Annotated in this window: 44 protein-coding genes, 2 tRNA genes and 3 pseudogenes (1 of these 49 running past the window's edge); 21 read left to right on the top strand and 28 right to left on the bottom strand. The window is 60.5% G+C overall.

The features are described 5' to 3' along the window. From AC1AX7_RS03575 to AC1AX7_RS03540, 8 genes are all read right to left on the bottom strand, one after another. On the bottom strand, window positions 1-204 hold the beginning of the coding sequence (locus tag AC1AX7_RS03575) for an ABC transporter ATP-binding protein (RefSeq protein WP_476508735.1). The gene continues 678 nt to the left of window position 1, outside the view; the window shows 204 of its 882 coding nt (coding positions 1-204); it begins with the start codon at window positions 202-204; its stop codon lies beyond the left edge, outside the window. Window positions 205-383: 179 nt separating this feature from the next. Further along, window positions 384-1085, bottom strand: a complete 702-nt coding sequence (locus AC1AX7_RS03570) for a ribonuclease HII (RefSeq protein WP_476508734.1) — start codon at window positions 1083-1085, stop codon at window positions 384-386. Between the two features lie 105 nt (window positions 1086-1190). Further along, window positions 1191-1991, bottom strand: a complete 801-nt coding sequence (gene lepB, locus AC1AX7_RS03565; protein WP_476508733.1) for a signal peptidase I — start codon at window positions 1989-1991, stop codon at window positions 1191-1193. 100 nt (window positions 1992-2091) lie between these two features. Then, window positions 2092-2457 carry a 50S ribosomal protein L19 gene (gene rplS, locus AC1AX7_RS03560; protein ID WP_476508732.1) on the bottom strand — a complete coding sequence of 122 codons (366 nt, stop codon included), beginning with the start codon at window positions 2455-2457 and terminating at the stop codon, window positions 2092-2094. Between the two features lie 881 nt (window positions 2458-3338). Continuing rightward, complete coding sequence (locus AC1AX7_RS03555) at window positions 3339-4340, bottom strand: CTP synthase (protein WP_476508731.1); 1002 nt, start codon at window positions 4338-4340, stop codon at window positions 3339-3341. A gap of 1271 nt (window positions 4341-5611) precedes the next feature. Then, window positions 5612-6064, bottom strand: coding sequence for a DUF1893 domain-containing protein (locus AC1AX7_RS03550; protein ID WP_476508730.1), 453 nt, complete (start codon window positions 6062-6064; stop codon window positions 5612-5614). A gap of 152 nt (window positions 6065-6216) precedes the next feature. Further along, entirely contained in the window at window positions 6217-7914 is a 1698-nt protein-coding gene (pgi, locus tag AC1AX7_RS03545; RefSeq protein WP_476508729.1) for a glucose-6-phosphate isomerase, read from the bottom strand. Window positions 7915-8144: 230 nt separating this feature from the next. Then, entirely contained in the window at window positions 8145-9467 is a 1323-nt protein-coding gene (locus tag AC1AX7_RS03540) for an acyltransferase family protein (protein WP_476508728.1), read from the bottom strand. A gap of 467 nt (window positions 9468-9934) precedes the next feature. Between AC1AX7_RS03540 and AC1AX7_RS03535 the strand changes: the two genes are divergently transcribed. From AC1AX7_RS03535 to AC1AX7_RS03525, 3 genes are all read left to right on the top strand, one after another. Beyond that, window positions 9935-10010: transfer RNA gene (locus AC1AX7_RS03535), tRNA-Thr, on the top strand. Between the two features lie 107 nt (window positions 10011-10117). Next, window positions 10118-10198 (top strand) — tRNA-Leu (locus AC1AX7_RS03530). A 195-nt stretch (window positions 10199-10393) separates the two neighbouring features. Beyond that, the gene (locus AC1AX7_RS03525; RefSeq protein ID WP_476508727.1) at window positions 10394-11392 is read left to right on the top strand and encodes an AEC family transporter; all 999 of its coding nucleotides are present in this window, start codon (window positions 10394-10396) and stop codon (window positions 11390-11392) included. A 78-nt stretch (window positions 11393-11470) separates the two neighbouring features. Here AC1AX7_RS03525 and AC1AX7_RS03520 read toward each other — a convergent pair whose 3' ends face one another. From AC1AX7_RS03520 to rph, 5 genes and pseudogenes are all read right to left on the bottom strand, one after another. Beyond that, a complete protein-coding gene (locus tag AC1AX7_RS03520; protein ID WP_476508726.1) occupies window positions 11471-11845 on the bottom strand; it encodes a peptidoglycan bridge formation glycyltransferase FemA/FemB family protein in 375 nt (124 codons plus the stop codon). Window positions 11846-11973: 128 nt separating this feature from the next. Beyond that, window positions 11974-12744 (bottom strand): annotated as a pseudogene (locus AC1AX7_RS03515) (peptidoglycan bridge formation glycyltransferase FemA/FemB family protein); the annotation flags it as partial. A 170-nt stretch (window positions 12745-12914) separates the two neighbouring features. Beyond that, complete coding sequence (locus AC1AX7_RS03510) at window positions 12915-14180, bottom strand: aminoacyltransferase (protein WP_476508725.1); 1266 nt, start codon at window positions 14178-14180, stop codon at window positions 12915-12917. 71 nt (window positions 14181-14251) lie between these two features. Beyond that, window positions 14252-14953 carry a non-canonical purine NTP pyrophosphatase gene (locus AC1AX7_RS03505; RefSeq protein WP_476508724.1) on the bottom strand — a complete coding sequence of 234 codons (702 nt, stop codon included), beginning with the start codon at window positions 14951-14953 and terminating at the stop codon, window positions 14252-14254. A 104-nt stretch (window positions 14954-15057) separates the two neighbouring features. Continuing rightward, window positions 15058-15822, bottom strand: a complete 765-nt coding sequence (gene rph, locus AC1AX7_RS03500) for a ribonuclease PH (protein ID WP_476508723.1) — start codon at window positions 15820-15822, stop codon at window positions 15058-15060. 255 nt (window positions 15823-16077) lie between these two features. Here rph and AC1AX7_RS03495 point away from each other — a divergent pair, with 255 nt between their 5' ends. After that, window positions 16078-17400: a nicotinate phosphoribosyltransferase gene (locus AC1AX7_RS03495; RefSeq protein WP_476508874.1), complete on the top strand. Its 1323-nt coding sequence runs from the start codon at window positions 16078-16080 to the stop codon at window positions 17398-17400. A 186-nt stretch (window positions 17401-17586) separates the two neighbouring features. Here the strand turns inward: AC1AX7_RS03495 and AC1AX7_RS03490 are convergent, their stop codons facing one another. Next, a complete protein-coding gene (locus tag AC1AX7_RS03490; RefSeq protein WP_476508722.1) occupies window positions 17587-18015 on the bottom strand; it encodes a MerR family transcriptional regulator in 429 nt (142 codons plus the stop codon). 144 nt (window positions 18016-18159) lie between these two features. Between AC1AX7_RS03490 and AC1AX7_RS03485 the strand changes: the two genes are divergently transcribed. Then, complete coding sequence (locus AC1AX7_RS03485) at window positions 18160-19170, top strand: aldo/keto reductase (protein WP_476508721.1); 1011 nt, start codon at window positions 18160-18162, stop codon at window positions 19168-19170. A 199-nt stretch (window positions 19171-19369) separates the two neighbouring features. Here AC1AX7_RS03485 and AC1AX7_RS03480 read toward each other — a convergent pair whose 3' ends face one another. Beyond that, window positions 19370-19633 (bottom strand): DUF3039 domain-containing protein, encoded by a 264-nt coding sequence (locus AC1AX7_RS03480; protein ID WP_476508873.1) that lies wholly within the window; start codon window positions 19631-19633, stop codon window positions 19370-19372. Window positions 19634-19836: 203 nt separating this feature from the next. Here AC1AX7_RS03480 and coaD point away from each other — a divergent pair, with 203 nt between their 5' ends. The 7 genes from coaD (at window position 19837) to ilvN (ending at window position 25759) form a co-directional block, all read left to right on the top strand. Continuing rightward, the gene (coaD, locus tag AC1AX7_RS03475; RefSeq protein WP_476508872.1) at window positions 19837-20331 is read left to right on the top strand and encodes a pantetheine-phosphate adenylyltransferase; all 495 of its coding nucleotides are present in this window, start codon (window positions 19837-19839) and stop codon (window positions 20329-20331) included. A gap of 5 nt (window positions 20332-20336) precedes the next feature. Next, window positions 20337-21029 (top strand): ATP synthase subunit B family protein, encoded by a 693-nt coding sequence (locus tag AC1AX7_RS03470; RefSeq protein WP_476508720.1) that lies wholly within the window; start codon window positions 20337-20339, stop codon window positions 21027-21029. Window positions 21030-21032: 3 nt separating this feature from the next. Then, window positions 21033-21629 (top strand): YceD family protein, encoded by a 597-nt coding sequence (locus AC1AX7_RS03465; protein WP_476508719.1) that lies wholly within the window; start codon window positions 21033-21035, stop codon window positions 21627-21629. Between the two features lie 98 nt (window positions 21630-21727). Beyond that, on the top strand, window positions 21728-21922 hold the full coding sequence (gene rpmF / locus AC1AX7_RS03460) for a 50S ribosomal protein L32 (protein ID WP_476508718.1): 195 nt from the start codon (window positions 21728-21730) through the stop codon (window positions 21920-21922). A gap of 246 nt (window positions 21923-22168) precedes the next feature. Next, the gene (rnc, locus tag AC1AX7_RS03455; RefSeq protein WP_476508717.1) at window positions 22169-22966 is read left to right on the top strand and encodes a ribonuclease III; all 798 of its coding nucleotides are present in this window, start codon (window positions 22169-22171) and stop codon (window positions 22964-22966) included. Between the two features lie 349 nt (window positions 22967-23315). Further along, window positions 23316-25181: an acetolactate synthase large subunit gene (locus AC1AX7_RS03450; protein WP_476508716.1), complete on the top strand. Its 1866-nt coding sequence runs from the start codon at window positions 23316-23318 to the stop codon at window positions 25179-25181. A 23-nt stretch (window positions 25182-25204) separates the two neighbouring features. Next, entirely contained in the window at window positions 25205-25759 is a 555-nt protein-coding gene (gene ilvN, locus AC1AX7_RS03445) for an acetolactate synthase small subunit (RefSeq protein WP_476508715.1), read from the top strand. Between the two features lie 191 nt (window positions 25760-25950). Here ilvN and AC1AX7_RS03440 read toward each other — a convergent pair. The 3 genes and pseudogenes from AC1AX7_RS03440 to AC1AX7_RS03430 all read right to left on the bottom strand — a co-directional run. After that, window positions 25951-26982: pseudogene (locus tag AC1AX7_RS03440) on the bottom strand (ATP-binding cassette domain-containing protein); the annotation flags it as partial. A gap of 80 nt (window positions 26983-27062) precedes the next feature. Continuing rightward, window positions 27063-28125, bottom strand: a pseudogene (locus tag AC1AX7_RS03435) (ABC-F family ATP-binding cassette domain-containing protein); the annotation flags it as partial. Window positions 28126-28191: 66 nt separating this feature from the next. Further along, complete coding sequence (locus tag AC1AX7_RS03430) at window positions 28192-28917, bottom strand: type 1 glutamine amidotransferase (protein WP_476508871.1); 726 nt, start codon at window positions 28915-28917, stop codon at window positions 28192-28194. Between the two features lie 125 nt (window positions 28918-29042). On the opposite strand from AC1AX7_RS03430, the gene cysS reads away from it, so the two are divergent. After that, complete coding sequence (gene cysS / locus AC1AX7_RS03425; protein WP_476508714.1) at window positions 29043-30701, top strand: cysteine--tRNA ligase; 1659 nt, start codon at window positions 29043-29045, stop codon at window positions 30699-30701. A 112-nt stretch (window positions 30702-30813) separates the two neighbouring features. Here the strand turns inward: cysS and AC1AX7_RS03420 are convergent, their stop codons facing one another. Continuing rightward, on the bottom strand, window positions 30814-31719 hold the full coding sequence (locus AC1AX7_RS03420; protein ID WP_476508713.1) for a cation efflux transmembrane domain-containing protein: 906 nt from the start codon (window positions 31717-31719) through the stop codon (window positions 30814-30816). A gap of 774 nt (window positions 31720-32493) precedes the next feature. On the opposite strand from AC1AX7_RS03420, the gene ffh reads away from it, so the two are divergent. Both ffh and AC1AX7_RS03410 read left to right on the top strand, forming a co-directional pair. Continuing rightward, window positions 32494-34137 (top strand): signal recognition particle protein, encoded by a 1644-nt coding sequence (gene ffh / locus AC1AX7_RS03415; RefSeq protein ID WP_476508712.1) that lies wholly within the window; start codon window positions 32494-32496, stop codon window positions 34135-34137. Window positions 34138-34290: 153 nt separating this feature from the next. Continuing rightward, a complete protein-coding gene (locus AC1AX7_RS03410; protein ID WP_476508711.1) occupies window positions 34291-35259 on the top strand; it encodes an endonuclease/exonuclease/phosphatase family protein in 969 nt (322 codons plus the stop codon). A 259-nt stretch (window positions 35260-35518) separates the two neighbouring features. Here the strand turns inward: AC1AX7_RS03410 and AC1AX7_RS03405 are convergent, their stop codons facing one another. Further along, window positions 35519-38914: a glycoside hydrolase family 2 TIM barrel-domain containing protein gene (locus tag AC1AX7_RS03405; RefSeq protein WP_476508870.1), complete on the bottom strand. Its 3396-nt coding sequence runs from the start codon at window positions 38912-38914 to the stop codon at window positions 35519-35521. 280 nt (window positions 38915-39194) lie between these two features. On the opposite strand from AC1AX7_RS03405, the gene rpsP reads away from it, so the two are divergent. From rpsP to trmD, 4 genes are all read left to right on the top strand, one after another. Then, complete coding sequence (gene rpsP / locus AC1AX7_RS03400; protein ID WP_476508710.1) at window positions 39195-39647, top strand: 30S ribosomal protein S16; 453 nt, start codon at window positions 39195-39197, stop codon at window positions 39645-39647. A gap of 2 nt (window positions 39648-39649) precedes the next feature. Further along, window positions 39650-39883, top strand: a complete 234-nt coding sequence (locus tag AC1AX7_RS03395) for an RNA-binding protein (RefSeq protein WP_476508869.1) — start codon at window positions 39650-39652, stop codon at window positions 39881-39883. Between the two features lie 21 nt (window positions 39884-39904). Continuing rightward, entirely contained in the window at window positions 39905-40492 is a 588-nt protein-coding gene (rimM, locus tag AC1AX7_RS03390; RefSeq protein WP_476508868.1) for a ribosome maturation factor RimM, read from the top strand. Window positions 40493-40586: 94 nt separating this feature from the next. Continuing rightward, window positions 40587-41492 (top strand): tRNA (guanosine(37)-N1)-methyltransferase TrmD, encoded by a 906-nt coding sequence (gene trmD, locus AC1AX7_RS03385; RefSeq protein ID WP_476508709.1) that lies wholly within the window; start codon window positions 40587-40589, stop codon window positions 41490-41492. Here the strand turns inward: trmD and rsmD are convergent. The 7 genes from rsmD to rpmB all read right to left on the bottom strand — a co-directional run bounded on the left by rsmD (window position 41485) and on the right by rpmB (window position 54254). Next, window positions 41485-42072 (bottom strand): 16S rRNA (guanine(966)-N(2))-methyltransferase RsmD, encoded by a 588-nt coding sequence (gene rsmD, locus AC1AX7_RS03380; protein WP_476508708.1) that lies wholly within the window; start codon window positions 42070-42072, stop codon window positions 41485-41487. The genes trmD and rsmD overlap by 8 nt on opposite strands. A 10-nt stretch (window positions 42073-42082) precedes the next feature. Next, window positions 42083-42736 carry a hypothetical protein gene (locus AC1AX7_RS03375; RefSeq protein ID WP_476508707.1) on the bottom strand — a complete coding sequence of 218 codons (654 nt, stop codon included), beginning with the start codon at window positions 42734-42736 and terminating at the stop codon, window positions 42083-42085. 49 nt (window positions 42737-42785) lie between these two features. Further along, window positions 42786-43823, bottom strand: coding sequence for a class C sortase (locus AC1AX7_RS03370; protein WP_476508706.1), 1038 nt, complete (start codon window positions 43821-43823; stop codon window positions 42786-42788). Window positions 43824-43943: 120 nt separating this feature from the next. Then, window positions 43944-45458, bottom strand: coding sequence for an isopeptide-forming domain-containing fimbrial protein (locus AC1AX7_RS03365; protein ID WP_476508705.1), 1515 nt, complete (start codon window positions 45456-45458; stop codon window positions 43944-43946). 172 nt (window positions 45459-45630) lie between these two features. Beyond that, complete coding sequence (locus tag AC1AX7_RS03360; RefSeq protein WP_476508704.1) at window positions 45631-50754, bottom strand: Spy0128 family protein; 5124 nt, start codon at window positions 50752-50754, stop codon at window positions 45631-45633. Between the two features lie 303 nt (window positions 50755-51057). Continuing rightward, the gene (locus AC1AX7_RS03355) at window positions 51058-53766 is read right to left on the bottom strand and encodes an ATP-dependent DNA helicase RecG (protein WP_476508703.1); all 2709 of its coding nucleotides are present in this window, start codon (window positions 53764-53766) and stop codon (window positions 51058-51060) included. Between the two features lie 293 nt (window positions 53767-54059). Then, on the bottom strand, window positions 54060-54254 hold the full coding sequence (gene rpmB, locus AC1AX7_RS03350) for a 50S ribosomal protein L28 (RefSeq protein ID WP_476508702.1): 195 nt from the start codon (window positions 54252-54254) through the stop codon (window positions 54060-54062). 230 nt (window positions 54255-54484) lie between these two features. On the opposite strand from rpmB, the gene AC1AX7_RS03345 reads away from it, so the two are divergent. Both AC1AX7_RS03345 and AC1AX7_RS03340 read left to right on the top strand, forming a co-directional pair. Continuing rightward, on the top strand, window positions 54485-55543 hold the full coding sequence (locus tag AC1AX7_RS03345) for a PfkB family carbohydrate kinase (RefSeq protein WP_476508701.1): 1059 nt from the start codon (window positions 54485-54487) through the stop codon (window positions 55541-55543). Window positions 55544-55946: 403 nt separating this feature from the next. Further along, window positions 55947-57296, top strand: a complete 1350-nt coding sequence (locus tag AC1AX7_RS03340; protein ID WP_476508700.1) for an MFS transporter — start codon at window positions 55947-55949, stop codon at window positions 57294-57296. Window positions 57297-57385: 89 nt separating this feature from the next. Here AC1AX7_RS03340 and AC1AX7_RS03335 read toward each other — a convergent pair. Further along, the coding region (locus tag AC1AX7_RS03335) for a hypothetical protein (RefSeq protein WP_476508699.1) at window positions 57386-57671 on the bottom strand (286 nt) is incomplete at its 5' end.

Below are 57671 nucleotides of genomic sequence, written 5' to 3'. Positions count from 1 at the left end.
TGCCGTGCGGGCGGTTGCCGTGTAGTCCACGACCAGGTCGCGTGCGGTGAGGATTGACGGGATGCCGGTACCGGTTCGGCTGGTCTGGTTGGCTGGATTAATCTGGCCTGTCTGGCCGGCCTGGCCGGCCTGCTGCGCGGGGGCCGCCATGGCCGTGGGCTGCGCGTCTGCGCCGCCGAATGCGGGATTCACTGTTGTTGTCATGGTTTCGACGTTACCGAGGCTCCGACGATGGAACCATCGGGCAGCGGGATGAATCATGCGCATGACGCGAAAGCGGCATCATCCGTTTGGATGACGTCCTGCGGGATGGCGTACGAGACGGGAAAGGCGTGCAGGAGAATAAGCGTGCGCCGGCCGTGGACGGGATACGTCTGGCGCGTTCAGCACAGGTGCCAGCTGAGGCGATGCAGCGGGCTGGGTCCGTGTTCGGCGATGGCTGCACGGTGTGCGGCCGACCCATAGCCTTTGTTGCCTTCCCATTCGTAGACGGCGTATTCGGGCTTGTCGTGCGCCAATCGCATCATCAGATGATCTCGCGTGACCTTCGCGATGACCGCGGCCGCAGCGACGGTGGCGCAATGCTGGTCGCCCTTGACTTTGGTGACGACATGTGCGGGGACGGGAACGACGGGCGCGTCGAAAGTGTGCATGGCTTTGCTGATGTAATCGTTGGGGCCGTCCAGGATCGCGCCGACGCGGATTGGCGTATCCGTATCGTCCGCCAATTCCAACTGGCGTTCCACATCGTCGAGCGCGCGCAACGCGGCGACGCCAAGCGCATGGCTGATGCCCCATTCATCGATTTCGCTGTTGCCGGCCGCGCCGACCGCCCATGCGACGCTCCACTGTTTGAGCTCATCGACAATGGATTCACGCCGATGCTCGGTAAGCATCTTCGAATCAGCGACGCCTTGGGGCACGGCAAGCGACGGCAGATCGCGCGCCCAAATCGCGGCGGCGCCGACCATGACCGGTCCCGCAAGCGCGCCGCGGCCGACTTCATCGAATCCTACGATCAGGTCGTAGCCCTGATCTGCCAAATCGTTTTCCAATGCCAGCGTGGGCGTGACGGATACGGTCATGCGGATCTCCTTGCCGCGCGGGGCGTGCCATTGCAGGCGATTAAAGTGCTCGTGTTCACCATTGCGCATCCATATCGCGCATCCATATCGCGCGTATTCGCCGCTTCACCGCGCGCCTTGTGGATCCGGAACGTTTTCGAAGACTTCATGATGCGAGTCGAGCAGGCCGATATGGCCGACTGGCCAATATGTGGCGACCGCTACGCTGACGACATCGCCGACAGGCACCATGCCATGCGTTGATTCGTCCAGATGATATCGGGAATCGGCGGAATTCGAACGGTTGTCGCCCATGACGAAAATATGGCCGTCCTCAACGGTGGCGCTGAACGCGAAATCGCTGGGATTGACGCCTTCACGCAGATAGGCGCTTTCGTCGATGGCTTCGCCGTTGACGGTGATCGGTTGACCGGGGCCTTCGCAGGCGACGGTGTCGCCGGGAAGTCCGATAAGACGTTTGATGAGGTATTCCTCGCTGCCGGAAGTCGTTCGGTTTGCCGCAAGCCAGTTGTCGGGATCCTTGAAGACGACGATGTCGCCGCGTTTGAGATCGAATACCGCCGGCGTGAGCTTGGAACCGATTACACGATCGCTGATTTGGATGGTGTCCATCATCGATCCGGATGGGATGACGTAGAAGCCAAGCAGGAAGATGCGGATGAGCAGCATTATGAGGATTGGGATGCCGCCCCAGACCAGGAAATCACGAAAGCCGAAATCGTCGCTCCCACGCTTGCGTGCTGCGTGTGCGGGACGCTGTGACTGCTTGGGCATTTCAGGAATCGGCGCCGGATCGACGCCATGGTCGGCGACCATAACGGTATGCAGGTCTCGCTGTGCCTGAAGGCTTTCATCTGTTCCCGACGGCATCGTTCCCCCTTGCCCATTCGTTTGCTCGTCCGGCATATGCCATGAGGCTCAATCATAGCGAGGCCTCATGCAAAAACCCGGCGGCCCATAGCGGACTGCCGGGTTGTTATGCCACACTAATCGTGTTGGATACAGCTCACTTGGCGCTGTTGTCGCGACGCTCGGCGATACGAGCGGCCTTGCCGCGCAGAGCGCGCAGGTAGTACAGCTTGGCGCGACGGACGCGGCCCTTGCGGACCAGCTTGATGGAATCGATGGACGGGGAGTGCAGCGGGAAGCGGCGCTCCACACCGGTGCCGAAGCTGATCTTACGAACGACGAAGGTTTCACGGACGCCGCCGCCCTGACGGGCGATGACAACACCGGTGAAGGTCTGGATACGGGAGTTGTTGCCTTCCTTGATCTTCACGTTCACGTCGACGGTGTCGCCCGGACGGAAGGCCGGGATTTCCTCGGCCGGCTTCATGTGCTTGGCGTCAAATGCGTCAATAGCGTTTGCCATTGTATTCTCCTGTCACTGCCGCATATCAGTGCGCAATCGGGGCGTTCCCTAAAATTCGGAAATCGCCTGGTCTGTATTCCTTCGGGTTTGCCTTCGGGAAGCCTGTCAATCCGCCGAAACCAGTCCGGCTGGACCCTTAAGGAGAAATCAGCTTATGCGGCGGCCAATCTCTCGACACAGCAACCAATAATCATATACGGAATCCCTGACCAACAATCCCCAATCAAGGCGGCCTCACCGGCAACAACACCGGCATCACCACCGGCGACATCGCCAGCATCACCCCATCCTTCTGACACTTTTGACCGCACAAACCGGCGTGTCCCGACCAAAAACGTCAAGGGAAGCGGCGGGCCAGCCAGACGCCACCAACAAACCGCCCCTCCTCTGACACTTCTGACCGCGACATGCCATGAACTGCGACCAAAAGCGTCAAACTGGAACGCCATCAACTGCGTTACACCAATCAACAAACCCCGTCGCTGACACTTCTGACTGCAACACGCCGCAAACACCGGTCAAAAGTGTCAGAAAAGGACATCACCAACCGGCAAGACGCGCTCCCCCTGACACTTTTGACCGCACAAACCGGCGTGTCCCGACCAAAAACGTCAAGGGAAGCGGCGGGCCAGCCAGACGCCACCAACAAACCGCCCCTCCTCTGACACTTCTGACCGCGACATGCCATGAACTGCGACCAAAAGCGTCAAACTGGGACGCCATCAACTGCGTTACACCGACAAACCGCCCCTCCTCTGACACTTCTGATCGCAACACGCCGCAAACACCGGTCAAAAGTGTCAGGACAAGAATGTCGCCGGTATGGCAGGCTCTTATGCCGGTGCCGCCATACTCTGTACGCCGCCTTATGCCGCGCCCGCCTATGCCGCTTGCCGCACAACGGGGATGCCGGCGCGATCAAGCTTCAAGGCAAGCGGGGCACGTCCGGCGACATCGTCATATGTCACATGAATGATTTCACTGACGCCGGCACGTTTCAGCAAAGCATCGCGTCTGATCTGATCCTGCACGACCTGCGTCACATCACGACGATGCGTCATCGCCGGATCGACATATTTCTGCGCGCCGTCATATTCCAATACGACAATGCGGCCATCCGGCAACCGCCATACGAAATCAACGCGGGCTTTGTCATACTTATTATTCGGATCGACGAATTCACGCTGCAACTGCGGCACCGCAAATCCCAATTCAATGATCGCCGCACGGCACAATGATTCGCCGCCGTTCTCGCTCGCCGCATCCGCATATTGCAGCAATCGCGCAATCGGCCCATAATCATGATGCGCGTCCTCGCATGCTGCCACGATCTCATCTTTGGTCACCGTCCCGTTACGCAGAGCCGAATCGAATATCGGCAACGCCTCCTCAAACGAATACAGCAATCCGCAGTCGACCAATGTGCGGGCCGGTGAAGTCAGACGCATCTCATATGGCGTCCCGTCAATGGGACGCGCCATCGCATCATCGTCAACCGAAGGCCTATACAAACGTTTCAGCCAGCCGCGGGATCGTTTCTCATTATGCGGCGTCGCCGTTGCTATATAAACGTTTCCCGCATGATGCAATGACCACGGCTGTTCCCAGCCGAAGATCGCGGCCGCGCTGCTGGCGGCGAACACATGATCGGGACGACGGATCGCCATGCAGCGTATGACATGCGTCGTCTGCTCTATCGGATTCAATGCAATCCAATATTCCATGCGCGCGAACAGGTTCCTGTGAGGATGCAGCGCGGCCAATTCGCCGCTTTCCACGCGCCGATACACTGCGCGGCGCGCTGCATTCTCGGACGCGAAAAAGCATCGTCGCTCCCGTTCCGTAGTTTCGATCAGCGCAGTCACCTGTTCGTGCTCTTTCATATATCAATGCTGCAAGGATGACGTGCACAAGTAAAGCTGTACGGAAAATGTGGTCGAATAGACGAGACCGCGGCGTGTCGCATTTGTTTGCAGCCTGATTTTTGCTGAAATTCCAACGATTACTGCCTGAGCAGGGGCTGTGGATAACTCGATTTGACGATGATGATTGTGTGAAGGGCCCGCAAAAAACGGCAACGAATGGTGACGCCGAATGATGACGTAAAGGCAAGGGATGCCGCCATTGTCATTGTGGGCGGCGCACAGCCGATGCGGGCGACGCACCTCTGATACAGGCGCCACCAACCGGAAGCCAGTAACCGGCTGTCCATCTCTGACACTTTTGACCGCAACACGCCGCAAGCAGCGACCAGAAATGTCAGGGGAAACTGCGGACCAATCAGACGCCGCTAACAAACCGTCCCACCTCTGACACTTCTGACCGCAACACGCCGCAGACAGCGACCAAAAGTGTCAAATAGGGGCGTTGCCAACTGCACTACACCAATCAGCAAGCCCCGCCTCTGACACTTTTGACCGAGACACACCGAGAATCGCGGTCAAAAGCGTCAGCCAAAGGACATCCTGACCGGCAGGACGCCCCGCCACTGACGGTTTTGACCGCATGAACCGGCGTGTCCCGACCAAAAGCGTCAAAAGAAGGACTCCGCCAACCGGAAATCATCAACTGGACGCACGCTCCCTGACACTTTTGACCGCAACACACCGAAGATGGCGGTCAAAAGCGTCAAAGAGAGGACACCCAGTCAACGGGAACGGGGAGCTCATACAAAACCAACGCCCCGCCCCTGACGCTTTTGACCGCAACACGCCGGGGATGGTGGTCAAAAGCGTCAAAGAGAGGACACCCGGCCAACAGAAATGGGGTTCTCACACAACCGATGCCCCACCTATTGACACTTTTGACCGGGGCACACCGAGAACGGCGGTCAAAAGCGTCAGTTAGGGGACGGATCGGCCGTTCTGAGCAGTCGCACGGGCCATCGAGGTGGTGGAATCAGGTGGGCGAGGTTAGGGGACGAGATTAATGGACGGCTTTGGGGATTGAGGAGTTGGGGATTAAGGAGTTAGGGATTGGGAATTGGGGTTAGCGACGAAGCTAATGGACGGGATTGGAGATTAAGAATCGGGCATCGGGGGTTAGGGGACGAGATTAGGGATTGGGATTAGAGATTGGGATTAGAGATTGGGATTAGAGATGAGGAATTGGAGATTGGAAATTAGGGATTAGAGGTTGGGGATGGGAAGGAAAATCAGGAATTAGGCGTTGGAGATGACTGGGCGCCAGCCATGAGAATGGCGACTGCCGTGCGGATGGATCGTTCGGCTTCGTCGACGTCGTCGATGTTCACGACGGAGGATTCGATCGGGCACATGCCGGTTTTGGCGCGGTTGAGGATCATCGGCACCAATTCGCCGTACGAGGCTTCGATGCCGCGGGCCCGCAACGCCGCAAGACCGCCTTCGCTCATCGTCTGCGCATACACGGCTTTCACCCCAAGTCTGGCATACAGCAATGCCGCCGCCTTGCCGACGACGCGGTCGGCGGCGCAATACCCCCGCAACGACACACCTTGGGCGAGCCAGCCCAATAACGGCTTGACGCCGCGGCCGGAACCGGTCAGCATATCGCTGCCGGAACAGGCCACGGCGCCAAGCGTGTCGTCGGAGAACAGCCGTTCCTTCGCTTTGTTCCAATCAGTCATATCGTGTTCGATCATGCTTCACATGATGTCACACGCTTTGACGAACCGGAACCAAACCGGAACCAAACCAGATCCGAATCGGAACCGAACCAAAGCCGACCCGCAACCGAATCGGCGGCGATTCCAGCAATTCAGCCGTTCTCCAAACCGGATCAGAACTCGCGGTGTGCGCGGTAGAACTTGATCAGGCTCTGGGTGGAGGCGTCCTGGGCGGCCAGGGCTTCGTCATCCTGGGAGATGGCCGGGGTGATCTCCTTGGCCAGCTGCTTGCCCAGTTCGACGCCCCACTGATCGTAGGAATCCAGGCCCCACACGGTGCCTTCGACGAAGGTGATGTGCTCGTAGAGGGCGATCAGCTCGCCGACCGCGAACGGGGTCAGGGCCACGCCGAGGATCGAGGTGGTCGGACGGTTGCCGGTGAACACACGGGCCGGGACGATCTCCTCCGGAGTGCCTTCCGCACGCACTTCCTCGGCGGTCTTGCCGAAGGCCAGAGCCTTGGTCTGGGCCAGATAGTTGCCCAGGAACAGCTCGTGCACGTCCTGGCCGGAGTCCTTGGCCGGGTTGGCGGTGTTCACGAAGGCGATGAAATCGGCCGGGATCAGCTGGGTGCCCTGGTGGATCAGCTGGTAGAAGGCGTGCTGGCCGTTGGTGCCCGGCTCGCCCCAGAAGATCTCACCGGTTTCGGAGGTGACCGGTGTGCCGTCCCAACGCACGGACTTGCCGTTGGATTCCATGGTCAGCTGCTGCAGGTAGGCCGGGAAACGGTGCAGGTACTGGTTGTACGGCAGCACGGCGTGGGAGGCGACCTTGAAGAAGTTGCGGTACCACACGTTCAGCATGCCCATCAGCACGACGACGTTCTTCTCGAACGGCACGGTGGCGAAGTATTCGTCGATGGCGTGGAAGCCCTTGAGGAACTCCTCGAAACGATCCTTGCCGAACACGACGGCCAGGGAGGTGCCGACGGCGGAATCCACGGAGTAGCGGCCGCCGACCCAGTTCCAGAAGCCGAAGGCGTTCTCCGGGTCGATGCCGAACTCGGCGACCTTCTCCAGGTTGGTGGAGACTGCGACGAAGTGCTTGCGGATGGCGTCGGCGTTCTGCTCGTCGGAGCCGTCGACCGCGCCGGCGGCCTTCAGGGAGTCGAGCAGCCAGGTGCGGGCTTCACGGGCGTTGGTCAGGGTCTCCAGCGTGGTGAAGGTCTTGGAAACGACGATGAACAGCGTGGTCTCCGGGTCGAGGCCCTTGGTCTTCTCGGCGATGTCGTTCGGATCGATGTTGGAGACGTAGCGGGCGAAGATGCCGGCGTCGGCGTACGGCTTCAGCGCTTCGTACACCATGACGGGGCCCAGGTCGGAACCGCCGATGCCGATGTTGACCACGGTTTCGATCTTCTTGCCGGAAACGCCGGTCCATTCGCCGGAGCGGACCTTCTCGGCGAAGGCGTAGATGCGGTTCAGCACTTCATGGACGTCCTTGACGGTGTCCTGGCCGTCGACGATGAACTTGCCTTCATCCTCGGCCGGACGGCGCAGCGCGGTGTGCAGCACGGCGCGGTCTTCGGTGTTGTTGATGTGCTCGCCGGAGTACATCGCCTTGGTGCGCTCGTCCAGCTTGACGGCCTTGGCGAGGTCGGCGAACAGCTGCAGGGTTTCCGGCTTGATCAGGTTCTTGGACAGATCGAAATGCAGATCGCCGGCGTCGAAGCTCAGCGTCTCGACACGGTTCTCGTCCTCGGCGAACCATTCCTTGAGGCTGATGCCATCGGCCTGCATTTCATCGTAGTGCTTCTGCAGCGCAGCCCACTCCGGGGTCTTGGTGGCGTCAACAGGAGGATTGATGGCCATAGTAGTTAGGTCCTTTCATCATCACTTGAAGCGGCGCAATTCGCTGAAAAACAGCGTTTCGCACAGTATCTCTTCACCTCACAAGATACTCACAAAAGCCGACAGAACAACACAAAACCTGCATCAAGTCGCACGTTATCGCTCACAATGGCGCAACTCAGCCGAAGAAGCCCCGGCAAAGAAGATTTCGCCGCAGCCGTCGCAGCGGCATCCCCGCAATCATCACGTCATCACTTCGACATATGCAACGCCCGTAAAACAGGACGACGTATCAGCCGATCCGCCGCGCACACCACTACGACGAAGCAGCAGGAGAACGAGACGCCTGCGGCGAACCATGCAATCATCCAGCCGACGTATGCAACGCCCGCAGACGAAGCGGCATGCCACAGCAGCGGCGCCATCAGCGATTCCTGAACCGCCGACCACAATGGATGCATCAGCGACTGCACAATGTAGAATCCCAGAATTCCGGACGCCAGCGCCACAATCACACGACGCCGGCAATGCGCGCCCCGAGATATGACGGAACCATTCGAAACGACGCCATTCGCAACGACGCCATTCGAAACGGCAATCTGCGAGGCGGCACCGCCCAACGCCGCCGCCAGCAACGCGGCGATCGCAAGCGCGAACGACAGCACCGACGTCGACTTGAACGACAGCATGCGCGCAAACGCATAAGTCGACGAGTTCACCGCGATCAGACAGCACACGCTCATCGCCAGCAGCACAATCGCCATCGAGCACAGCCACAATCCGCGCGAACGCAACGCGGCGCCCCAGCGGAAACGCCGCAATGCGCCGCCCTGCGCACGCCTCAGCGCCATGCCGACTGCGCCGGCCAACATAAACGACGCCGCATATGTCACCGCGCTCATCCACTTACGCCAGTCCGAAAGCGCAAAGCTCATGCCGGCGACGTCCACGCCCGATGCGATCGACGTATTCAACGCATACACGACGATCAGCGACGGCACGGCCAACGCGACCGTCATGCGGGCACGCAAACGCGCCAGAATCCACGCCACGATCGGCGCGACCGCGACGAACGCGACATACAGCCAGATGAATTCCAAGCCGACCGTCAACGACGAAACCGACCCGAAGCCCGGTATCGGCACGATCCAGGAATTCACCGCAAATGTGACCAGCACGTAAAACGCCACAGTCGCCACGACGCGCATGCAGCGGATCAGCGTGGATTTCGCTGCGGTGCGCCAGTATCCCGGCGAGCGCGACCGCTCGGACATGCGCGGAATCAGGAAAAAGCCGGAAATCATGAAAAATACATGATTGCCCCACGAGCCAAGAAACATCAGCATCGACAGCAGCCACATCGCGATGGGGGACACCGCGACCGCCGCGATGGAGCCGGATTGCGTGGAGGCTTGCGGCCCCAGCAAGACGGCCTGATCGAAGGATGCCGAGAAGGTGTGGAATATGGCGATGCCGAGAATGGCAGCGAGACGCAGCATTTCGATGGACGGCATGCGACCGGCGGGCGCCGACTTGGATCGCGCGAAATCCGCGGATGCGGCGTTGGGCTGCATGCGATTTGATCGCGTCCGATCTGATCGCGAGCGATCGGCGGGCGCGCGGTCTGCCGGCGCACGGTCTGCCGGCACGCAGTTGTCGGCGGACGCACGATTGACGGATACGCGATCGGATTGCGCGCGATTGTCGCCGCCGCGAAGGCCGGCATCATGATGCGGGGGCGTTTTCGTGGGCATGGTCATGTGCACAGAATAACGCCCCGCCGCGGCATGGGCGATATATGCGCCCGCATGCAGCGCATGCGCATAGACACTCGCATGCACGCGCACAGCGTGCATGCAGTACGCGACGTGCGATGCGCACCCATAGATGAATGCACACGGGCATATACGGATGCTCGCGGATGCATGACTCATATACGACACGCCGAGACGCCGTCCGCTCGGCTTCGATTGGACAAGTCGAAATATCCCGTTATACTAAATGTTTTGTGCGCGGCTGACGAATGTCTCCCGGGCATAACGCCACTTTAGCTCAGTCGGTAGAGCGGCTCACTCGTAATGAGCAGGTCGACAGTTCGATTCTGTCAAGTGGCTCCATCGCCCTAGATTGGATTCGTTCAGTCTAGGGTTTTGCATATCGGTGGGATTTCCGGCAACATCAGCATGCTGAGCATGCCGTCGCGACGATTCCGCCGGCATGCCTCGCGCGAGTGGCGTAATTGGTAGCCGCGCAGGATTTAGGTTCCTGTGTCTTTGACGTGTGGGTTCGAGTCCCATCTCGCGCACCCGATTCCCCTTTTTCACAAGCGGCTTCATACCACCATTCCCAGCATGTCCAAGGCATTGCGCGAAAGAAATGAAGCGGCTCGTGGCAACACCCGTGATAACGGCTGGCGGTTTTTCGGCTTTGCGAACAGGTCGGATCCGGGCCGGCCGGTTTAGCGACAGTCGGCAGTCCGAAGAAGAGCGAAGAAGGTATCATGTCCGCAATCATCCAGCCCATCACACTGCTGCTCATCGTCATCGTCGGATACCTGTTCAAACGCTTCGGCTTGTTCGGCTCACGCGATTACCGCATCCTGCAGGTGGCGCTGTTCGATCTGGCATTGCCAGGCGCGATCGTCTACTCGTTCGCCACCAATCCGCATGACATCAGCCTGTTGTGGCTGTCCGTATTCGGCTTCATCGTCGCCGCGATTCCGCCGATACTGATTTTCCTTGCGACGTCGAAACGCCCAGTCGCGCAGCGCGCGTTCACCATGCTCAACGGGTCAGGCTTCAACATCGGATGCTTCTGTTTTCCAGTCGTGCAGGCGTTTCTGGGAACGTCCGCGATCGTGCCCGCCGCGATGTTCGACGTCGGCAACTGCATCATGGTCGCAGCCGGCACGAATGTGATGACGCAGACGCTGCTGCACATCGAACCGGGAAGGACGCTGCAGGAGCAGGGTGCGGGCTCCGCTCCGACGCTCCCCTACGCCAAACCGGCCGATCGCGATGCGAAACGGCTGGCCCGACGATCGCTGCTGCGAAACGTGCTCAAAGGATTCTTCGGATCGGTGCCGTTCGACACCTATCTGGTGATGATCGTGCTGATGATCGCCGACGTGCGGCTTCCCGACTGGATCGCATCCATCGCGCAGCCGTTCGCCAACGCCAACGCCTTCTGCTCGATGCTGATGGTCGGCATGCTGATGGACCTGCCCGCTTCCAAGGACGACCTCCGCTCGATCGGCGAAGTGCTGGCCTGGCGACTGCCGTTCGGCGTGCTCTTCGCGACTGCCGCCTGGTTCCTGCTGCCGTTCGACGCGGCGACGCGTGAAGCGGTGATGATGTGTTCGCTGGCCCCTATCGCCGTATTCTCCACGCTGTTCACCGACAAAGTGCTCGGCAACGCGAAGCTGGCGGGCTTCAGCCTGTCCATCACTGCGATCATCAGCATGCTGATGATGACCGGACTGCACATGATCGTAGGCTGACACGACGGCCGCAGCCGATCGCGCACGCCCGTTCGGCTGAAACGGCCGCAGCCCGGACGCCGCGGCCGTTTCGCCCCGTCATCCCCGCTTCAGCACACGCCGTACGGTCTGCGCCAGCTTGAAGCGCAGACCGTCGACGGGAATGGTGAACTCGCCCGGCATCTCTTCCACGAATCCGTTGAAGCCCTGCTTGAATTCAAGCACGCCGCGCCCGGCGGAATTCGGATCGTCGAAAACGCCATCGATGCCATAGAAGTTGTAGCGCGTGATGCCACGCTCCAGACAGCGCGACATCATGACATGCTGAATCGCCGTCGGTGCATAGAACTTGGCGTAGCGTTCGTCGGAGCCACTGGAGAAATACACCAGTTCGCGCTCGTGCCACATGAACAGGCCCGCCGCCACCGGCACCACTTCGCCATCACGGGCGATGCGTTCTTTGGCGTCGGCCACGCGTTTGCGGGAAGCCTCCAGATTGTTCTTCGCGGTATCCAATTTCCTGTGGACATCATCAGGGTATTCGTCGTTTCCAATGACGACGACAGTCGTGCCACATCCTTCTCGCCTTTGGCGACCTTGTCCTGCCAGGATTCCAGATAGCGGTCCAGATGCACTTCGGCCACCATGAATTCGGCCTTATCGCCGAACACATCGAATACGCGCTGGAAATAGTCCAGCGAACGGTTGGCGAAATGCTGCTTGACGCTGCTCATTTCGCAGATATCATGAAAGACTCCCAATTCGTCACGCGTCATGCGACGGACCTCCACGCCGCTGTTGCGGGCGATTTTCACATTGCGACGCGTGTTCTTCGAATATGATGCCAGCAATGCGTCGGCGTCGGAGAAACCGGACAGATCCTTGACATACACCCAACGATTGATGACGGAATCATAGCCACGTGTGAAACCGCCGTGCTGCCATCCAAGGCGCGCATAGGCGTCCATCATCGCATCATCGGCATCGCCGGAAGGATTTCCGTCGGAATCATGCAGCCGATATACGTCATTCGGCCAGCAGGAGACGCTGATCGCATGGCGGCGTCGCGCGTCGGCGACGATCGCCTCGCTCATCGCCGCCAGCATCGCCGCATTGTGCGGATCGCACAATGGCCCCAGCCAGATGGAGCCTTCCAGGCCGAAGCGGCCAGGCGTGTACGCGATCATCGCGCCGGCGACTGGAGCGTCCTCATCATCGGCCAGGCCGACCAACGCCGTCTGCAATCCGCGCGCGGCCGCCATGCGGCGCATCGCCGAAGTCTGTTGGAATCCGCCGTCCGCACTGCGACTGGACAATGCGTCGAATTCGGCGTCGGACAATGCACGCGCATGCCAGGAATTCTTTGTCTGCATATCGTTTTCCTCTGTCTAAACATCATCATTGTCGGAAATATCACACGCTGTAACAGCGCAGGAGGCAATATCGCACGCAGCGACATCGCGTAATCGCGCACAATAACGTCACAGCCAGGCGCCGGGCAGGACGGCGATCGCCGATCGCGTCCGCGCCGACGCCGCCGGCGCTATCTGCCGAGCAGACGATGCATCATCCGCTTCAGCCGATACGCGGCAGGCCGGCATATCACGGTGAACTCGCCCATCAGCTCTTCGACGTGGCCGTTGAATCCCTGCTTGAATTCAAGCACGCCGCGGCCTTCCGCATTCGCGTCGTCGAAATGGCCGTCGATGCCGTAGAAGTTGTAGCGCGTGACGCCGCGTTCCACGCACAGATGCAGCATCGCATGATGTTGGATCAGCGCGGACGCGTAGAACGGCTTGTATTCCTCGACGCTGCCGGAGAACAGGTAGATCGTTTCGCGCGGATGCTCCACGAACAGCGACGCGGCCGCGGGCAACACATCGCCGCGCTCCTTCAGACGCTTCGCCTCGGCCAGACGCTTGCCGGCGGCCTCAAGATTGCGCCGCTCCTCCCCAAGCTGACGCTGCAGTTTGGTGGTGGCGCGCTGCTCGTAGCGCTCCTGCAGTTGCCGGACCTTGTCCGCAAGCGCGGCATGCTTCGCTTCCATGTCGGCGGCGTATTCGCCGACATGGATTTCGGCGACCATGAAATGCGCGCGGTCGCCGTACGCCTTTTTGAACAGGCGGAAATATTCGGCGCCACGATAGGCGAAACTGCGACGCTGTGCGGTGGCCTGTTCGATGTCCGCGAATGTCCGCAGCTCGTCTTCGCCGAGTTCGCGCACGTGCACGCCCATCGAAGAGGCGCGTTTCACGCTCCACTGCGTGCGCTTGTCATAGGTGCGCAGCAGTGCGGCTTCGTCGGCGATGCCGGTCAGGTCCTTGACGTAGCGCCATCTCGGAACCGCCGTATAGCCGACGGTGAAGCCGGAATGCCTCATGCCGCAGGCGCGCAGGTTGCCGACTTCGCCGTCATGCGGCTCGCCTTGCCCGCCCGGCAGCGGATCGCCGAATGAGTCGCGCAGACGATATGGCGTTTCCGGCGTGATTTCCAATTGCGACGCCTTCAACGCTTTGGCGCGGGCCTTCAATCGGCCGATGAAATATCCGGTGAGTTCCGCGTCGGAGAAGTCGCATAGCGGCCCGTCATGGACTGCGGCGAACGTCGACAGGCGACTTCGGTGTATTTCAAGCAATGCCGCCGCCTTGATGATGCCCTGTTCGCGCGCCGCCCAGTATTCCACGGTGACGCCTTGCATGGCGCGCAGTCGCCCTGCGGCAGAGGTCTGCTGGAAGTTGCCCTGCGGATGGCCGGCGGAGAACACGTCGAATTCCTCAGGCGACAGCCTTGCCATTTCGAACGTTCGCATGAAGCGGCATCCTTTCCTGATGATGAATTGAAATGACGGATTGCGATGATTGCCTGCGACGGCGGCTGGGATCACCGCAGCAGCGCCTCGACGGCCGGTGCGAGCGCGCGCAGGGCCTTGCCGCGATGGGAGATCGCGTTCTTCTCTTCCGGCGTCATTTCGGCGGAGGTCAGCGTTTCGCCGGCTTCGATGGCGCGGGCGGGCTGGTCGTCCGGCACGAACAGCGGATCGTATCCGAAGCCGTGTTCGCCGCGGGATTCACGCAGCATATGGCCCGGCATTTCGCCGGATTCCACGGTTTCGCCGGCGATTTCGTACGGAGCGCCTTCGAAGGTGGCGTCGGACGTCGCCGTGATCTCACGATTCCAATCGGCTTTCGGCACGACGAGCGCGGCGGCGCAGCGGAAGCGCGCGGTGCGTTTGGCGTCCGGAATGTCGGCGATCTGCGCGAGCAGCAGTTCGTTGTTGGCCTGGTCGTCGCCGTGACGGCCGGACCAGCGGGCGGACAGGATGCCGGGAGCGTTGCCCATCACGTCCACGATCAGGCCGGAGTCGTCGGCGATGGCTGGGTATCCGGTGCGACGGGCCACGTCGCGCGCCTTGAGCAGCGCGTTCTCTTCGAAGGTCACGCCGTCTTCCACCGGATCGGGCAAATTCAGCGCGCCGGCGGAAAGAAGCTCCACATCGGCGGCGTCCCCACCGAGACGTTCTTCCAGAATTCGGCGGATTTCCACCAGTTTGCCTTCGTTATGCGTGGCGACGATGATTTTCATGGGTGTCCTTTTAAACTCCTGCGATTCGTTCCTGCGATTCGTTGTCGTGTCGCTGTTTTCCGGCGCCTGCCGCGCGTTTCGTGGTTTACGCGTTTGGGCGGCGGTCAGTCCACCGCGAGCGCGGCGCGCTGCGCGGCCTGCAACGCCTTGTTGCCCTTCTGTGCCAGATCGAGCAGCGTGTTGAGCTCGTCGCGGCTGAACGGGCGGTGTTCGGCGGTGCCCTGGATCTCGATGAATTCGCCGGCACCGGTCATGGCCACGTTCATGTCGGTCATGGCCTGGCTGTCTTCGATATACGGCAGGTCCAGCATCGGCGTGCCGTTGATGACGCCGACGGACACGGCGGAGACGCTGTCCTTGATCACACGGTCGGCACGTTTGATGAGCTTCTTCGATTCCGCCCAGCGCACGGCGTCGACCAGCGCCACATACGCGCCGGTGATGGAGGCGGTGCGCGTGCCGCCGTCGGCCTGCAGCACGTCGCAGTCGATCTGGATCTGGTTTTCGCCCAGCGCCTTCATGTCGACGACGCCGCGCAGGCAGCGTCCGATCAGGCGGCTGATCTCATGCGTGCGGCCGCCGATCTTGCCTCGCACCGATTCACGGTCGGTGCGTTCGGCGGTGGCCCGCGGCAGCATCGCGTATTCGGCGGTGACCCAGCCAAGGCCGGAATCCTTGCGCCAGCGCGGCACTCCGGCAGTGAACGTCGCCGTGCACATGACGCGCGTATTGCCGCATTCGATCAGCACGGACCCCTCCGGCACATCCGTGAAATTGCGGGTGATCCTCACCGGACGCAGCTCGTCGACGGCGCGTCCGTCCGCGCGCAGCACCACGTTCCCTGACAGCAAATCCTTAATCTCAGCCATGGCTGTTTCCCGTTTCCCTTCGATCAGGCGGCGTAATCATCGGTCGTTATCATCGATCATTGCTTCTGCCGAGCCTAGCACCCGCCCTCATCCGCGTTTCACACTGCGACGCTCCGGGCTGGAATCGTCGCAAATCATACATATAGTTATTCTGACTATTGGCTTTATCACCGCCGTTTTGACCGTAGGACGCGGCGCATGCGCAGGACGGCAGCCTTGCGCGCCCAAACGCCAAGCTCGGAAAAGTTGGGAGGAATCATGGATTTTTCGCCGGCAATGATGACCGACATGTATGAATACACGATGTTGGACGCCTGTCTGAGGGACGGCACCGCGAATCGCAAATGCGTATTCGAAGTCTTCACGCGTCACCTGCCGCAAGGCCGCCGTTACGGCGTGGTCGCCGGCACGGGCCGCATTCTTGACGTGCTGGAGAACTTCCATCTGCGCGACGAAGACCTCAGGTTCCTCGCCGACCGCCGTATCGTCAGCAGGCAGACGCTGGACTGGCTGGAAAATTTCCACTTCTCCGGCTCGATCAAAGGCTACCGCGAAGGCGAAATGTTCTTTCCGAATTCGCCGATCCTGCAGGTCGAAGGCACATTCGGCGAATGCACGCTGCTCGAAACGCTGCTGCTGAGCGTGCTCAACTACGATTCCGCCGTCGCCTCCGCCGCCTCCCGCATGGTGTCGGCCGCGAAGGACCGCCCCTGCATGGATATGGGCGGCCGCCGCACGAACGAATGGGCCGCGGTGGCGGCGTCACGTTCCGCCGTGATCGGCGGATTCAAGGGAACCGCCAACCTGCTGGCGGCGCAGATGTACGGCCTGAAGGCCATCGGCACGGCGGCGCATTGCTTCACGCTGGTGCACGATGACGAACGTTCCGCCTTCGAATCGCAGATCGCGGCGCTGGGCAGCAACACGACGCTGCTGGTCGACACCTACAATATCGAAGAGGCCGTGAAGACCGCGATCGAAGTGGCCGGCCCGCAGTTGGGCGGCGTGCGCATCGATTCGGGCGATCTGGCGGCGATGGCGCAGCGCGTGCGCAATCAGCTGGATGCGCTGGGAGCGACGAATACGAAGATCACCGTGACCAACGATCTGGACGAGTATGCATTGGCCGCATTGCAGACCGCCCCGGTGGATTCGTACGGCGTCGGCACGATGCTGGTCACGGGTTCGGGCGCACCGACCTGCGCGATGGTGTACAAGCTGACCGAACGCGAAAATTCGGAGGGCGTGATGCAGCCGGTCGCCAAGAAGTCGAAGGACAAGGCCACCGTGCCGGGGCGCAAGCTCGCCTACCGTTCGTATGAATACAATCTGGCCGACTGCGAGCATGTGGTTTCCGGTTCGGAAGAACGGCTCGCCGCCTTCCGGCCTGAAAACGGATGGAAGGACCTGCTGGTCGATTATGTGGTCGACGGCCATATCGACCGGCAGTATCAGGGCCATGATGCGATTATGCGCGCACACGAATACCGTGCGAAGGCGTTGGGCGAGCTGCCCATCACCGCGCAGTCGCTGATGAAGGGCGATCCCGCCATCCCCACCGAAATCACCGTGCTGTGACGCCGGCGGTTGACGGCATCGCCCGACCGTGGCGCCGCCGACTGCGCGTTCCGTCACTTTTTGCCATTTTTCACGAGGCCACTGCGCGCAATTGGTCGCTCACAGGCGCTCAAACGACCAATTGCGCGTAGTGGCTTCGTGCGGAATGGCAAGAATGGTCGCTTGCATCCGATCGGAAAGCGCAAATCAGCGGGAGAAATCCTTGCCATCGTAGTCGGCCCAGTCCGGATGCGGCGTTCCGGCTTCTATGCTGCGCTTGATGTCGCCGTAGAATCGCAGTTTGCGCAGCACATGCAGGTAGGCATCGTCCAACGCGCGGCGCTGTTCGACGATGGCGTCGCGCCGGGCCTCCAGCAGCTCCATGATCTGTGCGATATGGGCGTTCTCATCGGCCTCGTATGCGAAGAATCTCTTCAGTTCGTCAATGCTCATGCCGGCGTGTTTGAAACAGCGGATCGCATCAAGGCGCCCCACATGGGATTCGTCGTATACGCGCTGCCCCGCCTCATTGCGCGCGACTTCAGGCAGCAGGCCGCACTCCTCGTAATAGCGCAGCGTCGAAGGCTGCAGGTCGAAACGATTCGCCAGATCGCGGATCGTATACGTTTCGCTCATGATCGCATCTCCTTTGCCGACACGCCTACAACGACACTTGTCTTCAAGTGTACTTGAAGTGAGACGATTGGGACGACGCCCAAGACGATAATGACATCGCGACAACACAGATACAGCAAGCGAACACCGTCCAAAGGAGCATCCATGTTCGAACCGACTGCAGTCTATACGCCGGCGCCAAGCCGCTACGATTCGATGACGTACAATCGCTGTGGCGTCAGCGGCCTGAAACTTCCGGCCGTCTCGCTTGGTTTCTGGCATAATTTCGGCGACCACACGCCATACGAAACGATGAAGCAGCTTGCTTTCACCGCTTTCGACAACGGCATCACGCATTTCGACCTGGCCAACAACTACGGCCCGGAGCCGGGCAGCGCGGAGAAGAATTGCGGGCGATTGCTGCGCGAATATTTCAGCCATCATCGCGACGAGCTGATCATCAGCACGAAGGCCGGCTATGAAATGTGGACCGGCCCGTACGGCGACCTGGGCAGCCGCAAATATCTGCTGGCCTCCCTCGATCAGAGCCTTGAACGGCTCGGCCTGGAATATGTGGACATCTTCTACCACCATCGCATGGATCCGGATACGCCGCTGGAAGAGACGATGGGCGCGCTGGCGCAGGCCGTTTCCAGCGGAAAGGCGCTGTACGTGGGCCTTTCCAACTATGACGGCCCGACCTTGCACAAGGCGACGGCGATCCTCGACGAGCTGCATGTGCCGTTCATCATCAACCAGAACTGCTACAACATCTTCGACCGCACCGTCGAACGCAACGGTTTGAAGGAGACCTCGAAGCGACTGGGCAAGGGCATCATCACCTTCTCTCCGCTGGCGCAGGGCCTGCTGACGAACCGTTATCTCAACGGCGTCCCGTCGGACAGCCGCATCGCCGCCGACGGGCGGTTCCTGCAGGAAAGCGCGCTGACGCCCGAGCGTCTGCGGCAGATCCGCGAGCTCAATGACCTGGCGGCCGAACGCGGGCAGACCCTGGCCGAAATGTCGCTGGCCTGGCTGCTGCATGACGGCGTCGTCACGTCGGTGCTGGCGGGCGCGTCGAAGCCGCAGCAGATCCTCGACAACATCGGAGCGTTGAAGAACACGACGTTCACCGACGAGGAGCTCGCACGCATCGACGAGATTTCGCTGCGCTGACCCGCAATGGTTCACGCCGGTTCACGCCGGTTCACGCCGATCCGCAGCGGTCCGCGTCGGCCGGCGACGCTCCGGCCGACGTTGCGCCGCCCCACCGATCCGCAACGCCCCCGTGGCCTTGACGCCTCTCCCCCGCGATGATGCGGGGGATTTCGCCAAAGCCACGGGGTCGTTGCGATTGCCGTGCGGAACGCCGCGGTCAGTGCATCATCTCCTCGTAGATGCGCTTGCAGTCCGGGCAGACCGGATACTGCGAAGGATCATGCTTCGGCACCCACACCTTGCCGCACAGAGCCACGACCGGGCGTCCGGTCATACGCGATTCGGCGATGCGGTCGCGCGACACATAATGCGCGAAGCGGTCGGCGTCGCCGTTATCCGACATCTCCGTGCGCTCTTCGACTTCCGGACGCTCCAACACCGCGGTGCCGGTGGAGGAATCGCCATCCGGCTCGGCCTCCATACGAATATCCCAACGATCGGCCCTTACGGCGTCAAACGAATCCTGCATATCACATCGCTCCTCATATTTCCCGAATTTGCGCGCCGCATCACCCGCGACGCGGCCATCCGCATCCATCATAGCCGCAGCGATCATAGGAACGCCCCTTCTTTTGCTCCGTTCGCCGCCGTGTCCGTGCCATGATGCGCGGTAGTCTTATGCCTATGACCATTGCTGTATGCCCAGGATCCTATGACCCGGTCACTTCCGGGCATTTGGACGTTATCGAACGCTGCGCGCGCTTCTTCGACGAAGTGCATGTGGTAGTCGCAGTGAACGCCGCGAAAACACCGATGTTTTCCGAACGGACCCGCGTCGACGTCATCCGTCGCGCACTCGACAAGGATGGATGCCGCAACGTGCAGGTCTCCTCGACCGACGGACTGATCACCGACTATTGCAAAAAGGTCGGCGCGACGGTCATCGTCAAAGGCCTGCGCCAGAACGGCGACTACGAGGCGGAGCTGGGCATGGCGCTGGTCAATCGCAAGCTGTCCGGCGTGGAAACGCTGTTTCTTCCCGCCGATCCGGTGCGCGAGCACATTTCCAGTTCCATCGTCAAGGATGTCGCGCGTCACGGCGGCGACGTGACAGGCATGGTTCCCGACTGCGTCATTCCGCTGCTCGCCGAAGCGCTGAACAAAGAGAGGAAAGCATAAGCAATATGATCGACGAGACCGCCGCTTCCGACACCGCCAAGCCTGCGGCATCCGCCGCTTCCGTCGCGACCCCCGCCACCAGAACCAGCATGCCCGAACTGCCGGATCTGCGCGAGACGCTTGATCCGGACGGCGAAGTCGACAAGAGCCGCGAGGAATTCACCACCGTCTACGACATCATCGACGATTTGGAGACCATGCTGAACGAGGCCAAGCCGATGCTGTTCGCGCCGGGTGCGGTGCGAGTGGACCGCGAGGATTTCATCGACCGGCTTGACGACCTCAAAAAGATGCTGCCGGTGCAGCTGGAGCGAGCCTCCGCCTTGATGCGCGAGGCCGAACGCCGATTGGAAAGCGCCCAGACGCAGGCCAATGCGATCATCGCTTCGGCGCAAAGCCGTTCCGCCGACATGATCAAGGAGGCGAACGAACAGGCGCAGTTCCTGGCAGGCCAGAAAAACGTCACCGAGATCGCACGCCAGAAGGCGCGTGCTATCCTCGATCAGGCGCAGGCGAAAGCGGATCATCTGACGCAGGGCGCGGACCGCTATTGCACCACCGTCATGGAAAGCCTCCAGCAGCAGCTCGGCAAGCTTGAACATGACGTTCAGGCCGGTTTGAACGTACTGAACGAACGGCAGCGCGCGGCCGGCGAGAATATGCCGCATATCGATTCCAACGATTATCCGGAGGGCTGATTCATGGCACGTACCGAAGATTCCCCATGGGCCGTTTCCGTGGCGCAGGTGGCGTCGCGTCCCGGCCAGAGCAAAGAGATCGACACGACGTTCCCCGCGCCGAACGGCATCGGCGACGAGATCATCGGCGTTGAAGAAGGCGCCGACGTCCAGGTGACGGGTTCCTTCGACTCCATCGTCGACGGACTGATCCTCACCGGCCGCATCAACGCGCCCGTGCACGCCGAATGCACGCGCTGTCTGAAGCCGATCCGCCGTGATTGGGGCATCACGGTGACCGCGTTCTTCCCCTACGAGGCGCAGGATGCGAAGAACGCCGGCAATGACGACGTCGACATCATCGCCGGCGAGGACGAGTCCGAAGACATCTACCCGCTGCTCGACAACGGCGCGTTCGCCGATCTGGAGGCCCTGCTGCGCGACACATTGGTCGAGGAGCTGCCGATGCAGCCGCTGTGCAAGGATGACTGCCTGGGACTGTGCTCGCAGTGCGGCATCGACCTGAACGAGAATCCCGATCATCATCATGACGTCGCCGATATTCGTTTTGCGGCGCTGGAAGGACTGAAGGCGCAGCTGGAACGCGAACAGCAGGGGTGACGGCGCTTCGGCATGTCCCAAAATGGACTTTGTACGACGTATGCGCTAGGATACTGAACGCTTAAGCTCAATCGTTCGAACGAAATAGAGGAACAACAATGGCACTGCCTAAGTACAAGACCTCGCGCGCGAATACTCATTCCCGCCGCGCGAACTGGAAGGCCAAGGCTTCCCAGACCGTAACTTGCCCGAACTGCGGCGCTCCCGCTCTGCCTCACATGGCTTGCCCGAGCTGCGGTTCCTTCCGTGGCCGCGTCTACCGCGAGGCCATCCGCTCCGCTCACACCAAGTGAGCAGCCGGAAACGATTCAAGGCATTATGAATAAGAGCCCTGCCATCGACGGGTGGCAGGGCTCTTATATGTCACCGCCCGGCTTCATCCCGACCTTTTCCGACGACGCTTTACGGCCGTCCTTTCCGGCCGCCGAAATGGAATGACCGTTCGGGAACGGCGGAATCCCCCCCCCCCTGAAAATCCCGCCACGACGGAACACCAGTGCGGGAACAACAGATCTGCAGACTCGATTGAAGGATTTCTGATGACGCATATCACGGATCACAGCGCAGCTCACGACGCCGCCTCCAAAACGAATTCCAAAAGGCATTCGCAGGCCTCCCTTGTTTCGCAAGGCGATTTGGATCCGAGCAATGTGCTGCTTGATGCCCTCGGCACGACGCTGAGCCCTGAGATTCTCGTCGAGGCGCTCACCCACCGCTCGTTCTCGCATGAGCATCCCGGGGCGCGCAATTACGAGCGTCTCGAATTCCTCGGCGACGCCGTGCTCGAACTGGTCTCCACCGAAACGCTGTTCGCCACCCATCCCGACATGACCGAAGGCCAGCTTGCGAAGATGCGCGCCAAAGCCGTATCGGAGGAATCATTAAGCCGCATCGCACGCGACAAGCTGCATGTCGGCCCGTACATTCTGCTTGGCAACGGCGAAAAGGACCAGCATGGCGCCGAAAAAAGCTCGATTCTGTGCGACATCGTCGAAGCGCTGATCGGAGCGACCTTCCTGGAGCACGGCATCGAAGGCGCGCGAGCGGTCGTGCATCATCTTATTGACGACACGTTGACCGAGGTCGCGACGGAAGGCCCCGCACTTGATTGGAAGACGTCGCTTACCGTCAAGGCGCACGGCATGGGATTGAGCGATCCGCATTACCGCATGTCGGTCAGCGGCCCGGAATATGCGCAGATCTTCACCGCCGAGGCGATTGTGGAGGATACCGGCGAAGTGCTTGGCGTCGGCAAGGGATCGAGCAAGCGCAAGGCGCAGCTGGCCGCCGCGGAGAACGCCTGGCGGACGCTTGACGAGCGCGGAAAAGCCGCGTGAAACGATTCGTGGAACGATTCGCGCAAAGTGACGCAAAGTGATTCACACAATGTGATGCGCACACGGTGATTCACGCAAAGTGAAGCGCGATCGTTGCGGCATGCCGGCGAGGCGTGCTCTGGGGAAGGAATTCCGCCGGAGCACGCCTCGTCGCGTATGACGATACGTTTCTGACTCAAAATGTGGCCCCCTGCACCCGCATTCGTTACAGGCTCGTTACGATAGGCGATAATCGAGAGGGATGAGACCATGCGCACAACGCGTGCCGCCGCCCCTTTCGACACACCCCGGAGCGCAATCCGCACCGGACAACACAGCGAACGACCTTGACAGTATCTTGAGGGGGAACATGGTGTTACCTACTCCTTTGCAGGCATTCAGCAGCGTGCCCAGGGCCGCTGCCACCACGGAGAAACAGACCGTTGCCGACGGCGAACAGCTGACCGGCGCCGAAGCGCTGGTCCGTTCGCTGGAAGACCTTGGCGTCAAGGAGGTTTTCGGCATTCCGGGCGGTGCGATCCTACCCGTATATGACGCGATCAAAGAAGACACGAAATTCCGCTTTGTCCTGATGCGCCACGAGCAGGCCGCCGGCCATGCCGCCGAAGGCTATGCGGTGTCCACCGGCAAGGTGGGCGTGTGCATCGTCACTTCCGGCCCCGGCGCCACCAATATGATCACGGCGATCGCCGATGCGAATATGGATTCCGTGCCGATGGTGGTCATCACCGGCCAGGTCGGCGTCGATTCCATCGGCACCGACGCGTTCCAGGAAGCCGATATCGTCGGCGCCACCTATCCGGTGGTCAAGCATTCGTATCTGGTCACGCGCGCGCAGGATATTCCGCGCGTGCTGACCGAAGCCATGTATATCGCACGCTCCGGCCGCCCAGGCCCGGTGCTGGTCGACGTGACCAAGACCGCGCAGGTCGGCGAAATGCACTACTCGTGGCCGCAGCGCATGATCCTGCCCGGTTATAATCCGACGACGAAGGCGCACGGCCGTGTGCTGTCCGACGCGGCGAAGCTGTTCGACCAGTCCTACCGCCCGGTGCTGTATGTCGGCGGCGGCGCGATGCGTTCCGATGCGGGCGAACTGGTGAAGAAGCTCGCGGACGTGACCGGGGCCCCGATCGTGATGACGCTGCCGGCGCGCGGCATCGTGCCTGATTCCGATCCGAAGGTGCTGGGCATGCTGGGCATGCATGGCACCATCGCGGCGACCGGCGCCGTGCAGCGCTGCGATCTGCTCGTCGCCATCGGCGCGCGCTTCGACGATCGCGTCACCGGCAAGCTGGACGCTTTCGCGCCGACCGCGAATGTCGTTCATATCGATATCGATCCGGCGGAAATCAGCAAGAATCGTGTGGCGGACGTGCCGATCGTCGGCGACGTCTCCGCCGTGCTCGCCGATCTGATCCCGGAGATCGAACGTCATCAGGCCGAGTACGGCCGCCCGAACCTTGAACCGTGGTGGGAGCTGCTTGACGAATGGCGCACCAAGTATCCGACCGCTTATGATGAGCCGGCGAACGGTCCGATGGCCCCGCAGTGGGTCGTCGAGCAGCTTTCCAAGGCCGCCGATCCGGATACCGTATGGGCTTCCGGCGTCGGCCAGCATCAGATGTGGGCGACCCAGCTGATCGATTTCGAAAAGCCGCATTCCTGGATCTCCTCCGGCGGCCTGGGCACGATGGGCTTCGGCCTGCCTGCGGCCATCGGCGCGTCGATCGGCTCGAAGCGTCCGGTGTGGCTGATCGACGGCGACGGATCCTTCCAGATGCTGTCCGAGGAATTGGCCGTCGCTTTCCTGGAGAAGGCTCCGGTGAAGATCGCGCTGCTGAACAATTCCGTGTACGGCATGGTCCGCCAGTGGCAGACGCTGTTCTACAAGCAGCATTATTCGGCCACGAATCTGAAGGACGGCGACAGCAGGAGCGCGGAGGAATTCTTCGACGTTCCGGACTTCGTCAAGCTGGCCGAAGCATACGGCTGCGTCGGCATGCGTGCCTTCACCAAGGAGGAGGCGCTGGAGGCCATCGCCAAGGCGAATGAGATCAACGACCGCCCTGTGCTGATCGATTTCCGCGTGTGGAAGGATGCCATGGTCTTCCCGATGGTTCCGGCGGGCGCATCCAACAATGACGTCATGTACAAGCCGGGCGTCTACCCGCTGCAGCATACGGCGGGCAACGACGACGCAGACAACGAGTGAACGAGTAAGGAAGGCGCAATATCATGGCTAACTATCCCGCATCCAAGCCGGGTTCGCAGCGTCACACGCTGTCCGTGCTCGTCGAAAACCGCCCGGGCGTGCTGGCGCGCATCGCCGGCCTGTTCGCCCGCCGCGCGTTCAACATCAACTCGCTGTCCGTCTCCCCCACCGAACGTCCGGACATCTCGCGCGTCACCGTAACCGCCGACGTGGAGGAGGTGCCGCTCGAGCAGATCATCAAGCAGCTGAACAAGCTGCTGCATGTGCTGAAGATCGTCGATCTTGACCCGGCGACGACGGTGGAACGCGAACTGGTGCTGATCAAGGTCTCCGCCACTCAGGCGAATCGTTCCGACGTGCTGGAGATCGTGCGGCTGTTCCGTGTGCGCGTGGTCGATGTGAACACCGAATCCATGACCATCGAAGCCACCGGCGCGGAAGGCAAGATCGACGCATTGCTCGGACTGCTGGAACATTACGGCATCATCGAACTGGTGCGTTCCGGCGCCGTCGCCGTGACCCGCGGCCCGAAGGCCCTGAGCGAAAAGGTGCTTGGCTCCGAAGTCACCGGCCGCTGACCGAGACGCCTGCGCTTTCGTAAAAAACCACGGGGTCTTACGGTTCAGGGGTTTTCCCAAACCCTGTTGCCGTAAGGGCCCCGTGGCTTTACGTTTTCGCCGGCTTTTGTCCCTCCCCGATTCCGTAAAGGCCCTAGGCTGTTGACGAATCGGGGGTCGGTCGTGGGCCGTGCGGGGAGGGCACGGCTGCGCTACTCGAGCTGTTCGGAAAGCTCCATCCATTCCATTTCCAGCTCTTCGGATTCGGCCGCGACGGACTGCAACTGCTGGTTCAGTTCGTTGAGACCCGCGTAGTCGCTGGGATCGTGGGCCGCCATCCGCGCTTCCAGATCAGACTTCCGCTCCTCCAGTTTGGCCAGTTTGCGTTCGATCGCCGACACGCGCTTCGACGCATCGTGGAAGGCCTTGCCGGTCAGTTTCGGCGCAGTAGGCTGAGATGCCGCCCCGGATTGCGTGGATCCGTCGGATGCGGCGCCGTCGTTGCCCGCGCCGGCATCCGTGACGGCAAGGGCACCGCCGGCGACGCCCTTGCCTCGCTGGTCCGTCCGATCGCCGCCGAACGGGTCGCGTCCCGCCTTGATCGCGTCGGTCATATCCAGATAATCCTGCACGCCGCCCGGCAGATGCCGGATCTTGCCGCCGATCAGCGCGAACTGCTGGTCGGTGACGCGCTCCAGCAGATACCGGTCATGACTGACCACGATCAGCGTGCCCGGCCACGTATCGAGCAGATCCTCCATCACGGCCAGCATGTCGGTGTCCAGATCGTTGCCGGGCTCGTCCATGATCAGCACGTTCGGCTCATCCAGCAGGATCAGCAGCAGCTGCATACGGCGCTTCTGCCCGCCGGAAAGATCGCGGATGGGCGTCATCAGTTGGGCCGATTCGAAGCCGAGGCGCTCCATCAGCTGGCCCGGAGTCACTTCCTTGCCTTCGACGATATAGCTTGGCTTATAGCGGCTCAGCACTTCCTTGATCTTGTATTTGCCGAGCTTCTCCAATTCGTCGAGACGCTGCGACAGCACCGCGAACTTCACGGTTTTGCCGATGTTCACGTGTCCCGCCGTCGGCGTGATCGTGCCGTCAAGGATCTTCAACAACGTCGATTTGCCGGCACCGTTCGCGCCGACGATGCCGAAGCGGTCGCCGGGACCGATCAGCCACGTCACATCATCCAGAATCTTGCGGCCCGTCACGGTGATCTTCCGCGCCGCCGACGTCGCTTCAACACCGGCGTCATCATTGGCGGCATCGGAAGTCGTCATATCAGACGACGCCTCGGCAGACGCCGCGATATCGGATGTCCTCACGGCGGCGTCCAGCAATCGCGGATCGGCCATGTCGTCGACGGCGATTTCCACGGAACCGTGCACCTGCGGTTCGGCATACATCGCCGGCACCACGTCGACGCGGGAAGCGGAGCTTTCCATCGCGGCGACGTCGGGGTCGATATCGGCCTCGCCCTGCACATGGGAGAAGATCTGCGTCACATCGATCAGATCGACGACCTGCTTGCCGAGGCGCGAAGTCGCCATCTGCTTCAATTCCAGCGTATTGCGCAGCGGCGGCACGTCAGCGATCAGCTCGCGGGCGGCCTTCACATGGAATTTCTGCTTCGTCGAACGCGCACGCGCGCCGCGGCTCAGCCAAGCCAATTCCTTGCGGGCGAGATTGCGGCGCTTCGTCTCGCGCACATCGGCCTGACGGTCGCGCTCCACACGCTGCAGCATGTATGCGGAATAGCCACCTTCGAACGGGTCGATCACGCCGTCGTGCACTTCCCACATCGATTCGCAGACCTCATCGAGGAACCAGCGGTCGTGCGTGACGAGCAGCAGCGCGCCCTGGCCCTTGGCCCAACGGTTTTTCAGATGTTCGGCCAGCCAGTGGATCGTCACGACGTCCAAATGGTTCGTCGGTTCGTCAAGCGCGAGAATATCCCAATCCTTCAGCAGCAGGCGCACCAGATCGGCGCGGCGACGCTGGCCGCCGGAAAGCGAGCCGATTGTCGCGTCCAAACTGATGCCGCCAAGCAGCGCCTCCACGATTTCGCGCGATTTGGTCTCCGACGCCCATTCGTAATCCTCACGGCCCTCCAATGCGGCCTCGCGCACGGTGGCGTTGTCGTCAAGCGGATCGCGCTGGTCAAGCATGCCGAAGGTCAGGCCGCCGCGCTTGGTCACGCGGCCGGAATCCGGCTCCTGCGTGCCGTTGAACAGATGCAGCAGCGTGGATTTGCCGTCGCCGTTACGGCCGACGATGCCGATGCGGTCGCCTTCGAAAACGCCCTGCGTCACATCGGTGAAAACGGTTTTCGTCGCGAAGGCAAGCGATACGTGTTCAAGTCCCAGGTCATAAGTCGGCATAAGGCACCAATGTAGCGCCCGGCGTAGGCATTTGGCCGGAAAACAGCCGAATAGACCGGCCGAATGCTATCGCAGCGTCTGCGCGTAGCTGTTGCAGCGCGCGGCGAAGGCGGAGAACGTCTGCTCGGCGAACGCCTGAATCTGGGCGTTGTGCTCGGCGAAGGAATCACGCAGCTGCGACTTCGACCCGCCGGCGGCCTTCAACGCCTTCACCATGCTGGGCTCCGCCAGCCATTCCTCCAGCAATGTGGGGTTGACTTCCAGATGGAACTGCAGGCCGAGCGCGGAACCGAACCGGAAGGCCTGCACCTTTGTTGCCGGCGATTTCGCCAACAACTGCGCGCCGTCCGGCAAGGTGACGACGTCGCCATGCCAGTGCAGCACGTCCATCTGCTTTTCGTACATGGAGAAATAATCGTGCCGGTCCACTCGTTTGATCGGCCCGATGCCGATTTCCGGCGTTTCAGAAGAAGCAAGCTTGCCGCCAAGTGCGGTGGCGAGAATCTGATGGCCCAGGCAGACGCCGAGCACCGGTTTGCCGACGCTGACGGCGGCCTTGGCGAGTTTGGCTTCCGCCTTCAATCCCGGGTATTTGTCGTAGTCGAGCGCGCCCATCGGCCCGCCCATGATGACGAGGCCCGCGATCTCATCGAAATTCGGCAGATCCGGCTTTTTCGTTCCGGCGATGTTCAACGTCAAAGCCTCAAGACCAAGGTCTTCCAGGTTCGCCAAAATACGTCCCGGCTTCTCCCATGGGACGTGCTGCACAATAAGCACTTGTGATCGAGGCATAGCTCCCATTGTGGCACCATGCACGTAAAAACCAATCGGATAACGTTTTATCAACGTGTTGCAGCCGCTTTGTCAACGCGATGCCGACGACGGTTTTGTCGCCGAATACGAATACGCTCGACGGTATGAGCATGACCCAGGAACCGCAGAATTCCAACATTTCCGAAGCTCCGCAGCTTGCCGAAGCGGCCGCCGGACTTCGCCTGTACAACACCGCTTCGCATGTGACCTCGCCTTTCCGCCCGATCAGGCCCGGGCAGGTGGGCATGTACGTGTGCGGCGCCACGGTGCAGAGCTCCCCCCATATCGGGCATATCCGCGCCGCCGTCGCATTCGATGTGGTGCGCCGATGGATGCTGCGCCTGGGCTATAAGGTCACTTTCGTGCGCAACGTCACCGACATCGACGACAAGATCCTCGACAAGGCCGCCGCCGCCGGCCAGCACTGGTGGGAACGCGCCTATATCTACGAGCGCGAATTCACGCAGGCCTATGACACGTTGGGCGTGCTGCCGCCGACGTACGAGCCGCGCGCGACCGGCCATATGATGGACATGGTCGCGATGATTCAGCGCATCATCGACAACGGCCACGCCTATGTGGTGCGCGACGAGAACGGCGATCCGACCGGCAACGTGTATTTCGACGTCGCCTCATGGCCGCATTACGGCGAATTGACGCATCAGAAGCAGACCGTTTCCGATGGCGTCGGCGCCGCAGCAGGTGATGCCGCGCCCCTCGACGAGGCCGCGGAAATCGCCAATCGCATGGGACCAAGCGTGGACGCCGCCGGCAACGACAAATACAATCCGGTCGACCCGGCCGACATGTCCCCCGACAAGCATGACGTGCGCGATTTCGCCTTGTGGAAGGCCCCAAAGGACACCGATCCGCTTGACGCGCGCTGGGATACGCCGTTCGGCGGGGGCCGCCCCGGCTGGCATATCGAATGCTCGGCGATGAGCAACCGCTATCTGGCAGGCATGTTCGACATTCATGGCGGCGGCTTGGATCTGCGGTTCCCCCATCATGAGAACGAAATGGCGCAGACGCGCGCCGCCGGCTTCGATTCGGCCGCGGTCTGGATGCATTCCGCCTGGGTGACCGCCAAGGGCGAGAAGATGAGCAAGTCGCTGGGCAACGGCCTGTCCGTGCCGGCGGTGCTGGCCGAGCATTCCGCATGGGTGGTGCGTTATGCGCTGGGCGGCGTGCAGTACCGTTCGATGCTGGAATGGTCGGATCAGACGCTGGCCGAGGCGCAGGCCGCATACGACCGCGTTTCCAATTTCATCGAGCGCGCCGGCGCCGCATTGAGCGGCCAGCCGTCCCGCGACGAAATCGTCGCGGTTTCCGCCGACATGCTGCCCGCCGATTTCGTCGCCGCAATGAATGACGACGTGAACGTCTCCGGCGCGACCGCCGCGATCTTCACCGCGATCCGCTCCGGCAACACGCTGCTCGCCGCGATCGCGGACGGCTCCGCCGACGGTGACGCCGCCGCTCGGCTGCACGACGCATTGGTCGCGGTGCGCGCCATGTTGGACACGTTGGGATTGGACCCGCTGGCCGAACCTTGGGTCTCCGCTGCCGCCGCCGGCGCAGGCGACGGCGGTTCCGCCGAACACGCCGCGCTGGATATGCTGATTTCCGGCCAGCTGCAGGAACGTCAGACCGCCCGTAAGGCGAAGGATTTCGCCAAGGCCGACGCGATCCGCGACGCCTTGAACGCCGCCGGCATCATCATCGAAGACGGCCCCCAAGGCTCCACCTGGACCCTCAAATAATCCGGGATAACCAACATCAAAATTAATCACAAAATAATTGGTTGCGGGCCTGTCGGAACGTTTTCCGACAGGCCCGCAACCATAATGTTCAATCACAGCGATCAACGATGATCTAATCGAATGCAAAATCGACGTCCACAATGTGCAGGCGATGCCGCAGATCGGCTTCCAACGCCTGCCGGCAGCGCTTCAGATCGGCGACGGCGATCGTGGCATCGGTGCCCGAAATGTAGACCTCGATGCGATAGCTCATGCCGGTTTTGAAGATGCGCGTCTGCTCATACTGCGTGCCGACCGGCAGATGATGCTGCGCACGCTCTTCCACGAAAGCGTTCAAATCGTCATCGTCATGCACACCGCCCACCAATTCGACGAAGGCGTCACGCAGCACGCCGACCGGCTCCTTGACCGCCATCAGCACGATCGCCGTCGTGATGAAGAAATCGCCGGTGTAATGCAGAAAATCGAACGGCGTGCCGTCCGGCAGGAAGAACAGGCCCAGCGCGACCACGCCGATGCCGGCGGAAATCAGGCCGTCGATCAGCGTCCCGTTCGCTTCGGCGCGCAGCATCAGGCTGGCATCGCCGATCAGACGATTGCCGCGGCGATAGTATGCCACCAATCCGAAGCACAGCGCCACCATGATCGCCTCATAGAAGATCACCGGACCGACGTTGACGCGCTCCCCGATGCCGAACGCGAAATATTCGTAGGCGACGCGGGCGACGTCAAGGAAGGAGTACAGCAGCAGCGTCAACGTGAAAATCGACTTGCAGATCGCATACATCGGCTCCAACGCGAACATGCCTTTGGGGAAACGGTCGGTCGTGCGCACCGTTCTCGACGACAAATACACGGCGACCATGCCGGAGACGACGGAAATCAGCGTAAACGCCGCATCCAGGAACATGGCGCGCATGCCGGTGATGAAAAACACGGCGAAGCCGGCCAACACCATCAGTGCATTGACGACGATGCCGACCGTCAACGCCTTGCGTTCCGTTTTCTTATGCTGCATAAATGGTCCTTCCATATTGCGGGGCGATGCCTACGTCAGCGATGGCGCATGTCAAGGCTCGCGATAGGGGTGTCCAGGGATATACCGAATTTCAAGTTTTCGAACATCGAATTCGAATCACATATCACTGCTTACCGTTCCATGGTAGTTGGCGGCTCGGATGACGGCCCGCCGGTTTCATCCCCGGGCGGAATACGGTGCCCGCCGGCCGGCGGCGGCCGCCCGACCGCACCGGCCGCCCGGCCTCTCAGCCGGCCTCCTTGCCGGCCGCCGCCGGCCTACCCAACCGCCCCAATCTCCCCGACCGACCATCCAACCGGCCTACCGACCACCCCAACCGGCCTACCGACCACCCCAACCGGCCTACCAACTGCCCCAACCGAGCGCCCAACCGTCCCAACCGACCTCTCCCTGACACTTTTGACCGCCAACAACGGCGTGTCCCGGTCAAAACCGTCAACCAACGGAAAACAGCAGGGGCACAACCACCTCTCCCTGACACTTTCGACCGCCAACAACGGCGTGTCCCGGTCAAAACCGTCAACCAACGGAAAACAGCAGGGGCACAACCACCTCTCCCTGACACTTTCGACCGCCAACAACGGCGTGTCCCGGTCAAAACCGTCAGCCAACGGACAACGGCAGGAGATGCAACCGCCTCCGACCACCTCCAACTGACGTTTTTGACCGCCAGCCACGGCGTGTTGCGGTCAAAAACGTCAGAGGAAGCAGGACAGCGGGTTTTCCCGCGCGACAGGTAGACTGGTGGGCATTATGGCAGCATTTAGTTCTTTGACAGACAGGCTCTCGAATGCGTTCAAGCATCTGAAGAGCAAGGGTAAGCTTTCCGAGGCGGACATCGACGGTACGATCCGTGAAATCCGCCGTGCGCTGCTCGACGCCGACGTGGCGCTTGAAGTGGTGCGTTCCTTCACCGCCCATGTGCGCGAGCGCGCGCTCGGCGAGGAAGTGTCGCAGTCGCTGAATCCGGCGCAGCAGGTCGTGAAGATCGTCAACGACGAGCTGACCGGCATCCTTGGCCAGGGAGTCGACCGACCGCTGAATTTCGCGAAGAATCCGCCGACGATCATCATGCTGGCCGGTCTGCAGGGCGCCGGTAAGACGACGCTTGCGGGCAAGCTGGGCTATTGGCTGAAGGAATCCGGCCATACGCCGCTGCTGGTCGCCGCCGATCTGCAGCGTCCGAACGCGGTGACGCAGCTGCAGGTGGTCGGCGAGCGCGCCGGCGTTCCGGTGTATGCGCCGGAGAAGGGCGTGCAGTCCGATGGCGGCGACGCCGTCACCGTGCCGGGCCTGACCACCGGCGATCCTGTGCAGGTGGCCCGCGATTCGGTGGCATTGGCTAAGCAGAAGCTGTATGACACGGTCATCATCGATACCGCCGGTCGTTTGGGCGTCGACGAAGAGCTGATGCTGCAGGCGCGCAACATCCGCGATGCCGTGCAGCCGGATGAGATCCTGTTCGTCATCGATGCGATGATCGGCCAGGATGCTGTGAAGACGGCGAAGGCGTTCGATGAAGGCGTCGACTTCACCGGCGTCGTGCTTTCGAAGCTGGATGGCGATGCGCGTGGCGGCGCCGCGCTGTCGGTCGCTTCCGTGACGGGCAAGCCGATCCTGTTCGCGTCGAATGGCGAAGGCCTGAAGGATTTCGAGGTCTTCCACCCCGACCGTATGGCTTCCCGCATTCTCGACATGGGCGATATCCTCACCCTGATCGAGCAGGCGCAGAAGCAGTTCGACGAGGAAGAGGCCCGCAAGGCCGCGCAGAAGATGGCCGAAGGCGAATTCGGTCTGGATGATTTCCTGGACCAGCTGCAGCAGGTGCGCAAGCTGGGGTCGATGAAGAGCCTGCTCGGCATGATTCCGGGCATGGCGCAGCATCGTCAGGCTTTGGAGCAGTTCGATGAGCGTGAGATCGACCGCACCGAGGCCATCATCCGTTCGATGACGCCGGCGGAACGTCGCAATCCGAAGATCATCGACGGTTCCCGCCGCGCCCGTATCGCCTATGGTTCCGGCGTGACCGTGTCTCAGGTCAATGCGCTGCTGCAGCGTTTCGAGCAGGCCGCGAAGATGATGAAGCGCATGAGCAACAAGGCCGGTCTGGGCGGCGGCATTCCCGGCTTCGGCGGCCCGGGGGCGAAGAAGAACGCGAAGAAGGGCAAGAAGAAGGGTTCCAAGTCCGGTAACCCGATGAAGCGTGAGGCCGAGGAGAGGGCGTTGCGCGACAAGCTTGCCGGCAAGTCTTCCGGTAACGGCGGCAACGGCGGCGGCTCCGCGTTTGCCAAGAAGCCGCAGAATCCGGCGTTGCCTGCCGGCCTGCAGGAGCTGATGGACGGCAATGGCGAGCTGCCGCCGAATTTGGGCGGTGGACTGGCCGGTCTGCTTGGCTGATCCGGACTCGGTTCCGCGTCGCATACGGCTGACGGCGCCGCCTGTTGCGACGTCCGCCGTATGTGACAGCTATCGTATGGCATATTCAAAGCGCTGCCTCGGCATGATGCCGGTGCGGCGCTTTGCGCTATGTATTTGATATGTGGAGGATTTGTGGTCGCGTTGTTGTGGGCCGTCCTGTCGTTTGTGGCGCTGTGGGCGGCGTTGGCGCTGTTGCCGGCAAAGGCGGACGGGCATAAGCCGTTGCCGTATATGATCGCCTTGATCGATTTTCTGTGGATTCCCGTCGTCATGGTGGCCGCGGGCGGCCTGCTGCTGCATGATGCGGCGCTGTTTTGCGCCGCCATTGCGGTATGTTTCCTTGTTGTTTCGCCGAAGATGCCGTATTGGCGGCTCTTCGCGGACCGCAGGCAGGCTCCGGCGACGTCCTCTTCGCACGGCGTATTTCATGTGATGACGTTGAATTGCCGATATGGCAGGGCGGATGCCGCCGCCATTGTGAAGGCCGTGCAGGATCGTGACATTGCGGTGCTGGCATTGCAGGAGGTTTCCGAGAAGCTGGTCACTGATTTGAATGCTGCAGGATTGGATGATGTGCTGCCGTATCATCAGCTTGGCAAGGCGCAGGCTTCCGACAACGGCGGGTTCAATGGCGTTTGGATCCGCGTGGAGCCGTCCGACGCCTCCCCCGTCACCGCGACGATTCCGGCCGCCGATGTGCCGGGCATATGCTTCCCGATCAGCGCGACGCGCACGATCACGTTCGCGTCCGCGCATCCGAAGTCGCCGATGCGCGGCTGCCGCGATTGGTCTGACGGCATCATCGGTTTGGGTGAGTTGGCTTCCACGCAGCAGGCGCATGACATCACCGTGGTCATGGGCGATTTGAATTCCAACATCGCGCATCCGAGTTTCCGGGCTTTGCTGCGTTCCGGTTTCCAGGATGCCGCGATGATGCAGGGCCGCGGACGCCAAGCGACGTTCCCGTCATGGCTGCCGTGGCCGCGCATCATTTTGGACCACATCCTGTTCACGCGCGGACTGCAGGCTTCGGATGTGCGGTCGTTCCGCGTGGGGGGCTCCGACCACCTCGCGCTGGCCGCCACCCTCACGTTGGAGTAGGGGCGTTTCCGGCTCGCGCCGCCTTTATTTCTCCCCGCCCGCACCATTCATGTCACCCACGTCGCCAAGAACAGCCGGCCGGGCAAAAGTCTGACGAATCAGGAAAATCCGACGATATCGGCCGCCAGGCATACGGATGGACAAAACCGGATAAGCCTCTCAATGGAACCTGAATGGGGTCAAACGCAGACCGAACACGAACAATGGGCCGAACGCCTCGGCAGGCGCCGGCCCATTGCCGACTTTTAGAAGCCGAACGTCAGGCCTTCATCGGCTTGAAGGTCAGGTCCAGGCTGAAGTCGGCGGCGTCCAGACGGTACCGGTCGATCAGGGCCGGACCGCAGCTGTTCGAGCCGATGCCGCTCTGCAGGCCGACGAATACGACGTTCGAATCGCAACGCACCAGTTCGTGGTTGTGCGCCTTGGCCGTGAGCTCTTCGGCCGTGTACGGCAGCGTCTGGAAGTCGAATCCGCGGAAGGCGCGGTTTTCCTCATCGGGCTCCACTTCCGCATCGAATTCGCAGCCGGTCGTCAACATGGTCAGGGCCAACCCGTCGCCGGCGATGCTCGCCCAATCGCAATCATGATGGTTGCCGTTCTCCTGCGGCTTGACATACGGCTCGAACAGGCCGTCGACCGTGCCTTCGAAAATGCCGTGCCATCCGGAGCGGCGCTTGTCGCAGTAGCTTTCGTTCGGGCCGATGCCGCAGTAGGTCACGTCGCCCATCGTCCTGGGCACGAATAGGCGCAGACCGAAGCGCGGCAGAAACGGCATCGTCATATCGCGGCGGACATCCATATGCACGTGCACGGAGCCGTTCACGTCGATGTTCCATTCCGTTTCGATATTGGCGATGCGCTGCACGACCGGCGCGACCAGCGCCATCGTCGCACGGATATCGACGCTGCCTTCGCTTTCGCCTGCGGAAAGCTCCACATCGTATGCGCGCGCATAGGCGTGGTCGTACTGGGCTCGTTCCCAATCGGAGCGGACATTGCGATCGTTGTCGGTCGGCGCACGCCATGCTTCGAGTTCCATCGGACGGTCAAGCAGATTGCGGTTCGCATATGACATGCGTGCAAACAGGCCCGTACGCTTGTCGAATACGTACCGCCAATTCGAGCCTTCGAAAATCAGTTCCGCGCCACGTTCAAGCACGGCGATCTCAGCGACACCAGCGACACCGACATTGCCGGCTTCCGCGCCGCCATCGGCATCGCCGACGATCTGCGAGACGACCGCAAGATTCGCCGCTTCCGGATCGGACAACGATATCTCGTCAAAGCCAAGCTCGAACAGTTCCGGCGCGTAATCGTTCGCCTTGCGCGACAGGTAGCGCAACACCAGCGTGACCTTGCCGTCACCGGCGGTAAGCTCATCCAGATCCGGCAGTCCGCGCAATACGACGGCGCCGTCCGTATGAGGCGCGATCGCAAGCTGCGCCAGATCGTCATCGCCTTCGCCGAACAGGCAGTACGACTGCAGCGCTCCGTCGATGTACAGCTCCCACATCACGTTGACTTCGTCGCCCAAGACCGTGAAATCATAGTAGTTGCGCAACGTCACCGTCGCCGTGGCGCGGTCGAATGCGACGACGCGCGCCGGGCGGTACACGTTCTTGAATTCCTCCAAGCCGGTGTGCGGCGTACGGTCGGGATACACCATGCCGTCCGTGCAGAAATTGCCGTCATGCGGGTATTCGCCGGAATCGCCGCCGTATGCGTACACGCGGCGTCCGTCGGGCGTGGTGCCGCGGTCGATGGCATGGTCGCACCATTCCCAGATGTAACCTCCGACAAGTCCGTCGAAACGGTCGATGCGCTTGAAATAATCCTCCAAGTCGCCCGGACCGTTGCCCATCGCATGGCAGAATTCGCACATCAGATACGGTTTGATCAGACCGTCATCGCGCGTGCCGTCCTCACCGTTCGCGCCGTCGCCTTGCGGGCCTTCGTCGCTGAAATACGCTTCGATGTCTTCCACGCTCGGATACATGCGGCTGTGCACGTCGATATCGCCGTATTCGTGCTTGTCATGGCCGTCCGCCTCCACGTATCGCGCGCTTTCGTAATGCGTCAGCCGGCTGGGGTCGAAGGCCTTCGTCCAGGCGAGCGCCTCTTCGAATGTGCAGCCGTAGGAGCATTCGTTGCCCATCGACCAGAAGATGATGCTGGCATGGTTTTTGTCGCGTTCGACGCAGCGGCGTGCGCGGTCCACGGTGGATTCGGTGAATTTCGGATTGTCGGCGATCAGCTCGTTCCAACGCTGCGAGCGGTATTGCCAGTCGCGTTCGCCGTCGCCTGTGCCCTTGACATAGAAATCGTCGGCGCCATGGCTTTCGTTGTCGGCCTCGCCGACCACGTAGAAGCCCATGCGGTCATACAGATCGTAGTATTGCGGCGCGTTCGGATAGTGGCTTGTGCGCACGCCGTTGACGTTATGCAGTTTCATCAGCGTCAGATCTTTGACGATCTGCTCTTCGCTGATGGCGTATCCGGTGACGGGGTCGCTGTCATGCCTGTTCATGCCGTGGATTTTGATGGGCATGCCGTTGACGGTGACGATCTGATGCATGCCGTCATCGCCTGTTGCGACAGCGATTTCACGAATGCCGACGACGCTTTGGATGGCCTCATGCTCGGTTTCGAGGACAAGGGTGTAGCAATACGGGGTTTCGGCGTTCCACAGATGCGCGTTTTCGACGGTGAGGTGCGCGTGCGCACGCGGCGTGAACTGCGCGCCCGCGCCGTTGTCGTGGTCGCGGCCGGCAGGCGTCGCCGTAACGCCTTCAATCGGCTTGGCGCCACCGCGTGCGACGGTGTTGCCGTTGCCATCGATCAATGTGCAGGCCACGTCGATGACCTTGCCGCCGTAAAAGTCGAAATCGATATCGATGTCGGCATTGTGCCGGCCTTCCTCATCGGACTGGCCTTTCGCGATGCCGGTGTGTACGAAATAGTCGCGGATCGCCGATTCCGGGCGCTTCAACAGATAGACGTCGCGGAAGATGCCGCTCATGCGGAATTTGTCCTGGTCTTCCAAATAGCTGCCGTCGCACCATTTGAGCACGAGCACGGCGAGCGTGTTTTCGCCTTCCTCCACGTAATCGGTGACGTCGAATTCCGAAGTGGAATGCGATACCTGCGAATAGCCGACGAAGTCGCCGTTCAGCCACACGTAGAAGCAGCTGTCCACGCCTTCGAAGTTCAGATATGCGCGCGGCGCCGCCTGATCTTCGACGTATTCGAATGACGTCAGATAGACGCCGCAGGGATTGTCCTGCGGCACGAAAGGCGGATCCAGCGGGAACGGATAGCGGGTATTCGTGTATTGATGCGTATCGACGCCGTGATTCTGCCAAACGCTGGGCACGGGAATCGTGGTGTAGCCGGAGGCGGCGTCGGGGTTGAAGGCGATGTCGAAGAAGGCGGGATTATTGGTGGCCTGCGCGTCGCCCACTTCCGCGTCCAGATCGTGGATGCTGTCGTAATATTTGAAATCCCAGTCGCCGCTGAGCAGATGGAATCGGTCTGATTGGATGCGGCGTCCGACGCTGGTGTCGGTCGGCTTCGATGCAGGCACATAGTATGCGCGATTCGGTTCGCAACCGAAATGCAAGGTGTCGAGATCCTCGTAGTACCGCGGAATGAACATGGTATGCGCGCCCTCCTTGGCAATGCTGTCGGCCATGAATTTTTCTGCTTCATATTATCCATGACGGCATGCCTGATTAAGCGTTTACCGCGCGTTGCCAGCAGGGACGCCGCGTGGCGGAAAATCGCGCGGTTAATCCATGCCGCGCGTTATACTCTCCTAGTTATTCGCGTGCGCGGGGCCCTCTATCACCGCGTGACGTGAGGAACATGTGGGTTTCGGATTCCGTGCCCCACACAGAAAACGAAAACCACACCCCTAGATTACAAGGAGAGCCATTTTGGCAACCAAGATTCGTCTGAAGCGCATGGGTAAGAAGTTCTACGCGTTCTACCGCGTGGTCATCATGGATTCGCGCACCAAGCGCGACGGCCGTGCCATCGAAGAGATCGGTATCTACAATCCGAACACCCAGCCTTCGACCATCGAGATCAATTCCGAGCGCGCACAGTACTGGCTCGGCGTCGGCGCCCAGCCGACCGAGCAGGTGCTGAACCTGCTGAAGATCACCGGCGACTGGCAGAAGTTCAAGGGCCTTGACGGTGCCGAAGGTACCCTGAAGACCGTTCAGGCCGGCCCGGATGCCGCTGCCCGCGTGGAAGCCGCTGAAGCCCAGGCCCAGAAGCTGAAGGCCGCAAAGTCCGAAGCCGAAGCCAAGGCCAAGGCCGAAGCCGAAGCCGTCGCTGCCGAAGAAGCCCCGGCTGAGGAGCCGGCCGCTGAGGAAGCTGAGTGATCATGCTCGCCCAGGCTGTGGAACATCTGATTAAGAACATCGTTGATTTTCCGGACGATGTTTCGGTCAAGTCCCATGAGAACGCGCATGGCGAACTGATTCGCGTGCGTGTGAACCCTGAGGACATCGGCCGCGTCATCGGGCGCGGCGGCCGCACGGCGAATGCGGTTCGCACGGTGGTGCAGGCTTTGGCCGACCACAAGGTGCGCGTCGACATCATGGATGTGCGCAGGTGAGATCCTAGCGTGGTGCGTGAAATGCATTCCGACGACCCTCAACAGCGTGAGCTGCTGAGGGTCTGTCGTATCGGCCGCGCTCAGGGCCTCAAGGGTGAGGTGACCGTGCAGATCTTTACGGACGATCCGGATTACCGGTTCGCTCCCGGTGCTGTGTTGTATACGAAGGACGGTTCCGAAGAATACGTCGTGGAGCATTCCCGCACGTTCAAGAACCGTTGGATCATCAAGTTCGAAGGCATTGACGACAGGGACGCCTCCGAAGCCGCCAACGGCACCGTGCTGTACGGCGAGGCCGACGACCCTGAGGACATGCTTGAGGCTGACGAATGGTATCCGAAGGACCTGATCGGTCTTGAGGCGCGCCTTGCCGAAGGCAACGGTCTGGGCCTTGAGGCCGGCCGCGTCATCGGCAAGGTCGTGGACGTGATGGACGTGGCCCAGTGGCTGCTGAAGATCCGTCTGTCCGAGCCCGTTCGCGGCGAGGACGGCGAGGTGCTGGAAAACAGCGCGCTCGTCCCCTTCGTCGAAGAGTTGGTTCCGGATATCGATCTGGAAGAGGGCTTCCTGACGGTGAATCCGCCGCGCGGCCTGATTCCCGGTTTGTAGAGCCGTATGATTCGGATACAGCAACATGTGGGGAGTTCGTTTCCACCCGGCCTCCCCACATCGCATTCCAAACCCTTTGTGTAAGGTGGACCATATGAAGATCGACATCGTCTCCGTATTCCCGGAATACTTCGAAGTGCTGAATCTGAGCCTGTTTGGCAAGGCGCAGGCCAAGGGCCTGGTGGAAGTGCACGCCCACAATCTGCGTGATTGGACGCATGACGTGCATCATTCGGTCGACGACACCCCTGTCGGCGGCGGCGCCGGCATGGTGATGAAGCCGGAAGTGTGGGCGGAATGCTTGGATGACCTGCTGGGATTGCAGTCTGCGACGATGTCGGAAATACACGATGCCGACGATGATGGCGATGCCGATATCGACGCCGATAATGCCGACGACGCCGCAATCGAGGATGCCGGCAAGGCCTGCACCGCCGATTTGGCGGGCCGCCCGGTGTTGATTTTCCCCAATCCTTCCGCACCGCTGTTTACGCAGCAGGACGCGACGGAGCTGAGCCACGCAGGGCATCTGCTGTTCGGATGCGGGCGTTATGAGGGGTATGACGCGCGAATTCCGCAGTACTACCGTGCGCAAGGCGTGGAAGTACGCGAATATTCGATCGGCGATTACGTGTTGAATGGCGGCGAGGTCGCCACCAGTGTGATGTTGGAGGCGATTACGCGCCTGATTCCGGGATTCATGGGCAATCCTGATTCGATCGTCGAGGAATCCTATACCGGCGGCAACGCGCTGCTGGAGCATCACCAGTACACGAAGCCCGCAGAATGGCGAGGCATTCGAGTACCGGATATTCTGCTTTCCGGCGACCATGCGAAGGTCGACCGTTTCCGCCGTGACGAGGCGCTGGCGAAAACCGCCGATCTGCGCCCCGACCTGATCGGACGTTTGGACTGCCGCGAACTCGACAAGGCCGACCGCAAAACCCTGATGTCCCTGGGATGGGAGGTTTCCGGCGACCATCCTCGCAAGCTCAGCTGAGCTGCTCCGCAGCGGGCTCCAGATAGTAGACGGCTGTTTCGCCGTAGTCGCGGTGTTCGGTGATGGCCCAGCCCGCTGGGGCGGTGGGGGCTTCCGACCGTACGGAACGTTCCAGCATGATCATTGTGGTGGAGTCCGTCATGTCGCCGGCGGCCAGATCGGCGAGCAGCCGGTTGCAGGCTTCCGTCTCGAAGGCGTACGGCGGGTCGATGAAGATCATGCCGAATGGCGCTTCGGCGGTTCCGGCGGCGTACTTTTCCGCCTTCGCCTTCACCACGCGCGCCGACATGCCTGCCTCCCACGCGCGATTATGCTTCAGCGTCGTCAGGGTTTTGGCGATCAGCGCGGCGGCGGGCGCGGAGGATTCCACCGCCACCAGCTCTCGGGCGCCGCGGCTCAACGCTTCGATGCCGAGTGCGCCCGTGCCGGCGAACAAGTCAAGCACGCGCACGTCTTCCAGTACGCCCCACGCGTCAAGGCGCGAAAAGATCGCCTCTTTGGTACGGTCGGTCGTCGGCCTGGTGCCGGATTTCGGCGTGGTCAGCGCCACGCCTTTGAATCGTCCTGAAATAACGCGCATGCCCTCCAGACTAATTGCTGGTCAGGAACGTCTCGTTGCCGCGTGTGAAGTCCAAAACCGCACCCGCCAATTGGACTTCAGGAGTATCGCATTCAGTGCCGTTCACGCTTTTCGTTCCAGCTTTCCCGCAGTTCTTCAAGATGATGTTCCAGATCGTTGATCCGATGCTCCAACGCGCATATTCTGTGCCCATATTCTTCCAACAGATCTTCCCTGTCGCTTGACGTTTCCGCATTGCCTGAAGCATCGGAAGAATACCCTCCCCCCGATTGTTCTGCATCATCTGGGGACGGACTCCGCCATATCCCTGATCGACGATTATCCGGCGGGAAACATCGCCAGATGCGGTCTTAAGCCTTCCTAGGATCTCCTCGGTCTTCTTTTGCCCGTCCTCCCACGTGTCGGTGATGCTGAGGAAGCGGCCTTGCCGCTCGTCTTCCTTCCACCGTGCGATGCATCGTTCGATTCGTTTATACCCGATCAATTTGCTGGGCAGTCCCGCTTCGGCGAAAATCTTCGCAGGCGAGTCGCCTTCATGATACCGACGCAGACATTCCACTTTAAATGCGTTGGCATAGAAGATTCGTCCTTGTATGACGGATTCCACAGCAGGCAACGACATCAGATATCGGCGTTCCTTTTCTGTAAATTTACCGTTTCTCAAGGCCACTCCTACCTTGTTTCGCTTCAGTTTCCATATATAGCGAAAACCTTCACCAATGCCGAGGCCATGCGCTGCCGTGCCGCATGCGCCGCCAGCCTCCGCGACGCTTCACCGATACCGCCAGCCACCCTGGTAGCAGCACCGCCAAGGCGACGCCTGCGGATATCGCCCGCGCGTCGATTGAGGCATCCTGCTCGTATGGCACTTCGTTCGGCATGGACGCGCGTACGCCGGATACCAGCAGACGTTGCGTGTTCACACCGTACGGCGTACAGGTCATCAAGGTTACGCGATCCTCTCCCTGGGTGATTCGCAGCAACGAGTCGTCGTCGGGCTCGATCACTGATATCCGATCCACTTCGTATGCCAGCGTTTCTCCCATCACATCGATGTACAAGGAGTCTCCTTCATGCAATTCATCCAATCTCGTGAACATCGCCGCTTCAACCAGCCCACGGTGCCCTGTGAGCACGGCATGCGTCGATCTGCCACCGACCGGAAGGCTGGAGCCATACAAATGCCCAGCACCGGAAGCCAGCGCCTCTTCGGAGGTGCCGTGATAGATCGGTAGGTCCACTGAAATCGAGGGAATCGATATCGAGCCCATCACACCGCCGCCGGCATCCAGCAATCCCATGTATTCCTTGTCGGAAGCCGAGCCGGATGCGTCGTCCGATGAGCGCGTGCCGCCGGCCAATGATATGAACGGATCCGATACCTCACCCAGCACGGGCTGCCCTGACTGATAGAGCTTCTTGTTGTACTCCCTCGCCGCCTGCAGCGCTTCCTTTGCTTGCGGATACACCCATTGAGACACTTCACGCGCCGTACGCGATGCGGTATTCGACAATGTCATATTCGAATGCCATTGCAATGCAAGCGGATAGACCACCAGCATCATGCCGCAGACCACCAGCAGCCACGCCATGATGCGCAGCAGCAGAAGGCGAATCCGCGCACGACGATATTGGGCCGCGATTATCGGTATGCCCAATGCGTCACTGAATGATGGAACGACTTCCTCATAAGGAGGATTTCCGTGCATCGACGCGTGTGCGGCGCGATCGTTTTTCACATTGTTCTTCATGAAGCCCTTCCGACCAGCGGCGGAAACAATGAAGTGGCCAAGGTCTCGCAATAGTGTGCGACCCGGCCACTTCATCATTCGGCATGCCGAACGGCGTCCGATCTCATATGCGGATCAGACTCACATCATGGCATCGCGCATACTGCGGCTTTTCACGGACAGGACCGCACCGGTAGCCACGACCAGCAAGCCAAGCGTGACGAACAGGCCGATGCCGGCGGCGCCGGTCAAAGGCAGCTGCGTGATGGACTCCACATTCTTAACAGTGAAGGAGTTGCCATCCTCACCTGGGGTCACCAGACCGAGAAGGTCACCGCCCTTGGTGTATGTATACGCGTTGGAATTCCATGCGATGGTTACGGTGAAGTCCGCCGGGGCGCTTTGCAGATATCCGTCAGGAACAGTGGTTTCCTTGACGGTATAGGTGCCGGCGGCAAGATTATTCAGTGTGTAGGTCGCACTGTCTTCACCGGATCCGGACAGGTACACAGGCTCATCAGACAGTGTGCCGTCAGCGGCAACATACCGACCGGCCTCATTCTGCACCGTGAACTCGGCACCGGCCAACGGCGACGTGCCGTCGGCCTGGGTCTTCTTGAACGAGAAAGAGGCCAGATCGTAGGTCACTGTCTTGCCTTGGCCATAAGCACCGTCATTATGCGACGCCGTGACCGTGTTCGTCACCTTGTTGACCGCATCCTTGGTCACGGTTGCGCTGTAGGTGATGACGACGTCCTCGCCGTCATGTCCGGCGACGTCGTTGATCTTCACAATCGTCGTTGTCTCACCGGAAACATCATCAACTGTGGATTCCACAGTGTAATCCGTATCTTGTGTGAGCGTGTCGCCGCCAAGAGCCACTGTCAGAGACTCCGCGTCAGTATGAACGTCCAGGCCCTTGGACGCGACGTCCTTGACGGTCAGAGAATACTCGGAATAGCCGGTCGTGTTCGGGACCTCAGCCGTTACGGTGAACGGTATTACCGTTCCTACGGCAACCTCACCAGGGGCAACGTCCGCCGTCTTTTCCGGGACGGGAACCGTATTCGGCTTGGCTGCAGCCGTGCCCAAGGTCGTGCTGTTCAGCGTATCGTATGTAACGTTGCCAACGGTTACCTTGGTGCCTACCAGCATGGGCGATCCGTCGGAGTCGATGATCAGATACCAACCTTGATTCTGAACATCCAAAACTACCGAATCGTCGGAAGCTTGCGCTGTAGCTGTAACAGCTGCTTCTGGTTTCGTTGTGGCACCAGCCAAAGCGTTCACGAAAGCGCGCAGTTTCGCACCGTCCGCAGTCTGGTCCAAAGTCGCCACCCAAGCCAGCTCATTGCCGGAATATGTGGACGGCAAATCAGTATCGCCGTTCGCGGTCTTGGCGGCGTCGGCGATCGTTGGCGACGCCCAGCCAGCATTCTGGTCGAAATCCACGCTTGTCAGCGCATCACCGGACACAACCGGATGCGCGTATGTGCCCAGCGGATATGCGGTGAACGTACGGCCGCCCACATCGCCGGTGATGGTGATTTGCGTGGTCTCATCCGCGTATGCGGAAGCGGCTCCGGCAGCCATGCCGGCAACAGCCAACGCCACCGCACCCAAACCGGCGACGGTCTTCTTCAATAACCCTCGCATGGGTTCTCCTTGTCCCCCTCCAAATAAGGAGAGATCAAATCGGGAATGGTTTCTTTGCCGCCCATGTGATACCCCAGCCCATCCGGACGGCAAAGGATGAGTGGGAAATCCACTGTTCCTGGCTTGCATCACACAATCAAATGTGTTTGATGCAAGCCAGGAATCGCATCTGCTATAAGGTCCGGCGTTTCAGCGCAAGCCACGCCAATCCGCCGAGCAGCAATATGCCGAAGCCAGCCAAGATCACGGTTCGGGCAGTCGAAGAACCGCCGGTCAGCGGAAGACTGGTGACGGGATCATATTCATTGGTGAACTCAGGGGCTGCACCGACGGCGGCCACCAACTGACCATCTTCCGAATCCGTAACGGTAACGGTGATGGTCTTGACGCTCCGATCGAAATGCAGGCTGCCTTCATTGTTTTGATCGGGCAAAGCTTCACCGTTCCAGCCGGTTTCCTCTATGTTGAACACGTAGGTGCCAGCCTTGCTGAAGGTCAGGGAAGCGAACTTGACGTCACCGGCCGTATCCTGCTGCAGTCCGGTTACGCGTGCCGTCAACGTGTTATCGTCGTCAAGTCCCGTAACAGCAGAGGAATCCCCGGAACGCAGACTCAGCGTGAAGTCGAAGGTTTCCCCTTCACCCATGCTGCGGCCAGTCAAGGTCTTGGTGGCCTTGATATCGCCTTCCGTCGTCGTAACAGGTGCCGCTTGGTATGTATTCGCAAATCCAAGAGTCGGGATCTGCGATGGAGCGCTGCTGTCGTACGTGAGCTGATCATGTGTGGCGTTATTGGTGACGGTGGTGACCGTGTGCATTGTGCCGTCGCCGTTATCGATCACCTGAATAGCCACGCTGTATGTGGTCTGGTCATAGGTGACACCATTGAGCATATGGTTGTCGTCAGCACCGTCCGGCGTGGTTTCAGCCACCATGTAGGTGTAGGTCTTGCCCGCATCGTCCTGGGTGAATCGGATTCCGCTCATTTTGCCGGTCATGTTCACGGGAGTGCCGGAATCGCCCGAAACGGTATTCTTGAACGACCTGTCGGTATCGGACAACTTACGGTCCGCATCGTTAGCCGTTGTGGAACCCTCTGTTTCGACGCCGGTGATGGTGAAGGTGAAGTCACCTGCAGCCATGCTCTTGCCGGTCAGCGTCTTGGTAACGGTCAGGCCGACGAATGACGTGCTTGCCTGATACGTGTTGATGAATTCGTTGCCGGCTCGCGCGCTTCCACCCGTAGGCGTGTAGGTGCCATAGTCGGCAGTTGCCGCCAGCTGGCCGGTATTGTTGTCAGCAACCGTTACCGTCACGGTGCCGGTATGCCGATCGTAGGTCATGCCGTTGCCGTCCGCCGGAGCGTTTTCAGTCATGTCGAACGTATAGGTGCCGACCTTGCTGAAGGTGACATCACCGAAGTTGAACGGTACGGCGTTACCGTTGGCTCCACCGGACGCGCTGGATGCAAGACCGTTGTTGCCGATGCCGGTGATGCCGGCAGTGTCGTCCGTGATGGCTGCGGCGGTCTCACCGGTCGGGGTCAGTGTGAAGCCGAAGCTTTCATCTTGCTTCATGTCACGCCCGTTCAGCGTCTTTGTACCGCCTAACGCCCTATCACCGCTCAGCGTAGCCGCGGACGGCTGATACACGTTGGTGAACGTCGCTAAATCCCCAGTATCCCCTGTTGCCGTAGCGTATTGCGCGGTAGCCTTTACGTCGGTACCGTCCAACGTCACTGTAACCGTGATATTCCAGACAGTGTCGTCATAGGCCATGCCCGCAACCGGGGGATCCGGAACGATTTCCTGGGCCGTGTAATGGTAGGTGTTGCCTACATCGGCGTTTTCATATGCGATGGTTCCGAGAGTGATGTAACTGCCGTCGTTCTGCGAATCAAACACTGTGCTGCCGTCGTTTGGCATCGGGACATCTTCCGGCGCGATTGGCGCGTCATCAGGTCCGACACCGTCGACCGCCGTCAGGCGGAAATCAAACATGCCATCCGTCAGCGGTTTGCTGCCTGCATAATCCGTATATTCCTTAGTGCCCTGCAAATTTACGTTGACAGCATTCGGAGCGTAGGTGTTGATAAATGTCGCCACGTTACCGTCGACATTAACATTCACGTTATTATTTGCATCATCCTTGCGCTGCACGGTGGATGCCTCGGCCTGCAACGTGCCATCGCCGTTATCGGTCACCTCAACGGTGACGACATATACCGCCCGCGAATATGTGATGCCGGCAATGCCTTCGGCGGGATCCGGCTCACGCACATAGTAGGTATACGTGCCCGGCACCGAATAGCTCATCGTGCCGAAGTCAAAATCAAAGCTGGAATCGCCTGCGGTCGGCTTGATGGTGATGGTGCCGATTCGGGCGTCGCCGGAGGTTCCAACATTGTCAAGACCATTCGGCATCGGAATGGCGTCCGCAGCGACTGTAGCGTTCAGCCCGGCAGGCGCCGTGTAGGAGCCTCCTACGCGGAAGGTGAAGCTGTCAGTGCTCAGGAAATTCCTGCCGCTGATGGCCTTGCGGCCGGAGAAGTAGATCTTAGGCTCCGTCGGCGTCACTCCATACGTATTGGTGAACGAGACGTCGCTGGTCCGTCCGGCCTGCAATGTTCCGGTGTCATCAGTGGCAGCCGTCTGGCTGAAGCCGGCCGGCATCGTGCCGGATTCGATCGCCTCATAGTTCGTGTTTGCGGACAAGCCGTATATTTCCAGACGCTGCGTCGGCTTGATGGCATGGCTTGCCGTGCCCTCCTTGCCAAAGGCCATCACAAAAGCGTCACCAGCTTGGGTGCCGTCATTGTTGAACACCTTGGCTTTGAAAGCGCCGGAAACAGGATTATTGGAAGCATCCGTCAGCGTGACCTGCATGGTGAAGTCAGTGTCTGCATACTCGGAGGCGTCCACGCCGTTTGGAACAACTATGTTCTTGGACACGGTCAGCGTCGCCGATTGTTCGACCTTCAGCAAACCATTGTTGCCCAACGACTCGGTAACGGTCTGTCCATCGAAATCAGCGACATACGAATTCCCAGCCGTACCGGTATGGTTCGGATTCTTCACTGCCGTGAATTCGCCCGGACGGTTTGTACGCGCGGTGCCGGCTTTGATATAGAAGTTGCCGTCATTATGCCGCACGACATGGCCCGTCAAAAGATTTCCGTCAATGTTGATCCATTCGGTGTCCGTCTCGGTTGAAGCGCCATTCAGCCGATAAAAGTCATACCTGTACGAATACGTCGTGCCGGGCACGGGCTGCTCCTTTACAGGCTGTCCGTTTTCCCCGTCATATAACGGCGTATCTTCCGTAATGTAATAGAACATGTTGGTCGTTGCGGGATGGAAGATGGCGGTCGTGCCGGCTTCACCGTCTCCGTAGGCGCTTTCATAGAACTGCGCATTGCCCTCGCCATCGGTATGAGAGGCCATATATGTTTGCAGATCCCTGTATTGCGCATCCGTAAGATAGGTGGCTTCCGGCGTATCGGCATCGCCGTCATCGTCATACGTCGCCGTATTGCCGCTTGCAATGGCTTCCTTTACACCATTCTTCAGGCCCACCGAATAGAACAGGCGCAACGGATAGGACTGAGACACCTTCAACGTGGGATTCCCGGAATCATCCTGCGTCACCGAATAATAGCGAAGCGGGATATTCGCGGCCGGCACTTGAATGGTGACAGTGTCACCGGTCTGAAGATCGGTGCCGTCGGTCACCGTGATGATGATGTCGTGCAGATTTGCGCGCTGATAAACATCGTTGCCTTCAATGGTGTGTTCGAAAGTGTATTGCGTACCGATAACGGTTCCGCTGCTATCGGTGTAATCTGAGGATGTTTTCTCCGTGTATTGTTCACCGGCGTAAACGACGGAATTGAAATCCTTCACTTCCATGTACCGGCCGAGTGGATCGGTGAATGTGATATAGCCGGAATGCGCGGCGTCAAAGCCCTCATCAACCTGCGTCGGGCCGCCCGAACCGGTGCTCACCTGGTCGAAGATGTCCTGGAAGACCTGGGCAAGCTCGTCGGCATCGCTTGCCGTCTTGTAATAATCGGAATCCTCCGCACGCGTGCCGAGATTGGTATAACTAGAAGCGTTCGGATAATTGCTGGACACGGCATGCATGTAAGCATTCGTGTTAGTCTCCGTGTCATTCGCATCGGCGTCGGCGAAGATGCCGATGGTGTAAATCAGCGTATCGTCTGCCTTCAATGTTCTCGCGGTAGCGATTGCGCTATTTGCCACATCGCCATCGAAACCGTTGAAATGATTCGGCTCGCCGTCGGTGAAGAAGATAACGACTTTCTGCGCGTCATCACGGGCTCCTACCAGTGGATCAGTATTTCCACTGGATCTTTGCCCGTTCAACACCCTCGACGCCAAATCCATACCATAATCAGCGCTTGTAGCACCAGCAGCGTGCAGCTCCTCAACGGAATTTTCCACGCTCGATGTATCCGTTGTAAAGTCACGAACAACCTGAGTGTAGTTATGGGTATTGCCATCCTCCCGATATGTCTGGTCACCGATACGGTTGTTCTGTCTGCCCGCGAACTTCACCAGCGAGACACGATGCTGCTTATCCGTATCGCTTATCTTGGCGTTTGCGTCACCTGTGGCGTCGAGGAAGGAATTCACCGCGGTCTTCAATGCAGTGATTTTCCCAGTAGAGTTAGACGTTCGCTTGTAGAACTGCGTATGATTCTGATTCGAATCCGACACGCTGGTTTTCGGCGTTACGTAAACGGTTTGCGGCCACCAACCGGATCCAATGGTGTAATACCATCCGTTCCGATCTCGATCAACCCGCCTATAAGTGCCGTCAATGTTCACGTAATACGTTCCCCGAGTACTGAGATCCCCACTGTAGATTTCGTCATACGAATAGGAAGTCATGTCCTCGTCCATCGAGCCGGAGACGTCGAGGACGAGCACGATATCAAGCGGCGTCGTAGACGTCGTCGTCAGGGATGAGGCCGATGACAGGGCGGAAAGCCCGACAAGGAAATCCGCATCATCGGTTTTTCCGACGGTAAGCGTCTCGTCACCGCCCGTATTGGTGAGCGTAATATCATCTGTCGCCACGGTCTTGTCCGTCCAGATGCGCCCCGTATATTGACTGGTGTCCGCGGCATAGTCCCTCCAACTATTCACCGTGGAAGGATCGGCGACCGTGTGGGCATCGCCTGCCGCCATCGGCATCGAAGCGGTCGGCTCCGCATATGCGCTCGGACCAATCATAGCGACCGAAACCACCAGTGCGGTCATCGCGGCGCACACACGACGCACACCATGTGGATGCCGCGCTTCAGTATCATTCCCTTTGCGCGTCGCCCTCAGGCTTGTTGCCAGTTTTCGAACAGACGCGGCGATCTTCTTAAAAAGCCTTGCCTCCGGCATAGCCCCTCCTCACATCATTGCCAGGCCACATATGCGGTCTAACAGTTCTCAAGAGGCAAGAATATTCACGGAAAAGCCGTATTTTTACAAGGAAAGCCGCACTGTCAACAACCCCAGCAATTCCCCTATAGGGGGGGGGTAAACGCATCGCCTATCGGAGATGACGAAAAGACACAAAATACACTAATTGCTGGTCAGGAACGTCTCGTTGCCGCGCGTGAAGTCCAAAACCGCACCCGCCAATTGGACTTCATCGGCAAGCAAGGGATCCGGCCCAAGCAGCTGCTGCGCATCGGAGCGCGCCTGTTCGATGATCTTCACGTCCTTGACCACGCGCAGCAGCTTCAGGCTTGATTTGCCGCCCGACTGCGCGTCGCCCAGCACATCGCCGGCGCCGCGGAATTCCAAGTCGGCCTGCGCGATCCGCGCGCCGTCCAACGTGCTTTCGATCACCTGCAGACGCTGCGCCGCAGGCGAGGCGTCCTCGGCGCGCGAAATCAGGAAAGCCCACGAATTCGTGCCGCCTCGCCCGACTCGGCCTCGCAGCTGGTGCAACTGCGAAAGCCCGTATCGGTCGGCGTCGAAAATCACCATGCAGCTGGCCTGCGGCACGTCCACGCCGACCTCGATCACCGTCGTCGCCACCAAAACGGGCGTCGTGCCGTCGGCGAAACCGGCCATCACCGCGCGCTTCGTCTCATCATCGTCACGGCCCGTCAACGTGGCGAACGAAATGCCGGCGAATTGCGGCAACGCCGCCAATCGTGCGGCGATCTCCGTGACCGAATGCAATGGCGGCCGCTGCGCGCGCTGCTCGTCGGATTCGCCCAGATCATACATGTCGTCGAAATGATGGCCGTCGATGATGCCGTCTTCCGCATCCGCGTCGGCGACGCCTCCCGCACCGCCACCGGCCGCCGCACCGCCTTCGGCCTCATCGTCGGCGTCGATGCGCGGGCAGACCACATAGGCGCGCTCCCCCGCGTCGATGCGGGCGCGAATATGCGCGAACATATGCGCCATCGTATGCCCGTCGGCTTCGGGAATCACGAACGTGCGGATCGGCTTGCGGCCGCCCGGCAGTTCGGTCAGCCAGGAAATGTCCAGATCGCCGAACCAGGTCATCGCGGCCGTGCGCGGGATCGGCGTCGCCGTCATCACCAGCAGATGCGGCGTGCGCTGCGCCTTGTCCTGCAAAGATTCGCGCTGTTCCACGCCGAAGCGGTGCTGCTCGTCGATAACGACCAACGCCAGATTCGGCGCTTGGAAGGTCTTCGAAAACGCCGCATGCGTGGCGACGACGATGCATGGCTCGCCGCTTGCGGCCGCGGCCAGCGCCTTGCGTCGCGCCGCCAAACGCATGCCGCCGGTCAGCAGTATGACGGGCACGTTCAAGGACGCGCCGCCGACGGCAGCGGCCTCGCCGACGGCATCGCCAGCCGTAACGGCCTCACTGCCAGCGGCATCACCAGCGGATTCGCCACCCGCCACCATCCTGCGAATCGTCTCATAATGCTGTTCCGCCAGCACCTGCGTCGGCGCGACCAACACCGCCTGATGCCCCGATCCGACCGCCTGCAGCATGGCGGCCACCGCGACCACGGTTTTACCGGAGCCGACTTCGCCCTGCAGCAGTCGCTGCATCGGATAATCGCGCGCCATATCATCGCCGATCGCGTCGATGACGTCACGCTGGCCTTGCGTCAATTCAAACGGCAACGCCGCAATAAAAGAGTCGCGCAGCGCGGCATCATCGCAGCGTTCCGCCGAGGCCGCGCGCGCATGCCGCCGCGCCTGCAGCAGCGCCGTCTGGCAGATCAGCGCCTCCTCGTAGCGCAGCGTGCGAATGGCGGCGTTGAATTCGTCGCGCCCGCTGGGCTCGTGAACGCCCATGAAAGCCTCCGCGCGATGCATCAGCCCATTGTTTGCGCGGATTCCTTCAGGAATGATGTCGGGAATCGCGCCGCGCAGCGCCTTCGCCATTGCGGCGCGGTCGCGTTGCGGAATATCGAATTCGCCGTACGGCTGCGCCGTCGCAGAAGCGATGCCGGCAGCGGCGGCGCCAATATCATCGCCCATACTGCCGGCGGCCTCACCGGAAGCAGCGCCGGCATCGTCGGCATCATCGCGCAGCAAATCCATGAATTGCAGGATGCAATCATGAATGTGTTCGCTGGAAATACGCGACGTCGCATGATAGACGGGACGCGGTCTGCAGACGCGGGACAGCGCCTCCTGCATGGTGTCGGCATCATATTTCAGCCCCGTCGGCGAAGTCATGACGAAAGTTCCGCCGTTGTGCGGCGACGCGGAAGAGGCAGGCAACGGATTCCTGGTATTGCCGGCGTTCCCGCCGCCGATGCGGCCGGCATTGCCGCTGCCGCCAACATTATCGGGGGCGTCGAAAGGCAGCGCGAACGTCGCGTCGGGCGTCACCATCGGGGCGACCGTCAGCAGATCGGGATGCGTGAATTGCAGGCGATTATTGTAGGTGCTCGGCTCGCCGGCGACGACGATATGCGTGCCTTCGCGCAGGCGCATGGCGACCCAGTCGACATAGGATTTCTTATAGGAAAAGAACACCAGCGACGCGGTGGAGCCTGGCATGCGGCGCGAGGCGGCGAATTCGGAATCATCCACCAATGCTTCCAGGCGGAAGCCGCGGCGGGCCATCGGAGAGACGCGCAAGGCGCGGACGTGTGCGGCGAACGCCATTTTCTCGCCGATTTTGGCTTCATGCAGCGCGCGTAGCGGCACCGGATCGGTGACGCGGAACGGATAATAGGTCAGCGCATCGTTGATTGACGTGACGCCAAGGCTTTTCAGCGCGCCGGCACGTCGCTTGTTCGTCATCACCGACGAGATGGGGGTGTTCAGATTGGCGCTGCTCATAGTCTCTTATTGTGGTTGGATTGCCGGACTTCGGCGGCGGGCCTTTATAGGCGACCCGGATTTTCGTCTTCGCGCGCATACCCGTAGGCGTCGCGACGGCAGGCCGTCCAACCATTGCAGGCCGCAACACGGCAACAGGCCGGTCATTGGGCCGCTCCAGCCATCAGACAAACCCGTTCTCCGATGTTCCGACGTCAACAACCGGCCGGTTGGGCCGCTCCGGCCATCGGACAAAGCAAAACCCCGGCAGTCATCAGACTATCCGGGGTTTCAAGCTGCTATTTCGCATTTGTTCACGCGGCCACGCGCTGAACCTTGCCGGCCTTGAGGCACTTGGCGCACACGCGGACGCGGACGTTTTCACCGTCGACCGTGGTGCGAACCGGCTGCAGGTTCGGGCGGAAGGTGCGCTTATTGCGAATATGAGAGTGCGAGACGGTGAAACCGGTCTGCGGTCCCTTGCCGCACACTGCGCAACGAGCTGCCATAATGGACTCCCTACAACTACTACTGACTTGCAAGTCTGTGCTTTACCCGTACGCATCAAGCATGCAATCAACGTACACGCAAACACACAACTTCACTAATATACAACCCGGTATGACATTTTGCAAAACACACATGGACTTCGTGCGCAGCTTCCAACCGAATCCGGCAAAAATCCCTACAATCAGTATAAATGGGATAACAATGTTGAATCAGTAAGGAGGCGTCAACGATGATCGGCTCGCCATTCAGCAATCGTCAGGAGAAGTCCGCCAAGCCAATAGTGATTTCACTCGGCCAGGTCTGGGTCGACATCATGATGAACGTGGAAGAGGTCCCCGGCCCAGGCCAGTTCGCCGTGGCGCAGAAGACCTCCCCGGCCGTCGGCGGCAGCTATCGCATTCTGCAGGCCGCAAGCAACATGGGCGCGCGCGTCCAGCACGCCGGAATCGTCGGCAACGGATTGTGGGCCGAAGTGATTCGCGAGGCTTTCCAAGAGAACGATATCGAACATATCGGGCCGAATCGCATCGACGGCGATTCCGGGTTCCGCCTTGTGTTCAACGATGGCACGCGTAAAACATTCGTCGCCAACTATGGCGCGGAATCTCAGGGTGGCGAGTCGACATTCGACAGCATTCCTTTGGAGGGGGCCAGCGTGGTGCATGTCAGCGGCAATTCGCTGATGGACCACACCGCAGCGGGCGTCGACGAATTCGTACGCCGCGCCGGGGCCGATCCGGACAATCGCCCGTATCATCTCGTCATCAATCCGACCAATACGCTGCGTCTGGTCAACGACCACCTGTTGGAGGATCTCGTGCTGGCCCGCCCCGTCTGGTCGTGCAACCGGCAGGAGGCCACGACTTTGGCCGACCGCCTCGGCGTGTATGTGGATGATTCGGCCACGATGAAGGTCAATGGCGGGTTCGATGAATCCATGGCCGCGCTGTGCGAGGCGTTGGGTTCCGCATTGCGTGCGCCGATGGTCGTTCGCGCCGGATCGCGTGGAGCGTGGGTGCGCACGCCGGGCGGCGAAGTCGTTCATGCAGAAGGTTTCCCCGTGAAATCCACGCATACGCGGTCCGCGGGAGCCTGCCATATCGGGGCGATGTGCGGACTGATCGCAAAAGGCTGGTCGCTGGTAGACGCCGTGAAAATCGCAAACGCCGCCGCATCGCTGGCCATTCAGAACAACGTCAACGGCGTGCCGGTTTGCCCGTCCTACGCGCAGACCATGGAATTGGCGCAGACCGCTGACCAAAAACCGCAGACTTCGGATAAGGCGTAGTCATTCGCGGAATCAGCGGATCCGCAGGCAATCTGATACCGCGATAATCGAAAATCAGCAATCGCGCCCGCCGACGCGACGGGAGCGGTTTCCAGTCCGATATCGCGGGAATCGGAATCATCGATCGCGCCTGTGAAGATTGGCGCCGTCATATGAATCGTCGTATGGCGATATCGTTGGCGGCGCCTCCGTCATGTGACGACGCATCACGCCATATCACGTCGTATCGCAGACCGCGGGAAACGTCATAATCAGGCATCCTCGAATCGCGGCGGCATCCCGCAGACATGCGACGCCTCATAATTCCGCGGCATCCCATAATTCATCCGCCATTCATATTCGGCAGGCTGCTTCTTCGACCAAAGTGCATAGGATAAAGGAAGCCCTAAAGTCAGGAGTTTCCATGTCTGAACGCAACAATGCGGCCGAAGCGGCCGACACCGCATCCGCCATCAAAGGCCAGGACGCGCCCGAAGCCCTTGCCGGCGGCGACTTCCCGGTGGGACCGGCCGGCAAATTGACGCCTCGTGAAAAGAAATGGATCGTGTATGACGTCGGCAATTCCGCATTCGTGCTGCTGTCGACCGCGATCATTCCGATTTATGCGAATTCGCTGCTGAGCGCCGCCGGACAGGACAACATCGTGTCCACATGGGGATACGCGCAAACGATCGCATCGCTGGTTATCGCGGTGCTGATGCCGATTCTTGGATCCATCGCCGACATTCAGGGCATGAAGATCAAATTCTTCATCGGATTCTTTTTGACGGGCGTCGTCGCCTGCTGCGCGATGGCGCTGCCGCTCAGCTGGCTGCCGTTCCTGATTCTGTGCGTCCTCGCGACGATCGGCCTGAACGGATCGCTGACATTCTATGATTCGATGCTGATCGACACCACGTCGAACGAGCGCATGGACAAGGTATCGTCGCACGGCTACGGATGGGGTTATGTCGGTTCGACGATTCCCTTCATCGTATGCATTGCCGTGATCTTCGGCGGGCCCGCGCTGCTCGGGTTGGACACCGCCGCCTGCACGCGCATCTCCTTCCTGATCACCGCCGTATGGTGGGTGGCGTTCACCGTGCCGCTGCTGACCAGCTACAAGCAAGTGCATTTCCGCACGACCGCCGAACACGCAAGCGAGGCGATCCACGGAACATTCCGCGAGCTGGCGTCCACCTTCCGCAAGATCCGCGCCGACAAGCCGCTGTGGATGTTCATGATCGCGTTCTTCTTCTACATCGACGCCGTCAATACGGTGATTTCGATGAGCACATCATACGGCACGCAATTGGGCATCGATTCGACGCAGCTGGTGATCGCACTGCTCGTCACACAGCTCGTCGCCTTCCCGTGCGCGATCCTGTACGGGCGATTCGCCGGACGTTACGGCGCGAAGCGACTGATCGTGATCGCCGTCGTGGCGTATCTGTGCATCGTGTTCTTCGCGGCGTTCTTCCTGCGCTCGGCCGTCGAATTCTGGATTCTCGCGATTCTGGTCGGCATGTTCCAAGGCGGCATCCAGGCGTTGTCGCGCTCCTACTACGGCAAGATCATTCCGAAGGACCATGCCAACGAATACTACGGTTTCTACGACATCTTCGGTAAAACCGCGTCGATCGTCGGCACCTTCCTCGTGGCCACCACCACGTCGCTGACCGGCAACGCCTCCATCGGCGTCCTGTCGATCGCGCTGCTGCTGGCCGTCGCGCTCGTGTTCCTCTGCCTGCAGAAGGACCCGACGGAGCGATAGACGGGCCGCCGTTCCTTCTTTTGACGTTTTTGGCCGCAACACGCCGACGGCCGCGGTCAAAAACGTCAGAAGAGGGCCAGTCAACGACGTCACCGACAACGGCAGGCTCCCCTCTTGACACTTTTGACCGGCGTCACCGGCGTGTTGCGGCCAAAAGTGTCAAGGAGGGGCAGCCAAAAGGCGGCATCAGCAACCGCCCGCCCCCCCCCATTGACACTTTTGACCGCAACACGCCGCAATTGGCGGTCAAAAGTGTGAGGTGTACCCCACATTCCGTACACATGTTCCGAAACCGTGAATAAACCGGAATCGGAACCAAGGCCGGCGGGCACGAAAGGAGCCCGTGACATGAAAAACGGAATGTTCACTCCCGCC

This window comes from Bifidobacterium sp. LH_449 (assembly GCF_056356755.1).
This window is presented reverse-complemented; position numbering and strand designations above follow the sequence as displayed.

What these genes read in the sequence shown, in the direction of transcription:
- AC1AX7_RS03370 (WP_476508706.1), bottom strand. Translation starts at nt 43,823, where the DNA reads ATGAAGAACAATGTGAAAAACGATCGCGCCGCACACGCGTCGATGCAC.
- AC1AX7_RS03470 (WP_476508720.1), top strand. Translation starts at nt 20,337, where the DNA reads ATGATCGACGAGACCGCCGCTTCCGACACCGCCAAGCCTGCGGCATCC.
- AC1AX7_RS03355 (WP_476508703.1), bottom strand. Translation starts at nt 53,766, where the DNA reads ATGAGCAGCGCCAATCTGAACACCCCCATCTCGTCGGTGATGACGAAC.
- AC1AX7_RS03550 (WP_476508730.1), bottom strand. Translation starts at nt 6,064, where the DNA reads ATGACTGATTGGAACAAAGCGAAGGAACGGCTGTTCTCCGACGACACG.
- AC1AX7_RS03465 (WP_476508719.1), top strand. Translation starts at nt 21,033, where the DNA reads ATGGCACGTACCGAAGATTCCCCATGGGCCGTTTCCGTGGCGCAGGTG.
- AC1AX7_RS03480 (WP_476508873.1), bottom strand. Translation starts at nt 19,633, where the DNA reads ATGGAGGCCGAGCCGGATGGCGATTCCTCCACCGGCACCGCGGTGTTG.
- rimM (WP_476508868.1), top strand. Translation starts at nt 39,905, where the DNA reads ATGCATTCCGACGACCCTCAACAGCGTGAGCTGCTGAGGGTCTGTCGT.
- coaD (WP_476508872.1), top strand. Translation starts at nt 19,837, where the DNA reads ATGACCATTGCTGTATGCCCAGGATCCTATGACCCGGTCACTTCCGGG.
- AC1AX7_RS03555 (WP_476508731.1), bottom strand. Translation starts at nt 4,340, where the DNA reads ATGAAAGAGCACGAACAGGTGACTGCGCTGATCGAAACTACGGAACGG.
- AC1AX7_RS03450 (WP_476508716.1), top strand. Translation starts at nt 23,316, where the DNA reads ATGGTGTTACCTACTCCTTTGCAGGCATTCAGCAGCGTGCCCAGGGCC.
- AC1AX7_RS03485 (WP_476508721.1), top strand. Translation starts at nt 18,160, where the DNA reads ATGTTCGAACCGACTGCAGTCTATACGCCGGCGCCAAGCCGCTACGAT.
- AC1AX7_RS03340 (WP_476508700.1), top strand. Translation starts at nt 55,947, where the DNA reads ATGTCTGAACGCAACAATGCGGCCGAAGCGGCCGACACCGCATCCGCC.
- rpmB (WP_476508702.1), bottom strand. Translation starts at nt 54,254, where the DNA reads ATGGCAGCTCGTTGCGCAGTGTGCGGCAAGGGACCGCAGACCGGTTTC.
- AC1AX7_RS03365 (WP_476508705.1), bottom strand. Translation starts at nt 45,458, where the DNA reads ATGCGAGGGTTATTGAAGAAGACCGTCGCCGGTTTGGGTGCGGTGGCG.
- rplS (WP_476508732.1), bottom strand. Translation starts at nt 2,457, where the DNA reads ATGGCAAACGCTATTGACGCATTTGACGCCAAGCACATGAAGCCGGCC.
- AC1AX7_RS03395 (WP_476508869.1), top strand. Translation starts at nt 39,650, where the DNA reads ATGCTCGCCCAGGCTGTGGAACATCTGATTAAGAACATCGTTGATTTT.
- AC1AX7_RS03420 (WP_476508713.1), bottom strand. Translation starts at nt 31,719, where the DNA reads ATGCAGCATAAGAAAACGGAACGCAAGGCGTTGACGGTCGGCATCGTC.
- AC1AX7_RS03505 (WP_476508724.1), bottom strand. Translation starts at nt 14,953, where the DNA reads ATGAAAATCATCGTCGCCACGCATAACGAAGGCAAACTGGTGGAAATC.
- AC1AX7_RS03405 (WP_476508870.1), bottom strand. Translation starts at nt 38,914, where the DNA reads ATGTTCATTCCGCGGTACTACGAGGATCTCGACACCTTGCATTTCGGT.
- cysS (WP_476508714.1), top strand. Translation starts at nt 29,043, where the DNA reads ATGAGCATGACCCAGGAACCGCAGAATTCCAACATTTCCGAAGCTCCG.
- AC1AX7_RS03570 (WP_476508734.1), bottom strand. Translation starts at nt 1,085, where the DNA reads ATGACCGTATCCGTCACGCCCACGCTGGCATTGGAAAACGATTTGGCA.
- pgi (WP_476508729.1), bottom strand. Translation starts at nt 7,914, where the DNA reads ATGGCCATCAATCCTCCTGTTGACGCCACCAAGACCCCGGAGTGGGCT.
- AC1AX7_RS03345 (WP_476508701.1), top strand. Translation starts at nt 54,485, where the DNA reads ATGATCGGCTCGCCATTCAGCAATCGTCAGGAGAAGTCCGCCAAGCCA.
- rsmD (WP_476508708.1), bottom strand. Translation starts at nt 42,072, where the DNA reads ATGCGCGTTATTTCAGGACGATTCAAAGGCGTGGCGCTGACCACGCCG.
- ilvN (WP_476508715.1), top strand. Translation starts at nt 25,205, where the DNA reads ATGGCTAACTATCCCGCATCCAAGCCGGGTTCGCAGCGTCACACGCTG.
- rpmF (WP_476508718.1), top strand. Translation starts at nt 21,728, where the DNA reads ATGGCACTGCCTAAGTACAAGACCTCGCGCGCGAATACTCATTCCCGC.
- AC1AX7_RS03525 (WP_476508727.1), top strand. Translation starts at nt 10,394, where the DNA reads ATGTCCGCAATCATCCAGCCCATCACACTGCTGCTCATCGTCATCGTC.
- AC1AX7_RS03490 (WP_476508722.1), bottom strand. Translation starts at nt 18,015, where the DNA reads ATGAGCGAAACGTATACGATCCGCGATCTGGCGAATCGTTTCGACCTG.
- AC1AX7_RS03430 (WP_476508871.1), bottom strand. Translation starts at nt 28,917, where the DNA reads ATGCCTCGATCACAAGTGCTTATTGTGCAGCACGTCCCATGGGAGAAG.
- lepB (WP_476508733.1), bottom strand. Translation starts at nt 1,991, where the DNA reads ATGCCGGACGAGCAAACGAATGGGCAAGGGGGAACGATGCCGTCGGGA.
- ffh (WP_476508712.1), top strand. Translation starts at nt 32,494, where the DNA reads ATGGCAGCATTTAGTTCTTTGACAGACAGGCTCTCGAATGCGTTCAAG.
- rph (WP_476508723.1), bottom strand. Translation starts at nt 15,822, where the DNA reads ATGGCTGAGATTAAGGATTTGCTGTCAGGGAACGTGGTGCTGCGCGCG.
- trmD (WP_476508709.1), top strand. Translation starts at nt 40,587, where the DNA reads ATGAAGATCGACATCGTCTCCGTATTCCCGGAATACTTCGAAGTGCTG.
- rnc (WP_476508717.1), top strand. Translation starts at nt 22,169, where the DNA reads ATGACGCATATCACGGATCACAGCGCAGCTCACGACGCCGCCTCCAAA.
- AC1AX7_RS03510 (WP_476508725.1), bottom strand. Translation starts at nt 14,180, where the DNA reads ATGCGAACGTTCGAAATGGCAAGGCTGTCGCCTGAGGAATTCGACGTG.
- AC1AX7_RS03540 (WP_476508728.1), bottom strand. Translation starts at nt 9,467, where the DNA reads ATGCAGCCCAACGCCGCATCCGCGGATTTCGCGCGATCCAAGTCGGCG.